Raw genomic sequence first — 56,223 nt, forward strand, 5'->3', positions numbered from 1 at the left:
GGCAGCAGGCCGCCATCGAACGGTCCGCGATCGAGCCGACGAAGGCCCTGCTGCGGCTGCAACTCCCCACTCGGCCAAGCCCGCAGACATATCGTGACTGGACCTGGGTTGAGTGCTCGATCACGCTGCCGCCCACGGTTCCGGCGAACGCGGTGATCCACCTGCCCACCCTGCGCATCGCGGGCGGGAAGGTACGCGCCGATCTCGCCTACACCCACCCCGTGCCCAAGATCCAGCGCACCGGCCACACGGTCGCGCTCGGCGTGGACTGGGGCCTGAACACCCTTCTCAGCACGGGTGCGGCCCGGCTGCACGACGAGGGACAGATCACCGATCTCGGGGCGGGCGCGCAGTTCCGGGCCGCTGGTGTGCTGGCCAAGCAGTACCGGCTGCGTCGAATCTCGGAGCGTCTGCACGCCAAGACCGACCACTACGACCGGCTCGCCGACCCCTCCTTGGACAGCAGGGCGGCGACCCTGGCGGAAGAGATCCGGCGCGTCTCGGCGCGCCGCTCGAACCTCAATGACGCGTTGGCATGGTCTGCCGCCCGCTGGGCCGTGGACCAAGCTGTTGCGGCCGGGGCCACGGTCATCTACCTGGAAGACCTGCGGTCGATGGAAGCCGGTGGCATGGGCCGCACCCAGAACACCCGCCTCTCGCAGACGGTGCGCGGGCAGATCGCCGACCACATGCGCCACCTTGCCGCCGAAGTCGGTATAGCCGTGGTTACTGTGCCGCCGCGCAACACCTCCAGGCACTGCCCCGCGTGTCTGACCTCGCTCCGCCACCGCAAGGCACCGGACCGGCCCACCGTGCCGGGCTGGAAGTGGGCCATCTGCCCCGGATGCGGCTGGCAGGGCGACCGGGACCAGGGCGCCTGGCGACGTATTGCCGCACGCGGCCTCGCTCACCAGACCAAGACAGTTGTGGACCGCACGAGCGGCGCCATGGTGATCCGCGCCGTGGTGGACGCGATGGAAGCCAAGTCCGTCATCGCGGCCACCCCGAAGACCCACCGGACGGACCGGTCGAAGACCGGCCCCACACGGCCAAGAACCAACCGCCTCACGCCCGGGCGACGTGAGGTTCCCTCCCCGACGCGGCCCCTCGGCCGTGCCGGTCAGCGTCCGGAGGGACACGCACCAACGGACCGGACCCGGCTGCCCCGCGCAGCCCACCGGCACCAGAGCGTGACCACGATCAGCACACCCACCACCAGCCGACACCGGCCACGCGGAGCAGCACTGGGCGCGGGATTCCATCTCCACGCCCACGCTTCCCCACCCAGGTGGGCAGAACCCGCGCCGGATCTTACGGTCCGCATGGGATCGCTTAGCTGATCAGAGACGCTGTCACCAGCGAACCAGGACAGGTCTGCCGGGTCGTCCACGAAGGAGCGGAACCGGTTCGGCATGCTCTTCAACTCGAGCGCCGGAGCTGGGACATCGGCCAACCGCATCATGGCGGCCATGACTGCCTGCAGGTCGGACGACGTGGGCGTGAAGTCGGCGTGTCGGCCGTCTACGTACGCGAAGCCGAGCAGACTCCAGCCGTTGTCTTCGATGTGCCAGAGCAATTCCGGCGCGATTGTCCGGACGTAGGGGTTGATCTGTCCCTCCCGCTTTTGGGTCCACACGCGCGGGTGATCGAGAGGCAGGCCCTTGACGAACAGGGTGCGGTCGGCCGTGTGTACGCGGGCGGCGATGGCACTGTTCAGGCCGGCGTTGATGGTCCCGACATCGATCCGACGGCCGCTGGCCTTCTGGATCAACCGCAGCACTTCGTCTGGGAGCTCCGTCAGGCGCTGGGTGGGCATTCAGTTCCCTCCGACAGGGGGTGGGGCGCTGGGGCCGCGGCATTGCGCGGCCCCAGCGAACGGTTGTTACACCCTTGCCCCTTCGTGGGCTCTGGGTCAGACCGGCAGGTGCCAAGCGGGTCCGTCGGGTTGCCCGAGCCAGACGCGTTGGGCGCCGTCGGCCTCCACGGTCATACCGAAGTCGGACTGTGGAGGCGCTCCGGCATCCTGCCAAGTAGTGAGGGCCTCCTCGACGGCGTCCCACAGGTGGAGGGGGCCGTACTGATGGACCTGCCATCCCTTTCCGGCGCGCTCGGTCCACGCCTGCGAACCGGTCGCGACGTCTACGAGGATCACGCCGTCGCCAGTGGTCATGAGTTCGGCGGAGGGCGCGGCGAGCTGGGCGATGAACTGGCCGGTCCAATCGTCGAGAAGGCCGGGGTCCAAACAGGCGGCACGGGTGCGTCCGGGGCGCTGGTAGTAGGTGGGGCGGGGCGGCCGTTCGTGGGGGCGGGCGAGCATGTAGCCGACCTGGTCTCCGGCGAAGCGGCCGGTCGCGGTGCCGTCGTCGTGAACGGTGAGCCGGATGAGGCCGGAGGCGAGCATCCATCCACTGAGGGTGGTGGTGATGGTTCCGCCGTCACGGACCTGGTACAGCCAGGCGGGAGGGATGTAGCGGACCGCGCAGGTCGCCACGATCGCGTCGTAGCCGGCGGCGTCCTTGTGTCCGGCGAGCCCGTCCCCGGTGACCACCGTCGGGAAGAATCCGGCAGCGTGGAGGTGGCCGGCCGCGGCAGCGGCAAGACGCGGGTCGTATTCGATGGAGTACACGTTCCTGTCGCCGAGACGGTGACACAGAATGGCTGTGGAGTAGCCGGTGCCGGTGCCGATCTCCAGCACGTTGTCACCCTCCTGGATGTGCGCAAGGTCGAGCATGCGCACGATCAGTGAGGGCAGGGTGCTGGAGGAGGTGGGCCGGCCGGCCAGCGTCCCGGAGGCGTCCGCGGCGGCCATGCCCTCGACCTGAGTGACCCACGTGATGTCTTGGTAGACGAGGCGGAGCCATTCCTCATCGCCGGCCGTACGACGGTGTAGGGGCTCCCACTGGCCGGCGGATGGGCGGAACACCGTGTCGTCGAGGAACAGTTCGCGGGGGACGGCTGCGAGCGTATGACGCCATGCGGGATCTTCCACGGGGATGGATGCGGCCAGGGCGTGGCGGAGCTGGGCCGGGTCGGCGGTCATGGGTGGCCTCCGTGCTGGAGCTGATCGGCAAGGGCAGCGGTGATCGGGGCGGTGATGTGGTCGGGAAACCAGGCCCACTGGCCGTTGGGGTTGCACTCATAGAAGGGCCATCGGCCCTCGGGGTCCAGGCCGAAGTCGAAGGCGCCGAAGACCAGGCCGAAGGCGTCCAGGTAGGCGCGTACACCTTGGGCGATCTCGGGCGGAGCCGTGATCGAGGTGTAGGTGAGTTGGTCGTAGTGGCGTCGCCAGTCGACGCCGGGAGAGCCGTCGATCCGGACGGCGAACAGGCGCTGTGCGACGGCGGTCAGCCGGATGTCGGCAATCTTGGCCACGCGCTGCTGGAAGAGGTGCGCGGTGTGGCGTATCCGGTCGTCTATCTGGCCAGGGGTGACGTCGTCGATCCACACGGTCAGTGCCCGGCCGTCGGCGTCGACGTAGTCGGTTTCCCTGAGCGGCTTGTAGAGCACCGGCCCGTGTTCGGCCGCGAACGCGCGGGCCTGGTCGGGGTCGTTGGTGATCAGGGTGGCAGGCACGGTCAGCCCGCAGCGGGCAGCCGTCGCCAATTGCGCCGGCTTGTACTCGGCATCGCGGTTGCGCCAGGGGTGATTCAGGTAGCGGGCGCCCGGGAGGGCGGCGAGGATGCCGCCGAGCCCTTGACTTGCTCCTCGGGCTGAAGCCCGAGGATTCTGGCCTTCTCGATCGTTGCTGTGCCGCTACGCGGCACGGGATGGGGTCGGGAATCCGTGGCTTCCTGTTTCTTCGCGCTGCGCCGGGATTGCTCCTGGTCTTACCGGCGCTCCGCAGGCCGATACCGCCAGTCCGGCGGCCGTCTTCACGTTGATCGCGGCATTGTGGTCCCGGTCGTGGACCGTGCCGCAGGCGGCACACGTCCACTCCCGGACATCGAGGGGCTTGGGTCCGTCCTTGACACCGCAGGTGGAGCAGGTCTGGGAGGTCGGCTCGAACCGGCCGATCTTCACCAGGGTGCGTCCGTACCGCTCCGCCTTGTACTGGAGCATGTTGATGAACGATGACCATCCGGCGTCGTGCACGGACTTGGCCAGCTTGGTGCGAGCCAGTCCCGCCACCGACAGGTCCTCCACGGCGATCCCTTGGTTCTCGGAGATCAGCCTGGTGGAGAGCTGGTGGTGGAACTCGTGGCGGGCGTCGGTGACCTTGGCATGGGCGCGGGCAACCTTGAGACGGGCCGTCTCCCGGTTCTTGGATCCCTTCTGCTTGCGGGACAGCTCCCGCTGGGCCTTCTTCAGCTTCTTCTCCGCGCGGCGCAGGAACCTGGGGGAGTCGATTTTCGTGCCGTCGGACAGGACGGCGAAGTGGGTCAGGCCGAGGTCGATGCCGATGGTGCGGTCGGTGTCGGGCATCCGGCGCGCGTCGGCGGCGGGGTCGGTGTCGATGACGAAGGAGGCGAAGAACCTGCCGGCCGCGTCCTTGATGACGGTGACGGAGGAGGGCGTGGCGGGCAGGGTACGGGACCACTTCACCTTCACCGGACCGACCTTCGGCAGGTTCAGCCGGCCACTGTCGGTGATGGACCAGCGGGCGTTGGCCGTGAACCGGATCGACTGCCGCTTGTCCTTGCGGGACTTGAAATGGGGAGCACCCATCTTGGGCCCCTTGCGATCGCCCTTGAGGGAGGCGAAGAAGTTGCGGTACGCGGTCTCGGCGTCCCGCAGGGACTGCTGCAGGACGACCGCAGAGACCTCGCCCAGCCAGGACCGCTCCACCGTCTGCTTCGCCTCGGTAATCAGCCTCTTCGACAGCTCTGCGGCCTTGGGGAACGGCTGCTTGGCCGCTCTGGCCTCCTCACGGGCGCGGACCGCGTCGTTGAACACGACACGGGCGCACCCGAACGCCTTCGCCAACGCCCTCTGCCGGCCGGGGTCCGGGTACAGGCGAAAGCTGTACCGGAGCTGCATGACGGTCACGATACATACTTGGGTTATGGGTGAGATGCAGAAGATCAGAACTGGTAGGCACTGTGCTTTCGTGATGCATGTGCACTTGGTCTTCGTGACCAAATTCCGGCACAGAGTGTTCACCGATGCCCACTTGAGGCGCATGGAGGAGATCATGCGATCGGTGTGCACGGACTTCGAGTGCGATCTGGTGGAGTTCAACGGCGAGGACAACCACGTCCACCTGCTGGTGAACTTCCCGCCCAAGGTCGCCGTGACCAAGCTGGTCAACTCCCTCAAGGGTGTCTCCTCGCGCCGTCTGCGCCAGGAGTTCCCCGACCTGGTACGCCACTACTGGCGGGCCAACAAGCTGTGGTCTGGCTCCTACTTCGCCGGAACCGTCGGCGGCGCCCCGCTCACCGTGGTCAGGCAGTACATCGAACAGCAGAACCGGCCAGTATGAGCGTTCTCCGGCTCCGCCCTAGCAGATGCGGCGACGCTCCGCGTCGCCACCATCAGAATCGCTTCACCCCCGGCGTGAACGCCGGGGCACTGCGAATGAATCCCGGTAGCGAGCCTCCGCCACAGCCCAGCGGGCGGTCTGCTCGCTCATGGCACGGTCGGCGCCGTAGGGGGTGGGCCGCCGCCAGTACACCGAGCGCACGCTGTCCAGGTCGACGGTGCGGGTCTCGGTGGCCAGGAAGCCCCCGGTCCCCATGCTGTCGAACTTCGCTGCCGCGGTGACCGTCGTGGGGAAGTCACCGGGGTCCAGGCGCGCCACGGGCACCTGGCGCCGGTTGAGTTCGGTGATCACCTCGTCGGCAGTCGCGTCGTCCAGGCGGGTGACGACGAGGACGGGCGGCCCACCCGCGGTCATCAGTCGCTGTCTCCCTGCTGGTCGCTGCCATCGTCCGAGGTGCCGTCCATGCTGGTCTTCGTCGTGGTCTCCCTCGACGTCTCCGACCGCTTGTGCTTGTCCAGTGCCGGCAGCAGGCTGCCGTCGGGGTCCGTCCACGCGGCGGTCTGTGTGGCGGCGTCAAGGACGGCACGGGCGGCCGGTAGAACGTCAGCGGGCGGGAACGGCTTCATACGGCTGACGCCCCACGGGGCGAGCTGATCGTCCGGCGCTGTGGCCTGCATGGATCTCCTTATGTCTCGGGCGGTTCTACGGTGGCAGTCATTGCCTGGTGCTGCCAGGACGTTCCCCGGCCCACCGTCCGGCCGGGGAACGTCGACCCCTGCCGCCGAGGGGGGAGTCATCACCCGGCGGCAGGGAGTTCATCGGATCCCGCGCTGCCTTTCGACGTCGGTGACCTGCGAACGGGACCACGCGAGTTCGGCCCGTGCGGCGTGCGCGTAGTGCTGCACCACGTTCTTGTCGAGGAGGAACTGTGCGGCGGTGCTGTGTTCGAAGTACGTGAGCGCTTCGGCGAGGTCGGGGTAGAGGGGGATGGAGTCCCGGTCGTGGTAGGCGTCGCCGTCGCACGCAGGCCGCAACGTCAGTGCCTCGTCCAGGCCGTGGGCGATGGCTGCGGTGTAGGCGGCCAGGGCGAGGTAGGCGTTGGCGTCCGTGCCGGCGAGACGGACCTCGAGGCGGGCACCAGCGCCATGGCCGGTGATGCGGACGGCGCAGCCACGGTGATCGAAGCCCCAGTTGTAGCGGGTGGGGGCGAACGAGTGCGGCCGGTAGCGCTTGTAGGAGTTGACGGTGGGCGCGTACAGCGGGGCCAGGTGTGGCAGCGCGGAGATCAGTCCGGCGGTGGCCCGTTCCATCGCGGGTGGCAGCTGTTGGCCGCGGTGGTGGACGAATGCGGGATCGCCGTGCTCGTTCCACAGCGACAGGTGCAGGTGCAGGCCGCTGCCGACCCCGGTCTGCGGGGCGGCCATGAAGGCCGGCGTCATGCCGTAGCGGCCTGCGATGTGGTGGGTGAGGTGTTTGAAGACGGCGTAGTCGTCGCAGGCGGCCAGGGCGTCGCCGTAGGCGAAGGTCACCTCGCACTGTCCTGGTGCTCCCTCGGTCTTGAAGGCCTCGTGGACGATCCCGGCGTCGCTCAGCGCCTCGCCCAGGGCGTGGAAGACGTCGCCGACGGCGGGCGGGTGTTGCAGCGCGTAGTCGAGGTTCGTGCTCCATGCCGGTTCGCGGCCCAACGGGCCGTCCGTGTAGAGCACGAATTCGGCTTCCACGCCCGCCTTCACCTGGTAGCCCAGTTGGCGCAGGCGCAGTAGTTGGGTGGCGAGCATGTGGCGGGGGGCCACGGCGACGGGGGTGGCGTCGTCGTGGACGGGCGTGCCGAAGATGAGGGCGGTGCCGGGCCGGTGGGGCAGCATGCGGACGTGGTCCAGGTCGGGGGTGACGAGGAAGTCGCCGAAGCCTTCGTCCCAGCCGGTGACTTCGAAGCCGTCGAGGGGTGTCATGTCGATGTCGGTGGCCAGGATGTAGGAGCACATCTCCGCCCCGCCGGTCATCCGCTCGAGGAAGACCACCGCGTTGAAGGTCTTGCCGAGCAGACGTCCTTGGAGGTCCGGCACGGCGAGCATGATGTCGGTGACCGATCGGTCCTTCAGCAGGCGTTGCAGGCCGTCCCGGGTGACTGGTCCGGTGGGCCAGGGCGCCGCGGCGTGGTCGGTCGATGCGTTCATCGTCAGAAACCTTCGCTGAGCAGGGCTTCGCCGGGCTGGGCGGTGTGGGCGGCGGTGAGCTGGTAGTCGCGTCGGCCGCGAGTCAGCCACGTGCCCCAGGCCAGCCCCAGCGCCACCACGAGGCTCAGCCCGGCGTAGTTGAAGGAGGCGGGGGTGATGGGTGTGGACTGCGGCAGGCAGAACACGAGGGTGATGACGGCGACGTAGACGACCGTGATCACGCCGATCGGGGTGCGCCAGACGCCCAGGCTCCACGGCCCCGGCTGGTAGGCGTCACCCTTGCGCAGGGCGAGGAAGACGGGGATGCCGTAAGCCGGGGTCATGCCGACCGCGTTGATTGCCGTGATGGCGCCGTACGCGGCCGGGGACCACAGGGCCGGCAGGGCGAGGACGAACGGCACGATCACTGCCAACCACACCGCGCGGGTGGGTGTCTTGGTGCGGGCGTTGACGATGCGCCAGCTCTGCCACATGGGCAGGGCCCGGCTGCGGGAGAACGCGTAGACCATGCGGCTGGCCGCGGCGACCTCCGCGTTGCCGCAGAACAGCATGGCCACGATCACGACCACGAGCAGCGCCTTGGCGCCGCTCATGCCGAGGACGTCGAGGAAGATCTGCGCGGGCGGCACCCCGGTCGCCGAGTTCTGAGTGGCGGTGTAGTCCTGCATGGCGAACAGCAGCCCGGCCAGCAGCACGAACCCGGCCGCCCAGGAGACCCCGATGGAGCGCACGATGCCGCGGGGCGCGGACACTTGCGCGTCGGTGGTTTCCTCGGCCACGTGGGCGGAGGCGTCGTAGCCGCAGAAGGTGTAGCCCGCCAGCAGGCTGCCGATGAGCGCCACGTAGAAGGTGCTGGAGAACCCGGTGTCATTGTGGAAGTGCGTGAACACGAAGGCCACGGACTGGTGCTGGGCCGGGGCGATGGTCAAAGCGCCCACGATGACGGTGACACCGAGCAGCTGCCACCACACCGAGATCGAGTTCAGCACGTTGACCAGGCGCACCCCCGCCGAGTTGAGCAGGCCGTGCACCAGCAGGATGCCGCCGAAGAGAGTCATGGTCGTGCCGGTGGTGGGCGCGATGTCCCACTGCAGCTGGATGAACGCGCTGGTGAAGGCGGCCGCGCCGTAGTCGATGCCGGCGATCGCGCCGAGCAGGCCGAGCAGGTTCAGCCAGCCCGTCAGCCAACCCCAGCGGGCCCCGCCGAGCTTCTCGGCCATGAAGTACGGGCCGCCGCTGGTGGGATAGGCGGAGACGACGTCGGCCAGGGACAGACCGACCAGCAGCGTCATGAAACCGATCACGATCCAGCTGCCGAGCATGACCACCGGCCCGCCGTGGCCCAGGCCGAACCCGAACAGGGACATGCCGCCGGCCAGGATGCAGATCACCGAAAACGAGATCGCGAAGTTCCCGAACGCGCCCATCTTGCGCGACAGTTCAGGCTTGATACCCAAGGATGCGAGAACGTCGTCATCGCTGATCGGGCCTGCTGTGCTGGCTCTTCTGTGAGACACCAGGATCCACTTTCAGGTGGGAAGGGAGGATGGGGGCAAGGACAGCGTCGAGAGCACCGAAGAGGGCGGTGCGCGGCTTTTCATCGGGGCCGCGGCTAGCGCAGGGTGGAGGCGCGGATGCGCAGGAATTCATGTCGCCAGTCACTGGAGCGGCCCAGGCTGGTGTTGATGTCCTGCCACGGCTGGGGTGTGGCGTAGGGGCCCATGGCGTGGAACACGTGCGCCGCGTGCTGGGTCTCACCGCAGGCCACGAGTGCGTGCGCGAGGTGGCTGAGGTCGGACAGCGCAAGCCATGGGTATTCAACCGGCGGTACGCGCGCGAACCAGTCCTCGTAGGCGCGCCTCGCGTAGTGGTGGACCTGGGCGGTCTGCCAGAACTGCAGTGCGCCGCCGTGGCCGTCACCGTGCCGTTGGCGGTAGATGTCCATCAGCGCGTACAGGGGCAGGACGAGCAGTTCGGGGTTGTGGGTGCCGCGGGCGACGATCCAGCACGCGTAGTTCATCGCGGCCGCGGGCTGATGGGAGCGGCGCTGGAAGTACTCGCGCATGCGGTGGTGGCCCTCCCGGTTCCCGGCATGACGCCAGTTGATCTCCGTCAACAGCGGCCACGGGCCCCGGTGATGCATCGCCGGATCCTTCAACGCATCCCAGGGCAGCCCGCGCGTGTGGGCGTAGGGATCGAAATGGTGCGGCGCGAACGGCAGTTGCGTCAGCTGCAGCAGATCCACCCACGGCACCGGACACGCCGGCACCAGAGCCCGCGCCCGCTCACACGCCTGCTGGGCCAGACCCGCGGCACGCGCCACCACCTGCGGGCTGCGCTTGGTGCGGTGCGCGGCGAGCGCGGCCCGGGTCAGGGCGCGGGCCCACATCATCGCCGCATCCGCATTTCCGGGTTCCTCATCCGACCACGTCTTGAAGACGCCGGGCTCGCCTGCGCCGGCGGCCAGGAGCTGGCTACGGCTGGTGCGCAACGCCCAGTTCGGGCCGGTTCGCCAGAGCAGGTCACGGGCGGCGAGGTAGCGGCCCAGCTTCAAGTCCTCCAGGGCAGTGCGTAGTTCACTGTCGCCGCCGACGGGGCTGACGATCAGAGCGGTGTCGTCGAGTGCCGTCGTGTGTGTGCCCCGGTAGGTGGTGGGCGGGCTGGTTAACGGTTTGGGCGTGGGGGGTGTCCCGGCAGTTGGTGGTGGGGTGGGTGTGGCGGATCGGCTGGGTGGTGGAGCTGGGGTTCGTCCGTGGCGGCGTGGGCGGATCCGGCCTGGGTGGGCGGGCGCGCGGGAAGGGCCATGCATGCCCAGACGCGGGTACCGCTTGGGCCAGTACTGGTGCGCCAGTGGCTGGCGAGGGCTTCGACGAGGTGGAGGCCGCGTCCGTCCTCCGCGTCGCCGGTCGTTGTCCGCGGGGTAACGGGTGCGCGTGAACGCCCCTCGTCGGTGACGCTCAGCCAGACATGGTGCGGGGAGAGCAAGAGAACGACGGCGATGGTGTCGCCGCGCGCGTGGACGACGGCGTTGGTAGTGAGTTCGCTGACAATCAGCGCGAGGCTGTCGGTGATCTGGCGGGGGACGTGCCAGGTCCGGCAGGTGCTGGTCACGTGTCTGCGGGCGGCACGCGGTGTGTGCAGGGAGCGGCCCGGCAGGTGCCAGGACGCGGATAGGCGCTGTTCATAGCGGAGCAGAGCGCCAACGGGAAACGGCTTGTGCGGTAGTCCCTCGGGTGGAGTGGACAGGGTTCCCCACGTGACGCCCGAATCCGCGGTGGTGGGGTGGTGGATCACGGTGTGTCCTCCGGGTCGCTTGTGGGCAGCTCGATCTGGTTGGCCCCCGGATTGGAGGACGGAGAGGGCGCTGTGGCAAATGCTCTGGCCGATCCGGTGGGCGGCTCTCATGGGTGGGCACGGCGCATTCCCCTGTCTGCTGTAACGCGGAGCGAGTGCCTCGGTTGCTGAAGGTTCGGGATCGACCGTAGGGCGTTGAGCGTTCAATCCCCAAGAAGATTGCGCGAGTTTGCAGTAGATGGTTTGACGTGCCCTGAATGCCTCGCAGACCATCGATGTGTCGTGCAAACCAGCGCAAGGCAGCGGACAGGAGATCAGCCGTGAAGCTACGCTTCCTTGGTAAGAACTCCACCCCCGGAGACAGCCCCACCCTGTACGCCAGTGACCATGACAGCTACGTCATCCAAGGCTGGAAGGTGTACGCGAACGACTTGCTCATGCAACTCGACACGCCCGAAGGCCAGTCAGTGATCGAGGTACCGCCGGAGCTGTTCGAGCACCTGACGAAAGACGGGCACGTGACCGGCGAGATTAAGAGCTTCACTGCACCGATCATGCTCGTCACGGAACAGGGCACGTGCATCCTACAAGGCCCGGAAATGACCGATCCCGAGGCGCTGAGCCAGATGCGGATCCCCGACTATGAGACCTGCATCGAGGTCCCCAAGTCCTCGATCACGGCCCTACTGGAGGAGAACAGTGGACCTGATCACCCCAGCCCAGCGTGACGAGTTGTTCAACAGCTTCGAACGCGACGCCTTCCACCTGGAGCTGAGGGACGGCTACGGGTCTCCCCTCGAGGACACTCCTTACGCGCGCTGGCAGCGAGGCGAGCCCGACGACTATGCGTGGCTCGATCCCTGGGTGACGCTCATGAAGCGCGTCTCGGGCGAAGGAAAGGTCGTCAGACGGGTCCGGGTCGTCACGGAGCCGCACTCCCAGTACGTCCGTTGGGAACATTCGTTGACTCATCGCAACCTGGAGGCCGGCGAGGACATTCGGTGGCTTCCACGGCACCAGCTGCCGGAGGGCATCACGTTCCCGGTCGATGCCAACGACTGGTGGCTGTACGACGACCGTCTCCTCGCTGTCGGCCACTTCGACCCAGAGGGTCGGGTGCTGGGGTCAGAAATCGTCGAGGACCAGGACACCGTGGCCAAGTGCGTCCGCGTGCGCGACCGGCTTTGGGCCGCCGCCATCCCCCACACCGAGTACAAGCCCTGACCTATCAGTGAATAACCAAGCTCAAGAAGCACGCGAGGCGCTCGGTGCCCGGCTGCGTGGATTCCGGAAGGACGCGGGATTCACGAGCGGCCGGGCATTCGCCGTGGCCACAGGGTGGGCCGAGTCCAAAGTCTCTCGGCTGGAGAACGGCAAGCAGAACCCCAGCGAAGACGACATCCGGGTCTGGTGCGCCACGACCAACCGACAAGAGCACCTCGACGACTTGATAGCCACGGTGCGGCACATCGACGAGCTGTGGCTGGAATGGCGCCGGCAACTCCAGACCGGAGCCGAACGCAGGCAACGCAAGGCCATCCCGGTCTACGCCAAGACCAAGGTCTTCCGTATCTGGCACCCGACGCTCGTGTGGGGAACGCTCCAGACGGCGGAGTACGCGGCCGAGACATTCCGACAGGTCGTCGACTACTACGAGATCCCCGACGATGCGGAAGCCGCCACCGCCAAACGGCTCGAACGACAGCAGTACCTCTACCAGGGCAACCGGATCTTCAACGTGGTCCTCGGCGAACAGGCCCTCTACACAAACTTCGGAGGCGCGGAAGTGATGAAGGGCCAACTCGACCGCCTGCTGGCCGTGATGCGGCTTCCCCGACTGAGCCTGGGCATCATCCCCCGGTCCGCACCCGTGGGCATCTGGCCCGGCAACTCCTTCTCGATGTTCGACGAGAAGCTGGTCCTCGTCGAGACCTACTCGGCGGAGTTCTCCGTCACCCAGCCCCGTGAAATCGAGCTGTACACCAAGGCGTTCGCCCTCTTGAAGCAGTCAGCGGTCTATGGAACCGCCGTGCGCGACCTCATCCTCACAGCGATCCACCACTTCGATCAGGTGCCGAGCGACTAGGAGAACTACATGCGCCCCGTGGACCCGAACTGGCGAACCAGCTCCTACACCGGGACGGAGAACTGCGTTGAAGTGGCCGACAACGACCTGCAGCACGTGATGGTCCGGGACACGAAGTCGCGCGATCGAATCCTGGCCGTTCGACGTGACACCTGGATGGCATTCGTCGAGTACGCCAAGGCGGCGTAGAACGTTAGCGGTTCGCCTCCTAAAGAACCGCGCCGATCAGCAGGAATCCGATCCGTCTGAGTCCATGCGCGGGTACGGATGTCATAGTTTCGTGGCATATCACACATCCGGCCTCAGTAGTCATCCAGTCAGGCCGGCCTCAGCGGCGTTGCCGCCGCGCCCTGGGGCGATGTGCGGGACGCGTCCGTCGCAAGGTGCTTCCTTCCAGGTGGTCGGTGCCGGCGGACGCGCAGGTGGTGCAGCGGCCGTCGCATACGAGGGTTGCGCTCGTGCTCCCTTGCCCAAAAGCCATCCTTCTCGGACTCCTTCAACCCGCTCTTCACGACGGCCTCTCCGTCGCGGCCCCAGCGCGCCAAGTCACTGACGCTCTTCCGCCAGCCGTCCTGGCGGGTGCTGATCAGACCGAAGACCCCCGTTCGTCTCAAACGAGAGCCGGGCGTCACGAAACAAGCCGTTGGCGATTTGCTTGAACTGGCCCCCGCCATGCCTCCGCACCGGATCCCCACCCCGAAGCGGCTCATCGCGAACACCCGCGCGCTGGCCCGCTGACGCCGTGGACTTCTACAGGTTCGAAGGAAGCGGGGTCGTCGAGTGAGGCGCGGTACGCGAGATCCATGCCGTCAGTTCTCCTTGGCCCCGACCACACCGACACCCACAAGCCTCGATCACCGGTCACGATCCGGCAACATGCCCACCGGACTGCTGTGGTGGGGGTTGCGCAGTCGCGGCTGCGCAGCTGTGCAGCTGTGCAGCGGGGCCAGCGGGCATTGCGCACCGGGCTGCGCAACGATCCCGGAGGCCCTGCGCAATCGGCCTGCGCAGCCGTCGTAGGTTGCGCACTAACCAGCCGACGCCCGGGAGGCACCCCGGTCCGCCCTTGTGTGCGCTCAAGGGGGCCCCGCTCCCGGACCGGCTCGACGGTCCCACTATCCCGCGCCACTGTTTTGACGGCTGCCCACCCCATGCGTCCCGGTCTGGGGCGTGGTTGGGGTCATGGTTGGCCCGACCATGACCCCAACCACGCCATTTGTGTCCTGTTCGTCACCGTGGTTGGGGTCTCGTGGTCGGTGGTCGGGTCGGGGGCGTTGGGTTACCTCAAGGTCAGCAAGTACACGTCCTGACCTGGGAGTTCCACCATGCTTCCTGCCAAGCGGGTCTCGCGGAGCAAGAACCGCGCCCTAACGGCTGCGGGCACCCGGCTGGCTCTGCTCAGCGTGATCGTGGCCGGGCCCGTCACCTTGAGCGTCGCGGTGCTGTCCAGGCTGGCCGCCTTGGCGGCCCCTCCGTCCGCGAAACCCGCCGTCATGCGCACCGCCCCGGCACGTGCCACCGACCCGTCCGGATATGCGCAGTTGTTCGTCCGCGCGTGGCTGCGCAGCAGCGCGGACGACGCCAGGAGTGCGCAGGCGCGGCTTGCGCGCTCGATGGCGCCGAACGGGGATCTATCGCAGCCGGCCACGGATGCACAGTCGACGCCGGAGGCCGTGATGACGCCGCGCAGGGCGCAGACCGGCGGCGGCTCCTGGTCGGTGACGGTGCCTGCGCAGGACGCCGACGGATGGGTCCACTACTACACGGTGCCGGTGGCCGCCGACCGGACGGGCACCTCGTTCACGGTGACCGGCGCGCCCGGCGTGGTCGCCGGACCGGCCCGCGCCGCCGAGACCACGTCTCCCTACACCGTGAGCGTCCCGGACGGTGATCTCTCCTCCGCGGTCGGGGAGTTCCTCGCCGCCTACCTGACCGGGGCCGCGGAGGTCGACTCCTCGCACCCGGCGTGCACCTCACCGCCGTCTCCCCCGCCCCCTACCAGACGATCACCGTGCCGCAGATCTCCACCGTCGAGGAGGCCGCGGCCACCGGCCGGGTTCCGGCCGACGGCACCAGGGTCCGCATCTACGTGACGGTCGAGGCCCGCGACAGCTCCGGCCGCTGGCCTACGAGCTCCCCTCAAGGCCCGCTCCGGACGGTGGGAGATCGCCGCTCTGCAGACCGGCACGTTCAGGAAGGGAGGCTGCGACGAACACGATGCACAGCCTGATGCTCGCCAGACAGCTCAACGACCTCGGCAACAGCTGGATCAACATGTTCAAGGAATGGGCAACCATGCCCTGCAGGCCATGGTGGCAGAGCATCCCCCTCGTGGGCACGCTGGCCCGGCAGGTACCGATGGGCGCGGCAGTCCTGGAGGACCTCGAGGAGCAAGGATCCACCGGAGACACCTGATGCCGCGCTCCGACGACCGTTCGCGGCCATGGGCCGAACGGTGACGGCGCACCAGGCCTGCACAGCCGAATGTCGCAGCTTTGCAACTGCCCCACAAACCCCTTGCGATTCACTTTAGCGAATCTCTACTTTACTACTGCACGCGCGCAGCGTGACCTTCAATCCCTCCCGGAATCAGCAGAAACAGGAGATACCGCATGACACGAGGGACCGGCACCGTTCGCACTCCGGAACCGTGTGACGCCCGCGTGTGGCCGCCGCGGACCCAGTCTGTCTCGCACATCGGAAGCGCCCACGTACTGGACGCAACCGATGACTTCGACCAGCACGACCTCGCCCTGGTACGCCGCCAGTTCCCAGGCCGGCACGTGACCCTCGACGGCGACGTGATCACCGTCTGGCCGACCGCCCATCCAGCCGAGAACGACTACTGCCGCCCCGGACGCAGCTGACCCATCGCGCCGGCTCCACCCGCTTCAGTCATCCCGCACGGAAAGGCTGCAATTTCATGAGCACTTGGACCACCCGCCGACCCGGCAGGCACCTGTCCACCCTGACCCTCACTACGGGCCTGGCCCTGGCAACGGCCGCCTGCTCCGTCGCCGGCACCGGACAAGACGCCACCGCTGCAGCCGCCTCCGACACCCACGCCCGCATGCAACAGGGGCGCACGGGCACACCCTTAGCCGAACTGAAGGGCCGGCACGGACTGGCCCCCACCGGGGCACAGCGCAACTCAGCCGGCTACCTCACCATCCGCGGCACCCTGACGAACGACGCTCGCAGGTGACGGTCGTTCCCGCCGAGCTGCGCGGCGACGAGCTCGCCGTCTACCGGACCGGGCCGTCGCTGGCCAGCGCCACCGTCGTGGACTTCGACCACGCCAAGCGCTACTACGTGCTGCGCGACAGCAGCCGTCACCCCCTCACCACGACCGGCCTGTCCACCCTCAAGCCGGGCGAGAGCGTCCGCGTCTTCATGCAATTCCCGGCCCCTCCGGCCAGCACCAGCACGGTCGGCCTCCAACTGCCCACGTTCGACACCGCGAACATCAAGATCGGCGGATGAGGTGAGCTGCCGCACGCATACCATCCGCTCCCGCCTCACCCTGCCACTGCTCGCCCTCACGACGATGGCCGCGACGCTGGCCACCGTCCCCGCTAGCGCCCAGCATGCAGCCGCGAGCCCCCACGACGGCATCGGCCTCGCCCTGCGCGGCGGAGCGACTCTGGCTCCCCTCAAGATCCTCGATCTCTCCTCGAACCGCCGCGACATCAGCCAGGTAGTCGGGGACCGGGCCGGAGGCGAGCGCCTGCGTGAGAGCAACACCTCCGTGACGTACGAGCTGCAGGCAGAGGTGCTGTTCGCCAAGGACTGTGCCCGGCTGAGCGTCACGGCCCGTAGCCGGGTCGCGGCGATCGCGCGTGTGATCGCCCAGCAGTCGCCGCGGATGGTCCGCGTCTGCGGTTACACCGACGACCTCGGCTCCGCCGCTCACGGCGTGACGTTGTCCCGCCAGCGGGCCGCCGCGGTGAAATCCGTCCTGGCCGGTCAACTCGAAGGCTCCGCCATCACTTTTGGTGCGTTCGGGCTCGGCGAGGGGCAGCCGATCGCCTCCAACGCGACGGAAGCCGGACGCCGCCAAAACCGGCGCGTCGAGATCGCGTACTCCTCGACGATCACTTGAACGCGTTTACGGAATCCGGGCAGCCGCCCCAATTCACGTCCGGAACGAGCAAATTGACGCGAGTACATGACGACATCCAGTACTGAGAGTGACCGGATATGCCCCAAGTTGTACGAGTGAAGTCAAATATCACCCTGGGAAGTTGACTGGCATATGCGTAACCTCTCGATCACCCAAACGCATCACCGCAGGTTGAATAGGCAACAACCATGTATCTGGGTGCAGGGAACCCAGTGCAGCCGTCTATCGCACCGCATCGAACAGGGACACAACATGACAGCCAGTCAACGACACGCTTCGGGCCGCGGCGCCGCTGTTCGCACCCGGAATGGGTACATGGTGTCTTCCGCGCTGGTAGCGACTGCCGCGCTCATCATGACTGCTGGCTGCTCCTCCGGTGATCACGGCACAGCTGCCCCGTCGCCCAGCCACAGCGATACAAAGCCCTCCAAGACGGCTTCCGCTGACGAGACTCAGGCCCGCAAGGCCGTCATCGCCGCCTACCGCGGCATGACCGACGAACAGGTCAAGGCGTACGCCAAGGGTTCCCTGTCGGGCAGCAAGATCACCGACTATGCGACCGACAAGGCTCTGCGTGACGTGAAGAACGATGTGTTCATCAACATGCAGAACGGCATTGTCTCCAAGGGTGAACCCAAGGTCATCGCCAGTGAGAGCGGTGTCGAGGTCAACCTCGACAGTTCGCCGAAAACGGCGACGCTGCGCCTGTGCTTCGACCAGAACACCTGGACGCCGATCGACAAGAAGACGGGCAAGAGCGTAGCCCCGCCCAAGCAGGTCAAGCGGTACACGATCAACGCGAAGCTGGAAAACCAGGGCAACCGCTGGCGGGTTACCGAGGAGAAGGCGGACAAGGAGCGCACATGCTGAGTCGGCTCGGCGGGGCGGGCGCCATCTTGGCCAGCCTCCTGACCGTAGGGGCAATCCAAGCCACCGCATACGGAGACGGGGGCAAGGTCGTCTGCGACGGCAAGGGCTGGTGCCGCGTCGTCGCGTCCGACACGCAGACCACGCCCGGCAAAGGTGGCGACAACAGGCAGGCCTCGGAGGGCGGCGGCTCAACGAAGAAGCCAAAGTGCGACGACAGCAACATGGAAGGCAACGCCCCAGTCCCGTGCCATCTGGACGGCCTCGGCAACTGGGTGAACGGCATGAACTGCTACTTCCAGTTGGCCAAGCCACAGCCCCCTGCGGGTGACCCCCGATGGGAAGGACACGATCCGAAGGACGGCGCCGTCTACGCCGCCTACTGCCCGGACAACCCCAACCAGACCACCCAATGGTTCGCCCAGCCGCCAGGCGGCGCAGCGGCCATCGACCCGGAGGTGCTGGCTCGCGAGGCCGTGAAGAAGATGCGGCTTCTGGGCCCGGATATCGCCAGTCCCCGGGCGGCCGGGAAGTACACCGTGGGCGTGCCGATGTGGATGTGGGTCAACCGGAGCGCAACGACGTACGGGCCTCAGTCCGCGTCGGCGTCCGCCGGCGGGATCACCGTGACGGCCACGGCCAAGGTCTCTCAGATCGTCTGGCAGATGGGCGACGGTGCCACCGTGACGTGCCACGGCCCTGGAACGGTCTACCACGCCTCCGTCGGCATGGCGCAGTCCCCGACTTGCGGCCACGTCTACGCCAAGACGTCGGCTGCTGCCTCTGGCGGCAAGTACCAGCTGACCGCGACCTCAACGTGGACGATCAACTGGGCCGTCACCGCTGGCGGAGGCGGGCAGACGGGCCAGCTCACCCAGACCCAGCAGACCCAGATGCAGGTGGCGATCGGCGAAGTCCAGGTCGTCAGGTAACGCCACCGGAAGGACAGAGAGTTGAGCAAGACCAAAGAACGCGTCGATTTATCCCCGAACCAGCAGGGACGCGTGGCCGGTCCAGTGGCGCCGCCTAGGGTGTCGGCTCGCAGGCGACGACCAGGGGTCATCGCGCTGTCGCTGGCGCTGATCGCCGCGGGTGGTGCGGGCGTTGCCGTCCTGCTGCTGCAGGTCGGCAACCGTGCCGAGGTGGTGACCGTGGTCCGTGACGTCCAGGTCGGCCAGGTCCTCACCGAGGATGACCTGGGCAAGGCATCCGTCGCGCTGGACCCGGCCGTCAAGGCGGTGCGCGCCGACAACTTCAAGGCGGTGGTGGGCAAGCGGGCCGCGGTGGAGCTCAAGCCCGGCTCCCTGCTCGCGCCCTCGCAGGTGACGAAGGATTCGCTGGTGAAGGCTGGCGAGCAGTTGGTGCCGATCGGTCTGGAGCCCAAGCAGATCCCGGCTACCGCGCTGGTACCGGGACAGAAGGTCGAGTTGGTTCACGTCCCGTCCCAGAGCACCACGGAAACGGACCAGGGCAGGCCGTCCGACGCCGTGCCGCAGACCATCGACGGCCGGGTCGTGAAGGCGTCCGGCGCCGCCCCCGGTACCGGGATCGTGGTGGTCGATGTGGCCACGTCCGCCACCGACGGTCCCACGGCCGCCGCGTGGGAGGCGGCCGGAACCCTGCGCCTGGTCCTCGCTGCTCCGGACGGCAACTGATGGCTGTCATCGCGCTCACTGGCTGCAGCGGCGCGCCCGGCGTGACGACAAGCGCCCTTGCCTTGCTGCTGTCGTGGCCGCTGGAAGCAGGCCGGCGGATGATTCTCGCCGAGTGCGACCCGGACGGCGGAGCGGTGCTGCACGGCCTGTTGCAGGGCACGCTCGGCGACCGGTACGGGCTACGCAACCTCTCGGTCGCCGCCCGCAAGGGCGAGTTCAGCGACGCCTTCTGGCGGCAGCTGATCGACCTGAGCAGCGAGCAGGGCAAGCAGGAGTCACCGCGCGATCGGCTCCTGCTGCCCGGCATCACCGATCCTGCGCAGTCGGCGAGCCTCGGCCAGGTTTGGAAGGCCCTCGCGCAGATGTTCCGCGGAATTGAGGCCGAGCACGGGCACGACGTCCTCATCGACCTCGGCCGCCGCGGAGCCTACGGGCCCTCCGGGGTCCTGGCCGAGCAGGCCGACGCCACGTTCATGGTCGTCCGCAACACCCTGCGCTGCCTGCAAGCAGCAGAAGGCCGGGTGCGCGCGCTGGAGGAGCGCGTGGGTGACGTCGGCGTGCTGATGGTCAACGAGGGTCCGTATCCCGCGGGCGAGGTGCAGCGGGTGCTGCAGGTGCCGGTGATCGCCACGCTGCCGTACGTGCCGAAGGACGCGCGCGTGCTGTCCGACGGTGCCGAACAGCCGCGCCATTTCCCCAGGTCACCGCTGATGAAGGCCGCCCGCACCAGCAGCACGCTGCTGGTGCAGCGAGCCGCTCTGCGCCGGTCCCGGCTCGATCCGCGCGGTGCGCGTGCGGCGGGCGGGGAGGTGACCCGTGCGCGGTAGGCCTCTGCACACCGATCCCACGGTGGCGCCATCACCCCAGGCATGGACACCCCAGCAGAACGGCGCACCGGCTCCCGCTGGTGCTGCCTCGAGTACGCACGCGCTCGGCACGGCCGTACCTCACATCACCGTCGATTACCGGGTAGCACGCGAGGTTGCCTCCCAGGTCGCCAAGCAGCGCGAGGAACTGATCAAGACCAAGCCCGACATGGACCGGGCCGGCGAGGAACAGCGCTGTCTGAACTGGATCGCCGAGGCCGTTGCGCTATGGTCGGACGCCCAGGCGATGACGCCGCAGCAGGATGAGGCGCTGCGCCGTGCCGTGTACGACCTGCTCTTCCGGGCCGGCCGGCTGCAGCCGTACCTGGATGACGACCGGGTCGAGGACATCATCATCCAGGGTCCGCACGAGGTGTGGCTCGACTACGGCGACGGCGAGCGCCGCCGGGTCGGCCCTATCGCGGACTCCGAAGAGGAACTCCTGGAGCTGCTGAGGGAGTTGGCCCGGGGCTCCGGGCAGAACGAACGCACCATCTCCACCGCGAATCCCACCCTCGCCCTGGCGTTGCAGGACGGCTCCCGTCTGCAGGCCATCACCGGGCTCGGGCCGATGACGTATGCGGTCATCCGCCGACACCGGGTCTCCCATGCGAATCTCGACGACCTTGTCCGGCTGGGCACCATCGACCCGATCCTGCGCGAGTTCCTCGGCGCCTGCGTGCGCGCCGAGAAGAACATCATGATCGCGGGGAAGCAGAAGGCGGGGAAGACCACACTGCTGCGGGCGATGCTCAAGGAGTTCCACCCGGAGTGCCGGTTCGCGACCATCCAGACCGAGGACGAGCTGTTCGCCCACCAAAACGGCTATCACAAGCAGGTCGTCTCCCTCGTTGGGCGCGAGTCCAATGGGGAGAAGGACGTCACCGGCCGCGGCGCTGGCGAGGTCACGCTCTTGGATTTGATGCATCCTGCCTTGCGGATGTCGCTGGAGCGGATCGTGGTCGGTGAGGTTCGCGGCCCTGAAGTCGTGGCGATGATGCAGGCGTTGACGAACGGGTCGGGCGGCAACCTGTGCACCATCCACGCGCGTCGCCCGGGCATCATCTTCGACCGGATCGCCGAACTGTACGCACTCGCCCAGGACAACCTCTCCGAGCAGCTCGCCTACCGGCAGACCGCCAACGGCCTGGACTTCGTCGTCTACGTCGACATGACGGACGAGACGCAGATCGGCGGCCGCCGTCACCGCTACGTCTCCCACGTACTGGAGCTGACCGGGATCGGCGAGAACGGGCGGCCCGCCACCAACGAGGTCTTCAGTCCTGGCCGCGAGTTGGGGGAGCTGCGGGCGGTACCGCGGATGGATCCGGGCTGCATTGATGACCTGCGCCGCGTGGGCTTCGACTCCAGTCTGCTGCAGGAGTCGTACGGTGCCTGGCAGGCGCCGCTACCGCTGAAGGTGGGGGCGCACCGATGACGCTGCTGTTCGGGCTGCTGTGCGGCATGACCCTGGTCGGCGGGCTGACCGGTGTCGCAGCGGGGCTCGTTGGCACCACGGCGCCGCGCCGAGCCCCGCTACTCAAACGCTGGCAGGCCGCCCTCCGCGGTGGCAGGAACCAGAGCGAGGATGTCCGGCTGCGGCGGCGGACCCTCGCGGTCGCGGCCGCGGTGGTGTTCACGGGCGTGTGGCTGGTCTCGGGAAACTTCGTCGGGGGTGCGCTGATCGGCGCGGCCGTCATCGGCGTCCCGTGGCTGATCACGCCGGCGCAGATGGCGCAGGAGCGCATCGGGCAGCTCGAGGCGCTGAGCGAGTGGACGCAGCGGCTGGCCGGACTACTTCGCCTCGGCATGGGCCTGGAGCAAGCGATGATCACCAGCCGTCAGGGGGCGCCGGAGGAACTCGCCGGTCAGATCATCAACCTGTCCGACCGGCTGCGCCTGGGCTGGCGGCCGGACGGCGCGCTCCGCGCGTTCGCCGCCGAACTGGACGACGTCACCGCGGACAAGGTGGTTGCCGCGCTCATCCTGTCGGCGGGCGACCGCGGCCCGGGCCTGGCTCAGGCCCTGGAGGATCTCTCGGGCACCGTCCGCGACGAGGTCGCCAAGAAGCGCGCCATCGAGGCGGACCGCGCCAAGCCCCGCACCACCGTGCGGTGGATGACCCTCATCACCGTGGGCGTCGTGGTGGCCGGGTTCTTCGTGCCGTCCTACACGAAGCCGTACTCCACGCTGCTGGGCCAGCTCGTGCTGGCCTTCCTGACGGCCGGGTTCATCGGCGTACTCGCCCTGATGCGGCAGCTGGGCAACTTCCGCCGCATCCCCCGCTTCCTGGTCACCGACCCTACGAGCACGGTCCGACTGCCGGCTCCCACACGGGAGTTGGACCTGCCGGTCGCGCCCCGGGAGCCCGAAGGAGCCGCCTGGTGAACCTCATCCCTGTCGTGCTGACCGGAGGTACGGTCGGCGCCGGCGCCGCCCTGCTGATCCGGGAACTCCTCCAGCCGCAGCCCGCGTTGGGCCCGGCTCTGGCGCGCAGTGGCCAGGGCATGTTGACCATGCCAGAGCCGGAGCTGGACCGGGAGGAGATGTGGGGCCGGTGGCTGCTGGTCCGCCTCGAGCGGCTTCCGGGCGTGAAGGTCCCCACCACGAACCTGGCCCTCCTCGGGCAGGGGCCGGGCCAGTTCATGCTCAAGAAGACCGCGCTTGCCGCGCTGGGGCTGCTGTGCCCGGTGATCGCGACGATTCCGTGGATCATCGCGGGCGTGGGCCTGCCGTTCTACGTGCCGGCCGGCGTCGGGCTCCTCGTCGCCGGCCTGCTGTTCATCACCCCGGATCTCGCCGTGCGGGACCAAGCCCAGCGGGCGCGGGAGGAGTTCGCGCACGCCCTGTCCGCCTACCTCGACCTGGTCGCGCTCAAGCGGGCCGCCGACGCCGGCCCCGCCGAGGCGCTGGAAAAGGCCGCGGAGGTCGGCGAGGGCTGGCCGTTCCTGTACCTGCGAGGCGCGCTGCGCCGAGCCCGGCTGGAGAAGATCCCGCCGTATCAGGCGCTCACGGAACTCGCCCACGCATACGAGCTGCCGGTCCTTACCGACGTCGCGGACATCATGCGCGGCTCGGCCACCGACGGCGCCGCCGTCTACAAGGCGCTGCGGGCCCGCACCGCCGCCCTCAACGCCGAACTGCTCGCCGACCAGGCCGCCGAGGCAAACGCCGCCAGCGAGAAGATGACCGCGCCCGGAGCCCTGCTCGCGGTGCTGGTGATGCTCCTGATGGCCTTCCCCGCCGTGATCCGCATGCTGACCGTCTGACCCTCCCTCCTTCGACGCACCCGAGAGGTAAGCACCATGAAGCACACCGCAGCCCGCACCCGCCGTGCTGTGCTCCACGCCACCACGCACCCCCGCACCAGCCCGGACAGCACGTCCCGCGCGCTGGGGCGAGGCCGTCGCAAGACGCGTCCCTGGGGACGCGCGAACCACACGGTCCTGCGCCTGACCACCCGGTTACAGGACGGCCTCGAGGAGGCCGCCCGCCGTCCGGACCGCGGCGACATCTCCACCACGACCGTCATCATCTGGGTGGCCGCCGTCACCGGCGCCGTCCTGATCGCCGGCACCATCGCCGTCGTCATCGCCAAGTACAACGGCAAGCTCGCTGGCCTGTGATGTCCACCCCCGGGCGGCTGAAGAACTGGCGGCAAGGCCGAAGGTGGCGCGACGACCGCGGCGACACCTCCATCCAGATGGCGATCATCTTCCCGTTCGTGCTGCTCGCCACCCTCGCCGTCGTCCAGGCCTCCATGTGGTACTACGCCCGGCAGATCGCTTTGACCGCGGCCCGCGAGGGCGCCACCGCAGCCCGCGCCTACCCCTCGAGCCCGGACGACGGTGCGGCCCAGGCACGGAGCGTGCTGGGGCGCACCGCGGGTGACAGCCTCACCGGTTACAGCGTCACCGCCCACAGCAACGGCCAGCGGGTGCAGGTCCAGGTGGCCGGCACGGCCCTGTCGATGCTCCCGGGTGTGCCGGGCCTGCAGATCACGCAGTCGGCGTCCGGCACCGTAGAACGCTGGACCGTCCCCGGGGAGTGAAGCACGTGCGATTACAGGCCCGTTGGGCACGCCACCTGCACTGCGATCAAGGCAGCGTCGCGATCGAGGCGGCGATCGTCCTCCCGGCATTGATCATGTTTCTGTGTCTGGCGATCGCCGGCGGCCGCATCGTCACCTCCGGCTCGAAGATCGACTCCGCGGCAGAAGACGCCGCACGGGAGGCGTCCATCCACCGCACCACGGCCGCCGCCCAGAGCGCCGCCCGATCGGCGGCCGCCCAATCCCTCAACGACCAGGGCATCACCTGCGCCTCGACCTCCGTCACCCTCAACACCGGCGGCCTCAGCGTGCCCGTGGGGCAGGTCGGCACCGTCACCGCCACCGTGACCTGCACCGTCAACCTCTCCGACCTGCTGCTTCCTGGCGTGCCCGGGGCCAAGATGCTCACATCAACCGCCACCTCAGTAGTTGATCAGTACCGGCAGCGGGGGGACTGATGATCTTCCGTCGGATGAGCCTGCGCCGAACGCTTCGGGATGACCGGGGAGGCGTCACCGTGTTCGTCGCGGTTTGTGTCATCGCGCTCATCGGGATCATCGGCCTCGCCGTCGACGGCGGCAGCAAGATGCGGGCCACGGAACGCGCCGACTACATCGCCGGCGAAGCGGCCCGTGCAGGCGGGCAGGCCATCGACCCCGCCGACGCCATCAGCGGGAGGGCAGTCACCGTGAATCCGCAGGACGCACAGGCCGCAGCCCAGACGTACCTGCGCTCTGTTGGCGCTACCGGCACGGTCAGCGTGTCCGGCGACGGCAAGACCCTCACCGTCGTCGTCTCCAGCACATACGACACGAAGTTCCTGTCGGCGGTTGGCATCGGCTCTCTACCGGTGACCGGCCATGGCACAGCCACCCTCCTGCACGGTGTCACCGCTCCCGAAGGAAACTGATGAGCACCACCCCATCCCCCGCCGCAGCAGCCGGACGTACCCTGGGCCGGCTCCTCAAAGCCGTCCTGAGTCTGCTGGTCCTGGCCGCCACGGTCGCCGGGCTACCGCTGCTACTCGCTTGGGCCACCCCGGTCATCTGGGCTGCTACCCACGACGACCTCACGCACCTGCTGGACCGGCAGGACACGGGCGCCGCGTTCCTGCTGCTCCTCGTCGCGGTCGGCTGGATCGGCTGGGCCCAGTTCGCGTTCTGCGCGGTGGGCGAGCTGAGTGCGCAAGTGCGGGGCCGGACCTGGCACGCGCCCCGAGGGATGGGTACCTCCCAGCGCGCCGCGGCGCTGCTGATCGGCAGCATCCTGGTGCTGCTGCCCACCAGTTCGGCTCTGGCCTCCGACGCCCAGGCCGCCCCAGCTACCACGGCAACCCACGTCCCCGGCAAGAGCCAGGCCGCTGCCGCCGCCAAGAAGGAGCAGGCCGCCACGTCCGCCGCAAGCGCTACGGCGTCACGCACGACGTACACGGTGCGCGAGACCCGCCCTGCGGAGAGCCTGTGGGGCATCGCCGAGAAGGAGTTGGGCGACGGTGAGCGGTGGCGGGAGATCGCCGCTCTGAACGAGGGCCACACCACGGTCGACGGCACGGTCTTCCGTGCGAACAGCTTTCTGCAGCCCGGCTGGCAGCTTCAGATGCCCGACACTCCCACCGGAGTGGGAGGCCTCCGTGCTCAGTTGGATGACGCCGCGCCGGCTGCCGGCGAGCAGAGCGAGCACGTCGTCACCGTCCACTCGGGCGACTACCTGTCGAAGATCGCGGAGAAGGAGCTCGGCGACGGCGACGAATGGCCCGAGCTGTTCGCGGCCAGCCGGGGCCGGAAACAGCCGCACGGCCTGCCCGAGATCGCCGACCCGGACGTCATCTACGCGGGGCAGCAGGTCACCGTGCCCGGCGCCCCGCCCGACCAGCCGTCCCAGGACCCGGACCAGGGTGATAAGGCGGGCAACCACCAGGAGACCACTCCCCCGGCCGGCCAGAAGCCAGGCAGTGAGCACAAGCCGGGCGCCGGCACGGGGGGCGACCAAACGCCCGCACCGAGCCAAACCACAACGCCCGCACCCCAGTCGTCCGCCCCCAGCGCACCGGCCAGCCATCCTGCCGAGCAGCCCGGGCAGAAGGGTCAGTCTTCTCCGTCCGCAGCCACGTCCGAAGGACGCGAGCCCAGTGCCCGCGCATCGTCTACCCCCGCTTCCCCGCCGGCTTCGCCCCAGCCCTCGCACCCGGCTGACTCCTCCCCCGCGCCCGGGGCCCCGGCGCCCACTCCCACCGAAAGCCCCGTGAACCTGCGCACCGTTCTCGGCGCCGGCGCACTGCTCGCGGCCGCCATCACCGCAGCGCTCGCCCTGCGCCGAACCCTGCAGCGTCGGCGCCGCAAGCCTGGCGAGAAGATCGCCATCGCGCCGGAGACGTCCACGGCCGAGGCCCAGTTGGCGGCGGCCGCCGAGTCTGGCGGCGCCGCCCGCCTGGACGTGGCCCTGCGGACGCTGGCACACCAGACGGCCCAGCAGGAAGACGCGATCCTGCCGCTGCTGCGAGCTGCCCGGATCGGCACCCGCGCGGTGGAGGCGCTGCCCGAGGACCTCACCGCGGACCCTGCAGCGCCCTTCGTGGCCGGGCAGGGCGGATGGTGGGCCCTGCCCTCCGATGCCGTCCTCCTGGACGAGGACGCTGCCCGCGAGGTGCCGGCACCCTATCCGGGGCTGGTCACCATCGGCAGCACCACGACGGGCGATCTCCTGCTGCTCAACCTCGCCCAGCTGCCCGCGCTGCTACTGGACGGCAACCCCGTCCACATCACCGAGGTGTGCACCTCACTCGCCCTGGAACTCGCCATGAGCCCCTGGGCAAGCGACGTCGAGGTCGTCACCGTGGGATTCGGCGAGGACCTGCCGCAGCTGCTGCCCACCGCCCGGATCGCCCACATGCGCCAGCCAGTACACGCCCTGCGTGATGTGGGCGAACGGCTGCTGGAAGCCCACCAGATGCCCGAAACCGAGCATCAGCCCTATCTGCTGCTGTGCGCGGCGACGCTGGACACGGACACGGCCTGGCAGTTCGCCGACATCATCGACAAGGCAGGCACCCTCCCGGTCACGCTGATCGCCCCCGCGAATACGGCGGCCGCGCACTTCCCCCAGGCGGAGATCCTCAACGCCTCCCTCAGCGAGCCACAAATCCTCGGCTACACCGGCACCGACATCACGGTGCAGCGCCTTCAGCACGCCGCCTACGAGCAGATCACCACCGCGTTGAAGGTGTCCGGCCAGCGGTCACACCCGGCCGAGGGCCCCTGGCAGGACATCCCGGACGAGCCCCACCTCATGCGGCAGCCCGCGCAGACATCGCCGCAGCAGCCCACTGCACCCACAGCGACCGCCTCGGCCCCGTCACTGGCCGGCGCAACCGATGAGGGCACAGACGTTTTCCCGGCCCTGCTCGCCGCGAGTACCGATCCGGGCGCGCTCCATCTCCTCTCCCCCGCCACCTCCTCGCCCCTGCCCGACAGCGAAGCCGGCTCTTGGACCAAAGAAGCACAACCGTCCGCCGCGGCCTCCCCGGCCGCTGCCCCCTCTACCCGCAGGGCACAGGCCGCGCAGGAGAACAGCCCGGAGCCCGCCGTCGGCGAACCCTCGAAACCGACGGCGGACGCGCGCGAGGCGCAGGACCCGCACGCCCCACAGATCCGGGTCCTGGGGCCCATCGAGGTGACCGGCGTGGACCGCACCGGACACGGCCCGCGGATGGCGCAGCTCGCCGCCCTGCTGTACTTCCGGCCCGGCCGCAGCGCAGGCGTGCTGTGCGCCGACATGGACCCCGCCAGCCCGTGGTCGACGAGCACCCTCAACGCACGCATGCAGGGCCTGCGCAGCTGTCTGGGCGGCGACCCATCCGGCAACCTATATGTGCCGCGCCGCAAGACCGGCGCGGACCCCTACCGGCTCGCCGACGGCGTGCGCTGCGACTGGACCCACTTCCTCCACCTCGTCGAACGCGCGCTACCGCTGGGCCCGAGTGGCCTGGCCGACCTGGAAAAGGCGCTCACCCTGGTACGGGGAAAGCCGTTCGGCGGCCGGCCGCTGCCCTGGGCCGAGCCCTTCCAGCAGGAAATGATCACCAGGATCATCGACATCGCACACACCGTGGCCACCTACCGCACCCCCACCGGCCCCCAGCACGACCTCGGCGCCGCACGCCAGGCCGTCGCCACCGGCCTCCAAGTCGACGATACGGCGGAGCTGTTGTACCGGGACTGGATGCGCCTCGAAGCCGCCCGCGGCAACCGCACCGGCCTGCACACCGCCATCACCCGCATCCAACACGTCAACCGGGCTCTGGACTGCTCGCTCGAAACGGAGACCACCCAGCTCATCAACGACCTCCTGCACCCAACCCCACGCGGCGAGGTACACAGCCGATGACGCCATCTCCGGCCTCACTCACCCACCTACCGGCGGACCCCGCCCCACCGCGCCCCCACATGCACCAGGCCCCACGCCCTATCCACCAAGCTGTCCCAGAAGCCGCCCGCTCTCACCGAGACGGCACAGCCGGGCCCGGTCAATCCGCACCCCCCGACCAGGCCACCCCTGCGATCCGACTGCGTCGGATGCACCGGATCCTCATCGGCGTCATCGCGTGCGGCGCCATACTCATCGCCGGCATCGGCTTCGCCGGCTCCTACACGGCCGTGTGCGAGCTGGCCCTCAGAGAGGGCTTCGGCACCTTCTCCTACGTCTTCCCGATCGGCATCGACGCGGGCATCTGCGTCCTGCTGGCCCTCGATCTCCTGCTCACCTGGATCCGCATCCCGCTGACGCTGCTGCGGCAGACGGCCTGGCTGCTCACCAGCGCGACGATCGCCTTCAACGGTGCCACCGCCTGGCCCAACCCGCTGGGCGTGGGCATGCACGCGGTGATCCCGGTCCTCTTCGTGGTCGTGGTCGAGGCGGCCCGGCACGCGATCGGCCGCATCACCGACATCACCGCCACCACGCACATGGAGGGCATCCGACCCACCCGCTGGCTGCTCTCCCCCCTGCCGACCCTCCTGCTGTGGCGGCGCATGAAACTGTGGGAACTACGCTCCTACCAGCAGGCCATCCGCCTCGAACAGGAACGCCTGGTCTACCAGGCCCGGCTGCGCACCCGCTACGGCCGCACCTGGCGCCGCAAGGCCCCGGTTCAGTCCCTGATGCCGCTGCGCCTGGCCCGCTACGGCATCCCCCTCACCCAGACGGCCCCCTCGGGCCTGGCGGCGGCGGGCATACCGGCACACGCCATGTCCCCACGCGGACACGACGCATCCGAACCATCAGGCGAAGCCACCGCAGACCCGGCTGCACCACACGACAGCCACCCACAGCCGGACGCGGAACGAGCGCTGACAGCGCCTACTGCACGCCCAGCACAGGCACCAACGGAGCAACGCAGCCGCCACGTCAATACCGTCGTCCCCCACGCCGGCCCGGACCCACTCGCGGACAAGGACGTCGCAAGCCAACAACCGGCCGGCCTCACCACCGTCGACCGCTACTACCTCGCCTGGATAGACCTTCAGAGTGACCACAGCGATGAGGCCCTCGCTTCCACACGGATAGCCGAGCAGCTGTCCGCATACCTGGCCACGAACGGCATGCACGGCCGAGGCGGCAAACCCGTCAGCCCAGCCACCCTGCGCCGCTACCTCCTGCCCTTTCGCCTTTACCACCTGTGGGCCCGGCAACGGCACAACAGCGAAACGCCCTCCCCCGAGACCATCGCAAAGGAATGCGCAGCCCGCGGAGTCACCGCCCAATACAACAAACCCATCACCGCCGAGTACATCACCACACTCACCACCGACTTCGAACGACGCTGGCAAGCCCTCACACACCACCAGCAACCCGCCGAACGACGCCGCCCCATGCGCAGCGGCTCAACTGCTGATGAGGCGAGTGTCGAACCCCGCGCCTAGAACGCGCTCGTAGGAATCATGCACACTCCTCGAAACGTCATGCTGGGGCTGCACCTCCTTCGCCGGCCGCGGACTGAAGACGTACTTCGGGGTTTTATGTTGTCCGTTGTCCATCGCGAGCCGGCCGTCGGTGCCCTCGGGGTGAGGGTCCCGCGGTGTCCATCAGGAAGGGCGGCTCGGGTCCTGGCGCGGATTCAGATCGAGACGGGCGCGTGGTCCTCGGAGTAGTGGGCGCCGAAGCCGTCGTACGGCAGGACCTCGTCGGTCGTGGCGAGGTCGGTCCTGGTCAGAGAGACGTCGACGGCGCCGGCGTTCTCCTCGATGCGCTGGACGCTGCGGGCGCTGGGGATCGGCACGACGTGCTCACCCCGGGTGAGCAACCAGGCCAGGGCCAGCTGGGGGGGGGGACGGTGACGCCCTTGGCCGCGGCTAGGTCGCCGAGCTTGCCCACGGCCTCGACGTTCTTCTCGAAGTTGTCGGGCTGCCAGCGGGGGCCGACGTTGCGCATGTCGGTGACGTCGTATTCGTCGGCGGGCTTGGCAGGATGGGAGAACAGCGGGACAGCCCAATCGGCCCTCTCATCTGCATGGTGCCGGTCCTCCGGTACGCGTTCTCACGGGAATTGCTGTTTGTCGTCGGGCCGTAGCGCCTTCAGGCCCGCGCGAGCGTCGACCGAGGCCGCACCCGACGGAGCTGACCAGCACCGGGCGACCCGATCGCCGCCAAGACGGATGCCGCCGCCTGGAAGCGAACAGGGCCACGCGTATGTCGCCCGGACCCGGCTCCGCCCGTTCGCCCGCCCCTGGCCCCGCCCGTCGCGACCGGCTGCCGGATTGGCCCGGTGTGCTAAACAGGGAGTAACCAAAGGGGCATTTTGCAGCAGCTCACGCTCGGAATCATGTCGCAGACCCGCAAGGAAAACGAGCATCGTCTGCCCGTTCACCCCGCTCATTTCGACCGCATTGACGCCGGTCTCCGCCGGCGCATCTACCTCCAGGACAACTACGGAGAGCATTTCGGCGTCCCGGACAGCCAGCTCGCCCCGCTCGTCGCGGGCTTCCGCACGCGCGAGGAACTCATCGCCGACTGCGATGTCATCCTGCTGGCCAAGCCACACCACGAAGACCTGGCGCAACTGCGCGAGGGTCAGGTCCTGTGGGGCTGGCCGCACTGCGTCCAGGACGAGCGGCTCACCCAGACCGCCATCGACCGGCGGCTGACGTTGATCGCCTTCGAAGCGATGAACCACTGGAGTCGCAGCGGCGCCTTCAACTTGCACGTCTTCCACAAGAACAACGAGCTGGCCGGGTACTCCTCGGTCCTGCACGCCATGCAACTGACCGGCGTGACAGGCGACTACGGGCGGCGGCAGCGGGCCGTCGTCATCGGCTTCGGCGCGACCGCCCGCGGCGCAGTGACCGCGCTCAGCGCCCTGGGCGTGCACGACGTCGACGTGCTCACCGCGCGTGGCGTCACCGCCGTCAGCTCCCCCATCCACTCCGCGCGGATCGTCCACTTCGACCACGACAAAGCCGACGACACCCTCGACCCGCGACGCAGCATCGCCCTCACCGAGGACGGCCCGCTGCCACTGGCCGAGTTCCTCGCCGGGCACCACATCATCGTCAACTGCGTGCTGCAGGACACCGACGCGCCGCTGATGTTCCTGATAGACGAGGACCTGCCCAAGCTGGCCCCCGGCACCCTGGTCATCGACGTCTCCTGCGACGAGGGCATGGGCTTCGACTGGGCCCGACCCACCACCTTCACCGACCCGATGTTCACCGTCGGCGACCACGTCAAGTACTACGGAGTGGACCACAGCCCCTCCTACCTGTGGAACTCCGCGACCTGGGAAAACAGCGAGGCCCTCCTGCCGTATCTGGACGTCGTGCTCCAGGGCCCCGACGCCTGGGACACCGACGACACGATCCGGCACGCCATCGAGATCCGCCGCGGCGTCGTCCAAAACCCCAAGGTGCTCGCCTTCCAGCACCGCACCGCAACGTACCCGCACGCCCACGAGGAGACCCGCGCGGCGGCACGGCCTTAGCGGCGGGGCATCCGGCGTGCAGTCGTCCTCAGGCCGCTGCCCCGAGCCGCCGCGCGGCCAGCGCCTTGCGGAGTAGTTCGAATCCAGCTCGTTCGTAGAACTCCGACACACTGACCGATCTTGTCCCGCTCGTCCGACGGAAACATCGGTGCCGGATCTGGGACGCGCGTCCTGTGGTGCCTCGGGGCTGGTCCGCCGGCTGTTGGGACGGGGTCTGGTCGTTCATCATCCAGCGCCGCTTCCTGTGCGTCGTGCCGGATTCGCGCCGCGGCATGGCCGTCAGTCGTGCAGCCGGTCAGCGTCCGGTGTGTCGGCCCGCGTCAACGCCATGCCGCTTGCGAACAGACGTGGTTGTGACACAGGCGGGAGTACGGTGGAGAGGACGAGGACTTTCCGTATGCCGGAACTCGGCCCGGCCGTCGCCTCGTGTTCGGGTCCACCGGCCCACCCCCCTTCCGCAGCACGCCACCCGTCCTCACAGGGCAGCCCGTGAGCCCGGCCGCGCCATCCGCATCCAGGGCGAGGAGCCACGTATGCCGCTGAGTCCGACCACGTCCACGACGGTCACACCGTTGGACACCGTCCCGCTGCCCAGGGCCACGAAAGGGACGTCCCCCGTCCAGGCGCTGCGCCTCGCCCCCGCCCTGCTCTCGTTCGGCGAGAGCCGGCACAACCGCCACCACGCCGACCCCACCAGCGGCGTCGACCGCGGCCGGCTCGACCCCTCGGCCGCCGTCATCCGCCTCCTCGAACGCCTCGGCTGGGTGTACGACGTCCGTCGGCCGAGTCCGGCCCGCGTCGCCGCCCGCCGCGCCTGACATCAACCATTCGTCCATGTACGGCAGTTGGCAGGAGTTCTCATGACCACCGCACTGCAACCCCCGCTTCCCTCCCATCCCCTCCTGCGCCTGCGCCTGGCACCGAGCGGCGGCATGCCACGCCCCATCGATGGAGCGTGGTGGCCCCGTTCGTACGACCTGCTCGCCGAACTCCCCCGGCTGCTCGCCGGGTTGCCGCGCGCGTGGGGCCATATCACCAGCGTCACGGTCAACGGGGCGACCTGGTCCGCGGTGCCCGGCCGGATGCTCGTCTCCAACCAGGTCGTACAGCTGCACCGGACCCTCACGGCAACCGCTGCGCACACCATCGTCCTTCTCGCGCCCGGCCAGGGACGCTGGGACCTGACGGTCGTGCCACCGGATACGACCGAGGAGGCCGCGGAACCGCTCATGGCGGCCGGGGCGGACGGTCAGGCGCGAGAAGCTGTGAAGAAACCTCGCTGTTGATCTCGTGGGTCCGGGCGGGGTCAAGCGTGTGCGGCGAGCGCTCCGGTGCGGACTGCGCTGCCCCGCGCGGACAGAGAGGCCGATGCTGTACGGACCAGTTTATCGACGGGCGGGGTGCACCAGCCCGATAACTGGGACAGTAAAAGGAATCGACCACCGCCCCGGGTCGGCGAAGACGACGGTCGCCTGCGCGAGGACTCGCGCCCTTCCCCCCACGCGAGTCGTCGCGGGATGGTCCTCACGGCCGTTGGGGCGAGCGGGATTCAGCGCCAACGCAACCCGGCCATGAGGACTGGGGCCGCAAGCGGCTCCCCCGCGCGAGGCAGTTCCGGCTCCGCCGGGGCCCTGCCCCAAACCCCAGGATTCGAACGTCCTCTTGCTGACCGTCGTGCAGTTTTCCGCAGGCGTGCGTCTCCACGCCCGCCGAGAGCGGCAGGTCTGGGGCGCCGAGACCGTGGCGCCCCGGCAACGAGTCGCGGTTCGGAACAGAGCCGCGAGCCGGCGTGCTCGTGCGACTGACGATGGTCGCGCGAGCGCGTGCTGCCGGGTTGGCTTGAATCCTCCCCCAGCTGAAGCAGGGGGATTCCTGGCTCACGCCGCCTGCGGGTCAGCGACCCGACAGGTCTTCCACGATCAACACCAGCCGGGTTGAAACCAGCCCGGGTTCGTACCGCAAAGCTTGGAGGTGCATGTGCCGTCTTGGCTCTCGATCAGCACGGCGTACGCGCTTGGTTCTCGCAACGCACGGCAGTCAGCTTACCCGACCGTGTGGGCGGTCTTTCGCCCTGAGGGCGAAACCCCGTTCCCTGCCCTGCTCCGCAGGAGTCCGATTCATCCCCGGCCCGAAGGCCGGGGCATCCTCGGAGGTCTCAGGTGACCGTGTCGCTCACCAGGGTGCGCTTGTTGCCGGTCGTTACACGGTGCGCGCGTGCGTGCGACGGAGACTCGCGGCAGACCGGGCCGAGCCTTCCGGTGAACCGGGCCGGTGAAGGCGGCCTCGGACATCATGGCCATGAACAGAGGCCGCCGTAGCCGATGGCAGGCGGCTGATTGCCCCCAGGACCGTTTGCAGGTGCCGGTTGAACCCGGACTGTGGGCCTCACGGTTGGCTGAACTGTGAATCGCCTCCTCCAATCGTGGGACTGGGTGGCACCCGGTCCCACGAGCACGTCACGGACGCGAATCCCGACGGATCCCCTGAGCCGGTCCGGATCAGGACCGGCTGGCGCGTCGGCTCCGGGGACTAGATTGTCGGTCTTCCAGCCCACCACCTTCTTCGCGAGCTCGCCGGTCCACTGCCGCACCCCGGCGCCTTCGGCAGCACGGTCATCCCGGCGCCAGCACCGGACTGGCATGACGGCCGCCTCGGCTGACCGGCGTCAAGTCTTCGGCGCTGCCCGGTCGGTACCGGTGTCGATGAGGATCTGTTCAGCTCGCGTGATGTTGTCGGCGCGGACGGCTTCGGCCATCGCGGTGCGTGCCGCCTCGGGCGTCGCGTGCGGCGGGATGACGAGGAGGGAGAAGAGGTCCTGATCGCTCCGGGTGATGAGGACGGTGTCGTCGCCGACCGGGAAGGAGTCGATATGGACGACGCGGTCGTCGACGAGCAGTCGCGTCGGCAGCGCGTCCCAGGCTCCGGCGTCCAGGCCGACGCGCGTGAGCGGCCCGAGGTATTCGGTCAGTGCGGAGATCAGGGCGGGAAGCTCGGCTGCGATATCACGGGAGCACGGCCACCACGCCCCGTCGAGGACGCCCCGCCGGTCATGCGTGGTCTGTAGCCGTACGACAGCCGTCCCCGGCTTCACCGCCTGGTGGACGGCGTCCGGCAGGAGCCTGGTCACACGCGGGGAGCCAGGGTCGGGCATGACAGTCGCCTGTCTGCGAGAGATATGGAGTGACTTACTCGTTTCACGGTACTCCGCGGCCCGCAGCAGTCGGAAAGCTCGCCGGTCACACGGGCTGGAGTAGGGTGAAAGATCCAGTTCACGGATCCGTGCCCAAGGGGGAACGGTCGTTATGCAGTCCAAGGAAACTCCCCCGGACGGACACGCCGAGGTACGTATCGTCGCCGCCTCCCCCGAGGTCGCCCGTCGGGTCGCGGAAATTCTCCGTCACTGCTTCGCCACCACAGAACAGCGCAGCTATCCCGCGGACGCCGAGGGAGGGACCCGTCTCCAGCTCACCGTGGACACCACCAGCGCGGCAGAACCGGCGCGCTCCTGGCTGGAGACCAGCCGCACCTCGAGCAAGGACGGCCGCAGGACGTGAGGGGATCTCCGGGAGCGGGCGTGTTCGGGGAGTAGCGTGAAGTCATCGGGAGCACTTCGCGCACCGGCCCCGATACCGGTGTCGTTCCTGGTGAGCAACGGCACCGGGCAACTGCACACGCGCAGGGGTCCGGAGACGGGTTCGCACGATGTCCGCGATCACCGACCATCTCTCGCCGCGCGCCGTGCCCTTCAGGGCCCCGACCGCACGACTCGCCCTCAAACCCGTGAGCCCCTCCCCGGGACAGGTCGAGCTGGACGGCGCCTGGTGGCCCCGCTCCCGTGACCTGAGCCAGGAACTGCCCGCGCTGGCCGACGTACTGGACCCGCTGTGGGGACGGATCACCCGTATCGCCGTCAACCCCCGCTACTGGCCGATCATCCCGCAACGAATTTTCGTCAACGGCCATGTGGTGAAGGTCGGTTGGTTCACCACGGATCTGGACCCGCACAAGATCCTGCTGCTGTCCGGAACGTCGGGCCCCTGGGACCTGCTGGTGATACCTCCGCAGGCCAGCGCACCGTCGGCCGCCCGGCTGATGGCCGCCGCGAGCGCGGGCACCGCCCCGCACTCGACCGCGACCGCTCTCATGACGGCGGAACAGGTCGACGCCCCCTGCACATCGGCCGACGCCGACACCGGACGGCCCGACCGGCCGGCGGCGGCGGCGGCGGCGGCGATGCGGCCATACGCGCCACCGCCCCGGCCGTAACAAGGCGGCCCGGAGCGCGTGGCCACCGCGTCGACACGGACCATCGCCGGACGCGGAAGGCCGCACGGTGCCGCGCCATGCAACTCCGGAACACAGGAACCACCAGGCGCAGACGATGAAGGGCAGGAACACGCAAGAGCTCGGCCGGGTCACCCGCAACAGGCGACTGCAACGCCGAGACAGGAACGACCGCGTCTTCGGAAGCCTGAAACAGGCCGCCGAGAAGACCAAGGACGCCTTCAGGCAAAACGGAAGTGGCCCCCGATGATGTACGACCAGACACGCGCCCGGCAGTCCGCCGGCCAGACTCCCGGCCCGGCCGCACGCCGCAGCCCGAGCCCGGAGCCACTGGTCCCCTCGGACGAACAGGACAAGATCGTCCAGCGCCTCCGGCACGCCTTCAACACCTTCGCCGACACCCCGCTCAAGGCGCTGGAAGAGGCCGAGAGCGCCTATGACGAAGCCACCGCCCAGCTCGTGAACGCCCTCGCGGAACGACGGCGTCTCCTGCGCGCCGGCTGGCAGGACCAGAACCCCGACGCACAGTCCGACGAACTTCGGCACGCCTTGAGGCAGTACCGGGAGATCACCCAGAGACTGCTCCGCATCTAGGCGGCCACTACTCCGCGTCGCCGCCGGGCGCGGAGTAGTGTCGACAGTACCGAGGGCATTTCGCATACCGGCTTCCACGCCGGGTCGTTCTCGGCGAGAGATGAAACCCGGGCCGCCGCAGAGGCGGCCCGGAGACGGATCCGCATCATGTCGGCGACCTTGCACCCAACCCCGCCTCACCCCAAGCCCCTCGCAGCCCCGACGGCGCGTCTCGCCCTGAAGACCGACGGCACCTCCCGTGGACTCCTGGATGGTGCCTGGTGGCCCCGCTCCCGGGATCTGCAGAGCGAACTGCCCGCGCTGACCGACATGTTGGACCCCTTGTGGGGCCGCATCACCCGCATCGCCGTCAACCCGACGTACTGGCCAGTCATCCCGCGCCAGGTTCCCGTGCACGGCCACAACGTCAAGGTCGGCTGGTTCACCCCGGAAATCGACCCGCACAAGCTGCTGCTCCTCTCCTACAGCACCGGCCGCTGGGACCTGCTGATCATCCCGCCCGAGACCGGCGCGGAGTCGGCGGCCCGGCTGATGGCTGCCGCCTCCGACTACGACGGCCCGCCCCTGACCGCGAGCGCGCTCATCGCCGCGGACGCCCGGCACGGCGTCGCCCCGACCGACGAGCCACTGGACCCGGACGAGGCATGGGAATACGAGGGCGGCGCCGCCGCGGTGTCCGCGGCCGTCCCGCACCAACCCGGTCGAGCCGGTCGGCCCAGCCGCCTGATCGTCGGTATGTGAGGCGGCCGCCATGAACGCCTTCCTGACCGTCGCCGCCTTCCTCGTCCTCATCGCAGCGGCGGCATACCTGATCCACCGGCTCAACAGCGAGCACGCCGACAGAATCGCCATGCACCACTACAGCGCCGCCCTGCCCAGCCGCCGCGGACACGGCACGCCACTACCCCCGGGGGAACCCGGCCGGTCCCCGTCGCCGACCTCCGGCGAGCGACGGGACCACCGCGACGGGGGCCGTGGCCGCTTCCCGCCGCGCCGCCGACGCAGCCCTACCACTCACCACAAGTGACCAGCCGGTATCCGTCACCAGGCCTCGAACCTGCGAGTGGCGGCGGAGCCCATGAACCGAGGCATCATGACTCTTCCGACGTGCCTTCGGCGCGCAACGACGAGCGTCTCGTCAACTCCCGCAGTTTGCTCGTCCGGGGTTGCTGAGGCTGTGGCTCGGTGGTCGCCGCCGGGTGCCCGCGCCGTGGGCCGGCACCCACCGCGTGGCCTGTGCAGATGACGGGGGTGCGGTGTCACCTGAGTTCGACGGAGTATGTGCTGCCGCCAAATTCCCATCCGTCGGTGCCTTCACCGATGTCCGCCACGATGATGTCGTCGACGAAGTGGTCCTCGAACGCGTCGTCGCTGAGTTCGCCGGACCGCCAGAGTTCCTCGATTGCCTCCCAGTTTCCCCTGCTTGCGTCGATGCGCAGCGGCGCCGCCCGGCGGGTGCCGCGTTCGCGTTCGTCGTCGCCGGTCTTGACGATGCCGCTGATCTCGAACTGGCCGTTCCTGACGTGGTCGGGGACGGGGTCGGCGGGGACGATCGCGGTGTTCTCGTAAGCGGTGTGGATGAGGTCGATGTAGCTGCGGCGGATGCTGTACTCGGGGTCGGACAGCCAGTTGATGAGGGTTTTCGTGGTGACGTTGAGTCCGGCGTCGGCGAGGGCCTGGTGGCCGCGGTGGGTACCGGTGAGCTGGCTGAGCTGGGCGTGCCAGTGCTGGGCGGTGTAGGTGGACAGCCGGTGGCGGGGGGTGACCTGGCTGTGGAGGAGGTCGTTGAGGGCGGCGCCGAGGGAGCGGCCGTGGCCGGTGGGGCCGGCCATCAGTCCTCACCCTCGGGGATGATGTGGCCGGCCTCGATGAACTTGGCCTTGACTTCGCCGAAGCCGGTGCCGATCCGGTACGTGGCCGGGGGCGTGTGGGGGGGTGTCCAGAAGATGGCGGCGTCGACGTTGCGCAGCGCGAGGAGGGTGTGGCCTTCCTGGACGGCCTTGAAGGCCATGGTCCAGTGCCGGACGGAGGCCTCGGCGACCATGCTCATGCGCCAGTCGGGCCGCCAGAACGGGGAGTTCTGATCGGGGCGCTTGGGCCACAGTAGGCGCAGCGCGATGGACAGGCGGGTCTTGTACGTTTTGTAGGGGGCGCCGCCGGCCTGGACGAGTTCGGCGCGGGCCTTGCGGGCGGCCTCGTAAAAGGGCTTGAAGAGGGATTCGTTGTACTTGCCGGTCCACGAGTCGTGGATGGTCACCGGTGCGTCGAGGTGGCCGTCCCGGTGCAGCTTCTCCAGCTGCTTGATGTGCGGGGTGGTCACCCAGACGCGGCCGTGCTCGTCGGGCCGGTCGATGAGGCGGCCCAGCGGGTGCGGCATGTCGGTGCGCGGCCAGGCGGGGATGTCGATGAGGTAGATGCCGGCCTTCGTCTTGTCGTAGGCGTCCAGCGGGCCGGTGTGCAGGAGCTTGTTCGGGGCGAGGGGGACGCCTGAACAGGCGGACGGGTAGCTGCCGTTGCGGTCGATGAGGCACAGCGTGCCCTCGCCGAAGGAGTCGGGCACGTCCAGCGTGTCGCGGCGCACGCGCCGCCCGTTCGCGCGGATGTGGGCAACGCGGGTGCTGGTGACGTCGGGGTGGATCCAGCGGGGCTCGCCGTCCATGTCCTCGCTGATCAACGGCCAGGGGTCGCTGTCGCGTTCGTCGAGCCGGATGACCGGGATCGGGTGCATCTTGGACTTCTTGACCGCGTCTTTGAGGATCCTCAGGGCGGGGAAGACCGCTCCTTCCGGCTCCTCTTCCTCATCTCCCGGGGCCAGCTCGACGTCCGGCCTCTCCTCGTCCTCCGCACCCTCGCCCTCGCCCTGGTCCTGTCCGCTGTCCGCCGGGGCGTGGTCGGCAGGAGCACCGGCTACGGCCGGAGCGTCGGTTGTGCCGGGGGCGGCCCCTGGCGGGCCGTAAAGGCGCAGGGCGGCGGTGAGGCGGTGCCCCTCATGCGTGTTTGGCCACTGCGCGACTACCGCGGCGGCCCGCAGCAGCGAGGGCAGGATCTCCGTCAGGGCCTCCTGGTCGCCGCCGGCGACCGCGGCGCGCCATGCCGCGAGCTCGTGGGTGAGGGCGGCGGGAATGCCCTGGTGCCCGCCGGACGTGTAGGGAAGGGCGGCTTCGGCCAGTTCCAGCGCCGCCGTGCCGCCGCAGACCTGCCAGGAGGCGCCGCCCGCGGGACTGGGGGCGGCATCGAGGGGGGCAACGTCGGCATCCAGGAAGCGGGCGTGGAGCAGGTCGGGCCGCAGGTACACCGAGCCGATCACCCCGACGTCGCGTTCCATCACTGCCACGTGGACCTTGCCCGGGGCATCGGTGGCAGTGAGCGTCACCACGACGTCAGCGTCCAGGAGGGCCAGGAGCGCGGGGTCGTCGCTGTCCACGATGGCGAGCACCGGAACCTGCAGACTGCGGGCGAGGGTGGCCAGCACCTGCGAGGCGTGCGGGAGACCCTGGCCGGACAGGGGCAGGCGAGGGCTGGCCGCGGCCTGAAGACGGTCGACGACCACGAGCGCAAGGCCGCTGACCTCAGGGGCGGTCGCCGCGATGTCCTCGGCGGTCAGGTTGCTGCCGTCATCGATGAACAACTCGTTGCCCGCCTGGACCAGTTGGCGTGCGACCTGCTGCTCGTGCTCGGTGAGTCGGCCCTGCTTCAGACGCGGGTAGTCGCCCCCGGTCTCGGCGGAGATGATCCGGCGGAAGATGTCGTCGCGGTTAGGACCCGAGGCCGCATACAAGACGGTGCGGCACTCGGCCAGCGCGGTGTGCCGCGCCGCGGCAAGGCCCAGCAGGCTTCCGCCGACGTTGGGGGCGGCTGCCACCAGCGTCAGCCGACCCGGCTGCAGTCCGCCCGTCGCGGCGTCCAGACCGGACAGTCCGAACGTGGCGCCGCCGACCAGGCTGCCGCTCAGTACGGAGGTCTCGCCCAGTGTGGCGAGCCTGCGCGGCGCACTGCTGCGGTCCTGGGGGCCTTGACTGTTCACCGCACCTCCTGCGGATGCCGCGCCGGGACGCGCGGCCACGTCGGACGAAAGGGCACGTGAGGTGGGGGTGGCAGGGAGCAGGACCGCGACCGGTGTGATGTTACGCAGGAGGACCTGCGGTTCACCCCGCGCCGCCCGCGTGATGAGGTCACCGAAGTCCCTCTGCGCCGCGCTCAGCACGTGAGCCGGGAAAGCATCCGCCTTCCGGGCTGCCGGCAGCCGGTCCAGCGGCGCCAGCAGAACACGCACCCTGTGCTTGGTGATCACCGTGGTGCGCCCCTCCTCCTCGGCGAGCTTCACCAGGGAGTACAAGGTGGTCCGGGCCGTGGTCGCACTGACCACGTTCTCCTCCTGCGGCGACTGACTCACTCACCCTCCAAGACCCTGACTCCCTGCCATGATAGGGAAAGTCACACATGAGATGCTGATATTCACTATCTTTGCAGAGTAATTCACTCATTATTGGTGGATTGCGCATGGATTGCCGCTTCGAGTCCGCGAGGGCGACCAGCGGACGGGATGGAGCGGAGACCGGCGCCGGGTGGGTCCCGGCCCCGGTCTCCGCTCCATCCCGTCCGCAAACGATCACACTCCCCCGCACCGGCGGACTCAGCTTCACTGCCGTCGATCCCTGCTCTTCCGGCACGAGCGCCTCGGCCGCGCCCGCCGATCAGGCCCACGGCTGGGAGCTGGCCAACGAGCCGGGCCACCTGCCCGCAGCCCTGCTGCACGCACCGAGCCAAAACACGGACGGAGCCGCACACCGTGCCAGGGGTGATGGCAGCGTCGCGCACCTCGATGATCGGCCGCCTCCACTCACGTACGGTCAGCCGGAACAACTCGATGGCCTCGTCCCAGTTCGCCGTGCCCTCGATGGACGCCTGTTCGCCGTTGCCTCCGAGGCCCCTGCCCTGGGTGAACTGCAACTGCACGAAGCAGCGCACGCTGATGCCATGGCGGCACACGTTCGTGGACGCGCCTGGCGTCCTGGGACGGACCCTGTAGCACGTCACGGATGTTGAGGGATTCGGCGACGTGTTGGAGGAAGTCGCTCGCACACGCGGGTAGGGCCGGCGAGCAGGTCGAGGGCGTCGATGTTGTAATGCGCTGCCACGAGGTCGCAGTCGTTCAGGGCCCATGCGGCGGTGCCGGACCTGGCAAGGGATCTTCTGCGTGCCGTGCAATCAAGGAGAGACACGCCCGAGGACAGGCGGGTTCCGTTTCGCCCGTACTTCGATGAGCTGATCACGCTGACCGGCGCCGCACCGGAGACCGACGCCGACGGCATGCGCATCACATACTTCGCCACCAACACCACCGGCCGGCCCATCGCCGGGCTCGAACTCCGCCACCGCCTGCGGGCACGGGCCGAGGACCGCATCCGGGGTGCCCGCGCGACCGGCCTGCGGAACCTGCCGCTGCACGACACCGCGCAAAAACCGGGTCTGGCTGGAGATCGTTCAGCCAGACTGCCAGGCAGCTGGTCTGACGCTGGCGCCCATCGGGACACCGCAGCGGCACCCGATACCTGTTCACTCATGCCCTAGCCCTCCCTTCTGCCGAAGTCATGAGATGAGACCGATGACAGCCTCACCACACCTTGCAGAAGCGCTAGCGGCCCCTTGCCGGACCATAGATAGCGGAACCGGGGTGCGCGGGCCTTACGCATACGGCCACGGACGGCGTCCAAGCTGCACGGCACCAGTTCTTGACATCGACCTCATCGGCACGACCACTTCCTCCGGCTCATCCTGAAGCGAATCGAGGCGCTCATCGGTGTCGCGGAAGATCTCAGCTGGCATCTTGAGAAGTAACGGCGCCAGACGGTGAGGCCATTTGTCCTGCGGTTGAGCTGGCGTTTTGCAGGGCGAGGATGGCCTGGACGAGCCCGTGATGCGTGGTGGTCGAGCATCGGAGCTCGCGGAGGAGTCGCCAGTTCATGAGGGTGGCCATGGCCTGTTCGATGAGGCCACGGATCTTGGCCTGGGATCGGCTCACGGTCTGCTGACCGGAGGAAGTCCTCTCATCGACCGAGGGAGGGACCCGACCCGTGCCGCGCGCGGACTCCCTGGTGGCCCTTGTCCGCCGGCAAGGGATGTGAGTCTGGTCGAAGGCGTTGATGATTCCGTGCTCGCCGTTCCCGGTCAGTCCAGCGGTAGCCCAGCCCCACCAGCCCACACCGTTCTCCCACCCTTCCCTGCAACGACATCCGTGCAGGCGGCGTCCAGGGAATGCACAATAAATACTGACTTGGACAAATTGTGGCTGCGCATTCAGATACTGATCGGTTGATTCACTGTTTGCGCAGGCTGACGAGCCTCCAGCAACGTAAGGAGACACGACCCGTATCGCGGCCGGTACTTCAAGCCCCAGCGCCTCCACGCAGACAAAGCCTACGCCCACCCGGACCTGCGTAAATGGTTACGCGGCAAGCGCATCGCCCGCAAGGGCATCGAGTCCAGCGAACGATTACAGTGACGGCACTGGGTCATCGAGCGGACAATGCACAGGCTGTCCGGCCACCGTCGACTCAGCATCCGCTACGAGCGCCATCCCCGCAACGCCCCGGCCCTTCTCGGCCTCGCCGCCACGCTATGCTGCTACAGGAGACTCGCCCACCTCACCACATAGGACACGTCTTAAGGAATGGCATTTGTCCAGCTCGCCGACGTGGCGATCGGCTAGCTTGCTATTCCCGGACACTCTGAATCAGCTGTGGGATGCCGTCGCCTTATCGGCGAGCAAGGCAGCGAGGTCGACGTAATAGCGGCCGGAATGCCGGTGCGTGCCAAGCAGAATCCGACGGGCAGCGTCTGTAGTGATGGCTGCGCCCAGAACGACACCCGAAGCGAGCTGCGGCCAGCTGTTTAGAGTTTCCCCAATTCGTTCAAAGGAAGCACCCAGTTCGGCACTCATGCCTTCCTTGCCAATGAAGGAGAGAACTAGTGCCATCCTCTCCTCAGGACCAAGATTACGTAGCTCCTGGGAGCTGGTCTGTCCGAGAAGACCATGCAGCAGCGGCCGGTCAGGTTCTAGATCGAATCTCTCGATGTCAAGCATGCCGCGGTCGTTGGTGTCCATCAGGACCGGGACTCTGTTGGATCGAGCCAATTCCCGGGCGGCAACCTTTACCCAGGGAGTGTCGCATTCTTCCACGAGCAGATCCAAAGGGCCGCTTCCGCCACAAAAAAATACTTCGAGATTGATTTCGGTCAGCCCATCTGGATAGATCTCAATGTCTAGATATGGGTCGATCTCGTACATCTGTCGCGCGGCGATAACCGTCTTATTGATCCCGAGATCGTGCACACCTGTGCGCAGTCTGTTCAGATTTGACAGGCCCAGCTCATCGAAATCGGCTAGTTTGAATTTGCCACCTATCCCTTCCATGGCCAATGTGAGTGCCACACTACTACCCACGGATAGTCCTATAATTCCGATCCGATAATCTAGCAGACGGGCCTGATCGGCTGGGCTGATCTTGCCGCGGTTGCGATCCGTGCGTAGCGCGCGAAACTCGTCCCGAGGCAGTACGTGGACAAGTCGACCCGACCATGGATACCACACCCAGGTTCCATACTGCCATGGCTCTATACCAGCAAGGTGTTCCTGTTTGGCCGCTTGAAGTTGGGTGCCGGTGAAAGCCCGAGCAGGTGAACGGTCGCGGATCAGATCCTCGAGCTGCCTATCGAGGGTGTCGTGCACTTCGCGAACATCATCAGAATTGACCAGTTTAAGTAGAGCGTCGCATTCGTTGGGCAGGTTCCCTCGATAGAGAAAAGGTCGCCAAGCAGACTCGTTGACGGATCGCGGAACCAATTCCACCGGATCCTGCAGAGGGGCTCGGAGCCTGCGGGAGTCAGTCATTCTATGTCCTCGCTAAGGAATTCTGGTCCTGAGTAATAGGCGAACCGTACTGATCGAATTTGTCATCGTTGAGTGGACTGGCTGGTGCGCCATAATTGACTCCCGGCAAATACGGAATCATCTCATCGTGATGGAATGTTTTGGAAATTAAAAGCATCCAGAACTATCGAGAGTTTTCGTGAGTCGACCTTCATGGAGATATTGCGCGGATTGCAGATGTTTGAGGCCATGACTTGATCATTGCGCTGCCGCTCTTCAGCGATTTCTATCTCGGCCAGTTGCGCTCCTCTATCCACTCCTTCGGGCTGCTGCGCAGAAAACACACGACTGCCCTCGGCTTGGCTCCATCGGCCGAATGCATTCAGGACTAATCTCTGAGAAGAGAGAACCAGCCGGACTGGCACGCGTCCCGAGTAGTCGCTACTCACCTTGCCCAGCGCAAACACCTCACGGCGCGGGGCGTTCGCCTCGTTGTGGTCGCGGCCTGCGTGATGAAGGAGAGGTGGCTGGAAGACCGACGCGAAGGACGCCGCGGTCATCGCCGACGCGGCCCGCACGATGCCGCACACCCTGCGTTCGCTGGAGGTGACCGACGAGATCACCGCCGAGCTGACAGCTCTGGTCGGCTTCGACCAGGACCTCGCGGCCGAGGCCACCCGCACCAGCAACCGCATCCGCGGCCTGCTCACCCAGTTCCACCCCAGCCTGGAACGCGTCCTCGGCCCCCGGCTCGACCATCAAGCCGTCACCTGGTTGCTCGAACGCTACGGATCCCCGGCCAGCTTGCGGAAAGCCGGCCACCGCAGGCTGGGAGGTGATCCGCCCCAAGGCGCCCCGGATGGCGAACCGGCTGATCGACGACATCTTCCAGGCCCTCGACGAGCAGACCGTCGTCGTTCCGGGCACCGGCACCCTCGACATCGTGACCCCCTCGCTGGCACGCTCGCTCGGCGCTGTTCACGAACAGCGACGAGCCACGGAAGCCCAGATCACAGCCCTGCTGGAGGACCACCCTCTAATGCAGTGCGTACGTGCTTCCGTACCCGCTTGTTGAGGCGGGTCTGGAGTGCGTGGAGCGGATGCCTCAGTTCCTTCTGACCTGTGAGGTCTCAAAGAAGACAGGCACCGTTCTCCGCGGTGAGTTTCGTGGTGGCCTGGTGGGCGTCGGGATGACTCCGAACCCTCTTCGGCACGGTGATGCCGATTGAAAGACTGGCAGCACCCGGCGTCCTCCGGCCGCCATGAAACTCGCGGGCCCACGGCGAACGTTGAAGCTCGTGGTGCGAGCCCGCCGCATGGTGACCTCCCGTTCGTCTCCGCGAGCCCGTGAGCTCTGGGCGAGACCGAGGCCCGTGCGGTGCGCTGGTGCCGCGAACGGCTTGTGAGATGGCGGACCGACGAGTCCTGGCATTAGAGCGTCGCGTGGCCCGCATGCGCTCGTCACCAGCGCAGACAACCGAACGAAGGAGACACATGTGAGCGTGTTCTGCGGTATCGACTGGGCGGAACAACATCACGATGTCGCCCTGGTCGAGGCGACTGGGCAGCTGATCGCCAAGGCCCGCATCCCGGACGATGCGGGCGGCTACCGGCAGCTGCTGGATCTGCTCGCCGAGCACGGTGACACCGAGGCCGAGCCGATACCAGTGGCCATCGAGACTTCCCGCGGCCTGCTCGTCGCAGTCCTGCGGACCGGCACGCGGCAGGTCTACGCGATCAACCCGCTCGCGGCATCTCGTTACCGGGACCGGCACGGCGTCTCACGCAAGAAGTCCGACCCCGGCGACGCCCTCGTACTGGCGAACATCCTGCGCACCGACATGCACGCACACCGCCCGCTGCCGGCCGACAGCGAACTCGCACAAGCCATCGCAGTCCTCGCCCGCGCTCAGCAGGACGCCGTCTGGCACCGCCAGCAGGCCGCCAACCAGCTCCGCTCGCTGTTACGTGAGTACTACCCCACTGCGCTCAACGCGTTCACCACCGGCCGCAAAGGCGGCCTCGCCCATCCCGAAGCCCGCGCCATTCTGGCGATCGCACCTACCCCCGCCATCGCGGCAAGGCTCACGAAACCCCAGATCCGGGCGGCTCTGAAGCGAGGCGGCCGACAGCGATACACCGAGGCCGAGACCAAACGCCTGCAGGAAACGTTCAAGGCCGAGTGCAGCCACCAGCCTCCGCTCGTCGAGGAGGCCATGGGCAAGCAAATGCTCGTCCTGCTGCGCCAGTTGGACGCGGCTGCCGAAGGCGCTGAGGATCTGGCCAGGGCAGTGGAATCATCATTTCAGGAGCATCCAGACGCCAACCTGATCACCAGCTTTCCCGGCCTCGGCAACCTGCTCGGCGCCCGGGTACTCGCCGAGATCGGTGATGAGCGCGACCGGTTCACGGACGCACGGGCATTGAAGGCGTATGCCGGGTCCGGCCCCGTCACCCGCGCATCACATTCCTATTATGGCATATGATGTACTCATTAGTATGATCCTATTGCTTGCGAGCAATTCTTTCGCTGGCTGCAGTGCTCGTAATGGTGTTTCCAAAGTCACTTTAATCGAGCCTTGATTCCACTCGGCGTGATCGTCGTGGACGGGCGGCGTCAACTCGGTGACTCAGCCATTTCAGAGCGGGCCCTGTGGCTGCGGTCGTCAATAATGCCATGAGGACTAGTATCGTAAACAGGCTGGGTCCTATTACTCCAAGTTCAAGTCCAATGTTCAATACAACCAGTTCTGTCAGTCCGCGGCAGTTCATCATAGAACCCAGCATGAGGGCATCGCGCCATCTACTGCCGGCGGCGCGTGACGCCACTGCACTGACGCCGCCCTTGCTGACGACGGCCACCGCGATTACGGCCCCCGCCCACGGCCACTGCCCCGATTGTGCTGAGAGCGCCCCGAAATCTGTGCGCAGGCCCGTCTGCACGAAGAACAGCGGTAGCAGCAACGGTACGGCTACCGCCCGCAGCCGGTTGGCCGAGCGCTCGACGACTGCTGTCCTTCGGGGAGTGACGACGCCGAAGAGGAAAGCGCCAAACATGGCGTGAACACCGATCCGGTCCGTAACCAAAGCTGACGCACACAGTCCACTGAAAAGGAGCACCATGACAGTTTGTTCGGTCGCCCGGGCGGCCCGGCCGGCCCACCGGGTTAGCAGCGGTCGTACCCCCCAAAGCATTACTGCGGCGAATGCGGCAGTAAGCCCGACGACTGCGATAGCGCCCATGGGACCCGTGCTTCCGGCGATGGCTACGACCAACGCCAACAGGCACCATGCTGTCACGTCATCTATTGCGGCGCAGGCCATTGCCAGGGTTCCTGTCGGAGTGCCGTACATGCCGCGCTCGGTCAGTATGCGTGCTAGCACCGGGAAGGCGGTGATACTCATTGACACGGCGATGAACAGTACGAACGACGTGGTGCTGACTCCTGTCGGCGCGAATCGCCTGTACATAGCCAGGGCAAGCAATCCGCCGAGGACCATGGGGAACGCAATGCTCACCTGGCTCACTACTAAAGCGACTCGGCCGTTGCCTTGCAGTGATCCCAAGTCGAGTTCGAGCCCGACCAGGAACATGAATGAAATTAGACCAAGTTGGCCCAACACATCCACAAATGGTGCAATTGTATTAGGGAACAACCAGTGCTGCGCTCCAGGTGAGAGCCAGCCCAGCAGTGAAGGCCCGAACAGAATGCCGACGACGATCTCACCCACGACGGCCGGCTGGCCCAGCCTTCGGATCATGGCGGCCGAGGCTCGGCAGGCCAAGATGACTACTGGTACCGCGAGCAGCACACCCGACATCATGTCAGCTGACGCCATGGGTAGCCCCTTCCGCGCCGAAGTCCGGTGCCACCGTCACGATCGTCGCTAGGCCTGTTGGTACGACGGCGGTCTCGGTCGTATCCGACCAACGGGCGTATCGGCGGTGGCCGTACAGCAGCGGCTCGGGCGTACCCTCCAGCAACGTCACCTTGCTCACCTCAGCGAAGATGGCCGTATGGTCACCCACGTGCACGGTGTCGCCGACGGTGCAGTCTGCGATCGCGTGTGCGTCGAGGATGAGGTGCGGCCCGCCCGCGCCGAGTGGCAGCCGCCATGCGGTGCGTTCGAACCGGTCGGCCATGCCGGATGCGAAAAGCTCCGAAGTCCTCCAGGCACTCCCGTGTAGCAGATTTACCGCCAGTCGGCCAGAGGCCGAGATGGCCCGCAGGGTGGGACCAGCCGTCCGCAGGCAGACCACGAGAGTGGGCGGCGAAAGCGCGACGCTCGCCAGCGAAGTGCAGGTCATCCCGCAGGGTTCGGCTGACGAACCGAGCGTTGTCACCACTGCGACGCCTGTCGGAAAAGACGCCATGAGCGGGCGTATGTTCGCTTCTTCAGCGTCGTCGGACGTTGAGGCCGACTGTGACGTCATTAGTGACTCCTATGAACGAGACCCGATTTCGCAATCGCCACCACCACGCCCTGACGGGAGAACAGGGATTTCAGTACCCGATCAGTGAAACGAGGCGCGGCAGGTAAGGTGCCAGGCGAACCGGCAGGGATCCCGATCGGGTCTCTGCAGTTCTGGCATTGGGCGATTCAGTACATCCGCGACAGGTATTCGTACTGGCTAGGAAGACGCTTTACCAGATCGCTTGAGATGTCCTTTATCCTTTTAAATTCTCGAGATGCACGGGAATCGTCCATTACCTTGAGGGCGGCTGCTGGCTTGAGGTTTAGTCCGCCTAGACCAAGCAGCATGGAGAGGTAAGAGTAGGGTTCAAATCCGTGGTAGTGCGGATAAACGTTTCCCGTGGCTGGCAGCCGGGATTGCCACTCCTCAAGTCTCTCGGCGAGTCCCTCGGGCAGCTCTCGAGTTTTGGCATCGCGCCAGTACGCGTTGTCGGCGCGGCCGGCGCAGTAGTAGTGCGTGACCAGGAACTCTCGCACTCCATCCATTACTCGAGCGACACTCGTGTTGTACGCGGTACGCAAACGAGGATCCCAGGTGGCATCCGGAAAATGCTTGACTAACTGCTCGATGCCGTGCTGGATAAAGAAGATGCCGGTGGACTCCAGCGGCTCTACAAATCCACTGGAGAGGCCAATTGCTACACAGTTATTGACCCATGAGTTGCGGGTGCGGCCGATCCTCATCTTGATGTGGTTCGCTTCTAGACCTTCGGCTTCGGGGCCAACAAACTCGCGCAGTGTGCGCTCCGCCATCTCGGGGCTGCAGTAGTCAGATGCATACACATATCCGGTACCGATACGCCCATAGAGCGGGATAGTCCAGGTCCAGCCGGCATCCTGCGCCGTGGCAGTGGTACAAGGACGCAGTCCCCTCTGTTCCATATCCACCGGGACGCGCAATGCCACGGCACTATCGTTGGGCAGAGTGTTCTGATAGGAGACGAATGGCTCGTCGAGAGTCTGGTTGATCAGCAGTCCACGGAAACCTGTACAGTCGATAAACAAGTCGGCTGAGAGGTCCCCGTACTCTCGGGTGACAACGTGGCTGATCCAGCCCCTCTCATCTCTGACGACGTCAAGAACATCGTCTTCGACGTGCTGCGCGCCGCGTTCGGTGGCGTAGCTACGAAGGAAATCGGCCAGCAGAGCAGCATCAAAGTGGTAGGCGTATGGGAACTGAGTAGTCTGCTCGGACAGAGTTGTCTTGGAAAATTCGGCACCAGACCGCTCCACGAATTCTTGCTCAAATAACGTGCCATCTATAAAGCGGGGTGAGCGCTCGTTATCCGCGAGCGCCGACATCAAGAAGACGTCCTGATCGAAACGCGCCCCAGGCTTCTTTGCAAGCCACCAGTCTGTAAGCGGGAATCCGTCCACAATGGAAAGTCGCTCAAACGGATGGTAGAAGTAATGACCCCTCTCGCGCCAGTTTTCGAAACGGATACCGAGTTTATAAGTGGCATTGCACTTCGGCATCCACTCATGCTCAGGCAAGCCTAGGTAGTCGAAGAAGTGCCGGACCGTACTGAACGTGGCCTCTCCGACACCAATTGTCTTGATCCTTTGAGACTCCACTAGTGTCACGGCGACTTTGCTACCCAACGAGGCACGTAGATATGCGGCCGTCATCCAACCCGCCGTACCCCCGCCAACTATTACCACCTTGCCGATAGCTGTCATTATCCATCCAATTCCGTTGAGTCGCCCTGATAAGCCGTGTCACGCCCGTCGCTTTGTCGACAGCCAGTACACTCGAGTGGAGCCGATTTCTTGGTCAGTGCCTCATCGGCGAATGATTGCGGCGTTTGGAATCTGCCGCAGTCCCAGGGCACACCTCGGGCAGCCACATGCCATGAGCAGCCGCTACTCATCGGCGGACTGCCCTCGGCTTAGACGGTGTCCTATGTGTGAGGCGGAGCGGTCGCTTGTAACAGCACTGTGGTGCGGCAAGGCCGAAAAAAGGCGAAGTAGTTGCGGGAGTGGCGTTCGTGCGGGGAAACTGAGTCGGCGGTAGCCAGTCAGCCACGACATCATCCGCTCGATCCACCCACCTCGGCGGCCCAGCCGTTTACTCGACCTCGACGCCTTTACGGGCGATGCGATGCGCACGCCGATGCGCTTGCCTCGTAACATCTGCGCAGGTCGGCGCGGTCATAGGCTGTGTCCGCGTGCAGGCGCTGGGGTTTGAAGTGGCGGCCGCGGTGAAAGTCGTTGTCTCGTTTGGTGACCCTCGATCATCGGTTTCAGCCCTTCGCTGTCATGTGCGTTGCCGACCGAACACCGACGCCCTCGGGCAGTCCGTTCGCGTCCGACGGGATGTGCATCTTGGAACCCGGCTTGCCCTGGTCCACGGGGCTCGGACCTGTGTGTCCCCCCGTTATCTTCTTCGCGGTCCTGCAAGAGGGCCGCTGGCCTCCGGGCCCGGCATGGCTGGTCCCCCCTGTCGAACCGATGACCTGGGGGGTGGTACCACCGGGTCCGAGAGGCGCCGTTGGAGACGCTGATGAGAGGTCCGACTACCGCCCGGCCCGGCGCAACGCCCGGCCGCTCGCGGGCGGCAGGTCTGCATAACGTGGATGCGCGCATACGACGCCAACGCCCCGGCCAGCACGCACGACATCCGTTCGGGAGGACGGCTTGAACGACAGCGACGAGATAGGCGTCTTCCTCGGCCTGGACGTCGGCAAGAGCGCCCATCACGGGCACGGCCTCACCCCGGCCGGCAAGAAGGTCTTCGACAAGCAGCTACCCAACACCGAACCGAAGCTGCGCGACGTCTTCGACAAGCTCAAGACCAAGTTCGGCACCGTCCTCGTCGTGGTGGATCAGCCCGCTTCCATCGGCGCCCTCCCGCTCACGGTCGCCCGGGACACCGGCTGCCAGGTCGCCTACCTGCCCGGACTGGCGATGCGGCGGATCGCCGACCTCTACCCCGGCGAGGCGAAGACCGACGCCAAGGACGCCGCGGTCATCGCGGACGCGGCCCGCACCATGCCGCACACCCTGCGCACCCTGGAGCTGACCGACGAGATCACCGCCGAGCTGACCGTGCTCGTCGGCTTCGACCAGGACCTGGCGGCCGAGGCCACCCGCACCAGCAACCGGATCCGCGGCCTGCTCACCCAGTTCCACCCCAGCCTCGAGCGGGTCCTCGGCCCGCGCCTGGACCACCCCGCGGTGACCTGGCTGCTGGAACGCTACGGCTCCCCGGCCGCGCTGCGAAAGGCCGGACGCCGCAAGCTGGTTGAGGTCATCCGCCCCAAGGCCCCGCGCATGGCAGCGCGGCTGATCGACGACGTCTTCGACGCCCTCGACGAGCAGACCGTCGTCGTTCCGGGCACCGGCACACTCGACATCGTGATCCCCTCCCTGGCCCGCTCGCTCGGCGCCGTCCACGAACAACGCCGGGCCACAGAAGCCCAGATCAGCACCCTACTGGAGGCACACCCTCTTTCCGAAGTCCTGACCTCGATGCCGGGGATCGCGGTCAGGACCGCCGCCACGCTGCTGGTCACCGTCGGCGACGGCACCAGCTTCCCCACCGCCGCCCACCTCGCCTCCTACGCCGGCCTCGCCCCGACCACGAAATCGTCGGGCATGATCGTCGGATCCGCCGTTAGATTTACACTCCCCCATGCGTTCAGGGGCGCTTTCCAGCGCATCGTCCAGCGGCGCCGGCCCTTGCCGGTCGGGTCCAGGCTCATCAGTGCCATGTAGACGCACTTCAATGCGGCGGCCTCCGAGGGGAAGTGGCCGCGGGCCCGCACCGCCTTGCGGATCCGGGCGTTCACACTCTCAATCGCGTTCGTGCTGCAGATGACCTTGCGGATCTCGACGTCGAAGGACAGGAAGGGCACCATCTCGGCCCAGGCGTCGGACCACAGCTTGACCACGGCCGGGTACTTGGTGCCCCATCTCTCGGAGAACTCCAGGAACCGTTCGGTCGCGGCGGCCTCGCTCGGCGCGGTGTAGACGGGCTTGAGGTCCTTGGCGACCTTGTCCCAGTCCTGGCGGGCGCAGTAGCGGATGCTGTTGCGAATCAAGTGAACGATGCACGTTTGGACGACCGTGCGGGGCCAGACCGTCTCGACCGCGTCCGGCAGGCCCTTCAGCCCGTCGCAGACGAGCATGAGGACATCTTCAATTCCGCGATTCTTCAGCTCGGTGAAGACCTGGAGCCAGTGCTTGGCGCCCTTGCCGCCGTCACCGGCCCAGATCCCGAGAATGTCCCGGGTGCCCTCGACCGTGACGGCCATCGCCACGTAGATGGGCCGGTTGGCGACCTTGCCATCGCGAATCTTCACGTTGATGGCGTCCACGAAGACGACCGGGTGGACGCGGTCCAGCGGGCGGGCCTGCCATTCCGCCATGCCCTCCATCACCTTGTCCGTGATCGTGGTGATGGTCTGCTTGGATACCTCTGCCCCGTACACCTCGGCGAGATGAGCCGAGATCTCCCCGTGCGTGAGGCCCTTCGCGGACAGGGACAGCACCATCTCGTCGACGCCGGTCAGCTGCCGCTGCCGCTTCTTGACGATCTGCGGCTCGAACGTGCCCGAGGTGTCACGCGGGACCTTGACCTCGACCGGCCCGACGTCGGTCAGCACGGTCTTGGCCCGGCCTCCGTTGCGGGAGTTGCCGCTGCCCCGGCCGGCCGCATCGTGCTTCTCATAGCCCAGGTGATCGGTGATCTCACCTTCCAGAGCGGACTCCAGCACCCGCTTGGTCAGCTGCTGCAGCAGTCCACCCTGTCCGGTCAGCTGCAGCCCCTCCGACCGCGCCCGCTCCACCAGCATCGCCACCAGCTGCTCATCGGACACAGGCTCAGGCTGCCCCAACCGGGCACTCTCGACAGGCTCCACGGTCCGAGCCGTCAAGTGACTGACACCGCCGTGGAGTTGGAACCCATGATCGTCGGATCCGCCGTTAGTTTTACACTCCCCGCCCATGCGGTGCAGAGGCTCGGCACCGCATCACACCACGCCCGGCCTCAGACCGTTCAGACCGACCACGAGCGCGGGTTGTGGGTAGCTCGGCGATCTGCCCTGGGAAGGGCCGTCATATCTCAAGGCCGAAATGGGTCTCCCCCTTCCCACCATCGAAGTTGCGGCGTCTTTCCCATAGATCGGTGTGCCGCGGACGGCTCGAGAAGACCGCGGCACACCTCATACGCAGCCCCGCACCTGGAGGTGGCGGCAGCAGCCGTGCCCTCAACGCGTCGCCGACAACCACGAGGGCCAATCCGTACGAGGGCTGCTGGAGAGGCAAAGTGCGGAAGCCAGGGACAACCGGGCTGACACTGACCGTCACCCGCGAAAGCGGGCAACTTCAGGTTTCGGCGTCTGCCGCTTCCCAACGACGAGATGTCCGCCCGCAAACGTCCAAAGAGGACGGGCTGAAGACCATGACCACCGTCGCCGAACTCCCCCTCGTTCCCCAATGAACGATGGGCAGAAGCGGAACGAGACTGTGAGCTCTTCCACGAGCTGAGCCGCTCCGCGGCCCGACAGGGCGGGCATGCCAGACAGCGATACCACCTCTTCCTCCACCCCACCGGCGCTGGTTTCTTAACGATCCAAGACTCGGCTCGGCAGTCCGGCCCGTGTCCCCAGGCACCTTGACTTCGGCCCAGCCGGCATCGGTCAGCACTCCGGCGCGGGTCGTGCATGGCCGTTACCCTTACCGAAGCACATATTTCACAGCCGGCAGAATCGGTGACTTCGCCTTCCGAAGCGGACTCCGGCCCCGGCTTGACCAACTGATGCACCAGCCCGCCCCCGCACCGGCTAGTTGGGCACCCTCTGGCATGCCACGTCAACCAGCATCGCGATCAACCACTCGTCCGACGTGGCTGCACCGCCCCACTCAACCAAGTACCTACTACTCATGACTCGGAAGATTCATCCTTGGATTTTAGTTCCCACCCCCGAGTAAACGGGGCCTCTGTTCATTACATCGAGGATGAAACTCTCGTTAATTATCTAATGCAGGGGGAATGACCATCCGCAAACTCAGGCTGGTGTAGAGGGGACTGCACGCGGGGGCCGTCGACCGGTACCCCTCAGAGCGCGCCGTCCCGGGAGTTGGATCGTGAGTGATGGCAGGCCGCCTTTCCGGTGTGGGAAGTTGTGCTGGTGGGAGATAGGTAACAATCGGAAGTCCGGAGGCCGACGTGTCTAAGACGTGGCACAGTGACATCGTCTGGGGCTCTCTGGCCGCTGGTGTCATAGGATTTGAGATGTACACGATCCGGAATAACCGTCTGGAGTCGACTCTGACAAGGACGACGCGCCGGACGTTCCGCACGCAACACCCTTACGGCAAGGCTGCGTTCGCAGTCGGGTGGGCATGGTTCTCGGCCTGGTTCATGCGTCATATCTTGAAGAGTGGGGCCGAGACCATTCCTCGGTGAAACACGGGCAGCGGCGCCGCCGAAGGCAACATCATCCGAGAATCCGCCCTGCGTGTAGCAGTTGACGCGTTCAAACGT

Annotated in this window: 52 protein-coding genes and 7 pseudogenes; 39 read left to right on the forward strand and 20 right to left on the reverse strand. The window is 67.4% G+C overall.

Going from position 1 to position 56,223, the window contains the following annotated elements; all coding sequences use genetic code 11:
* Positions 1-1,340: zinc ribbon domain-containing protein (locus tag ACGFYN_RS42300; protein WP_393871344.1), on the forward strand; the 1,340-nt coding region annotated here is incomplete at its 5' end.
* Between the two features lie 572 nt (positions 1,341-1,912).
* Here ACGFYN_RS42300 and tgmC read toward each other — a convergent pair.
* The 3 genes from tgmC to ACGFYN_RS42315 form a co-directional block, all read right to left on the reverse strand.
* Positions 1,913-3,040, reverse strand: coding sequence for an ATP-grasp peptide maturase system methyltransferase (tgmC, locus tag ACGFYN_RS42305; RefSeq protein ID WP_393871345.1), 1,128 nt, complete (start codon positions 3,038-3,040; stop codon positions 1,913-1,915).
* On the reverse strand, positions 3,037-3,573 hold the full coding sequence (locus ACGFYN_RS42310) for a hypothetical protein (protein WP_393871346.1): 537 nt from the start codon (positions 3,571-3,573) through the stop codon (positions 3,037-3,039). The genes tgmC and ACGFYN_RS42310 overlap by 4 nt, the downstream gene beginning before the upstream one ends.
* A 180-nt stretch (positions 3,574-3,753) precedes the next feature.
* Complete coding sequence (locus ACGFYN_RS42315; protein ID WP_393871347.1) at positions 3,754-4,977, reverse strand: RNA-guided endonuclease InsQ/TnpB family protein; 1,224 nt, start codon at positions 4,975-4,977, stop codon at positions 3,754-3,756.
* Between the two features lie 25 nt (positions 4,978-5,002).
* Here ACGFYN_RS42315 and tnpA point away from each other — a divergent pair, with 25 nt between their 5' ends.
* Positions 5,003-5,419 carry an IS200/IS605 family transposase gene (tnpA, locus tag ACGFYN_RS42320; protein WP_393871348.1) on the forward strand — a complete coding sequence of 139 codons (417 nt, stop codon included), beginning with the start codon at positions 5,003-5,005 and terminating at the stop codon, positions 5,417-5,419.
* 63 nt (positions 5,420-5,482) lie between these two features.
* Here tnpA and ACGFYN_RS42325 read toward each other — a convergent pair whose 3' ends face one another.
* From ACGFYN_RS42325 to ACGFYN_RS42350, 6 genes are all read right to left on the reverse strand, one after another.
* Positions 5,483-5,833, reverse strand: coding sequence for an MvdC/MvdD family ATP grasp protein (locus ACGFYN_RS42325; protein WP_393871349.1), 351 nt, complete (start codon positions 5,831-5,833; stop codon positions 5,483-5,485).
* The gene (gene tgmA / locus ACGFYN_RS42330; protein ID WP_393871350.1) at positions 5,833-6,096 is read right to left on the reverse strand and encodes a putative ATP-grasp-modified RiPP; all 264 of its coding nucleotides are present in this window, start codon (positions 6,094-6,096) and stop codon (positions 5,833-5,835) included. The genes ACGFYN_RS42325 and tgmA overlap by 1 nt, the downstream gene beginning before the upstream one ends.
* 138 nt (positions 6,097-6,234) lie before the next feature.
* The gene (locus tag ACGFYN_RS42335) at positions 6,235-7,596 is read right to left on the reverse strand and encodes a glutamine synthetase family protein (RefSeq protein WP_393871351.1); all 1,362 of its coding nucleotides are present in this window, start codon (positions 7,594-7,596) and stop codon (positions 6,235-6,237) included.
* A 2-nt stretch (positions 7,597-7,598) separates the two neighbouring features.
* Complete coding sequence (locus tag ACGFYN_RS42340) at positions 7,599-9,023, reverse strand: amino acid permease (protein WP_393871396.1); 1,425 nt, start codon at positions 9,021-9,023, stop codon at positions 7,599-7,601.
* A gap of 185 nt (positions 9,024-9,208) precedes the next feature.
* Complete coding sequence (locus ACGFYN_RS42345) at positions 9,209-10,150, reverse strand: hypothetical protein (protein ID WP_393871352.1); 942 nt, start codon at positions 10,148-10,150, stop codon at positions 9,209-9,211.
* Between the two features lie 110 nt (positions 10,151-10,260).
* Positions 10,261-11,163: an ATP-binding protein gene (locus ACGFYN_RS42350; protein ID WP_393871353.1), complete on the reverse strand. Its 903-nt coding sequence runs from the start codon at positions 11,161-11,163 to the stop codon at positions 10,261-10,263.
* A gap of 47 nt (positions 11,164-11,210) precedes the next feature.
* Here ACGFYN_RS42350 and ACGFYN_RS42355 point away from each other — a divergent pair, with 47 nt between their 5' ends.
* The 23 genes from ACGFYN_RS42355 (at position 11,211) to ACGFYN_RS42465 (ending at position 30,456) form a co-directional block, all read left to right on the forward strand.
* Positions 11,211-11,618 carry a hypothetical protein gene (locus ACGFYN_RS42355; RefSeq protein ID WP_393871354.1) on the forward strand — a complete coding sequence of 136 codons (408 nt, stop codon included), beginning with the start codon at positions 11,211-11,213 and terminating at the stop codon, positions 11,616-11,618.
* Positions 11,590-12,114 (forward strand): DUF6879 family protein, encoded by a 525-nt coding sequence (locus tag ACGFYN_RS42360; RefSeq protein WP_393871355.1) that lies wholly within the window; start codon positions 11,590-11,592, stop codon positions 12,112-12,114. The genes ACGFYN_RS42355 and ACGFYN_RS42360 overlap by 29 nt, the downstream gene beginning before the upstream one ends.
* A 7-nt stretch (positions 12,115-12,121) precedes the next feature.
* The gene (locus ACGFYN_RS42365) at positions 12,122-12,976 is read left to right on the forward strand and encodes a helix-turn-helix domain-containing protein (RefSeq protein ID WP_393871356.1); all 855 of its coding nucleotides are present in this window, start codon (positions 12,122-12,124) and stop codon (positions 12,974-12,976) included.
* Positions 12,977-12,985: 9 nt separating this feature from the next.
* Positions 12,986-13,165 carry a DUF397 domain-containing protein gene (locus ACGFYN_RS42370; protein ID WP_393871357.1) on the forward strand — a complete coding sequence of 60 codons (180 nt, stop codon included), beginning with the start codon at positions 12,986-12,988 and terminating at the stop codon, positions 13,163-13,165.
* A gap of 1,136 nt (positions 13,166-14,301) precedes the next feature.
* Positions 14,302-15,069 carry a conjugal transfer protein gene (locus ACGFYN_RS42375; protein WP_393871358.1) on the forward strand — a complete coding sequence of 256 codons (768 nt, stop codon included), beginning with the start codon at positions 14,302-14,304 and terminating at the stop codon, positions 15,067-15,069.
* Between the two features lie 136 nt (positions 15,070-15,205).
* The gene (locus ACGFYN_RS42380) at positions 15,206-15,391 is read left to right on the forward strand and encodes a hypothetical protein (RefSeq protein WP_393871359.1); all 186 of its coding nucleotides are present in this window, start codon (positions 15,206-15,208) and stop codon (positions 15,389-15,391) included.
* Between the two features lie 197 nt (positions 15,392-15,588).
* Entirely contained in the window at positions 15,589-15,843 is a 255-nt protein-coding gene (locus tag ACGFYN_RS42385) for a hypothetical protein (protein WP_393871360.1), read from the forward strand.
* A gap of 56 nt (positions 15,844-15,899) precedes the next feature.
* Positions 15,900-16,181 carry a hypothetical protein gene (locus ACGFYN_RS42390; protein WP_393871361.1) on the forward strand — a complete coding sequence of 94 codons (282 nt, stop codon included), beginning with the start codon at positions 15,900-15,902 and terminating at the stop codon, positions 16,179-16,181.
* Positions 16,178-16,459 (forward strand): hypothetical protein, encoded by a 282-nt coding sequence (locus ACGFYN_RS42395; RefSeq protein ID WP_393871362.1) that lies wholly within the window; start codon positions 16,178-16,180, stop codon positions 16,457-16,459. Before ACGFYN_RS42390 ends, ACGFYN_RS42395 begins: the two co-directional genes overlap by 4 nt.
* Position 16,460: 1 nt before the next feature.
* Entirely contained in the window at positions 16,461-17,078 is a 618-nt protein-coding gene (locus ACGFYN_RS42400) for an OmpA family protein (RefSeq protein ID WP_393871363.1), read from the forward strand.
* Positions 17,079-17,351: 273 nt separating this feature from the next.
* Positions 17,352-17,969: a hypothetical protein gene (locus tag ACGFYN_RS42405; RefSeq protein WP_393871364.1), complete on the forward strand. Its 618-nt coding sequence runs from the start codon at positions 17,352-17,354 to the stop codon at positions 17,967-17,969.
* A complete protein-coding gene (locus ACGFYN_RS42410) occupies positions 17,963-18,898 on the forward strand; it encodes an ATP/GTP-binding protein (protein ID WP_393871365.1) in 936 nt (311 codons plus the stop codon). Before ACGFYN_RS42405 ends, ACGFYN_RS42410 begins: the two co-directional genes overlap by 7 nt.
* A gap of 21 nt (positions 18,899-18,919) precedes the next feature.
* Complete coding sequence (locus tag ACGFYN_RS42415; RefSeq protein WP_393871366.1) at positions 18,920-19,621, forward strand: SAF domain-containing protein; 702 nt, start codon at positions 18,920-18,922, stop codon at positions 19,619-19,621.
* Positions 19,621-20,448, forward strand: a complete 828-nt coding sequence (locus ACGFYN_RS42420; RefSeq protein ID WP_393871367.1) for a hypothetical protein — start codon at positions 19,621-19,623, stop codon at positions 20,446-20,448. The genes ACGFYN_RS42415 and ACGFYN_RS42420 overlap by 1 nt, the downstream gene beginning before the upstream one ends.
* Entirely contained in the window at positions 20,438-21,925 is a 1,488-nt protein-coding gene (locus ACGFYN_RS42425) for a CpaF family protein (RefSeq protein WP_393871368.1), read from the forward strand. Before ACGFYN_RS42420 ends, ACGFYN_RS42425 begins: the two co-directional genes overlap by 11 nt.
* Positions 21,922-22,875, forward strand: coding sequence for a type II secretion system F family protein (locus ACGFYN_RS42430; RefSeq protein ID WP_393871369.1), 954 nt, complete (start codon positions 21,922-21,924; stop codon positions 22,873-22,875). The genes ACGFYN_RS42425 and ACGFYN_RS42430 overlap by 4 nt, the downstream gene beginning before the upstream one ends.
* The gene (locus ACGFYN_RS42435; RefSeq protein WP_393871370.1) at positions 22,872-23,756 is read left to right on the forward strand and encodes a type II secretion system F family protein; all 885 of its coding nucleotides are present in this window, start codon (positions 22,872-22,874) and stop codon (positions 23,754-23,756) included. Before ACGFYN_RS42430 ends, ACGFYN_RS42435 begins: the two co-directional genes overlap by 4 nt.
* 177 nt (positions 23,757-23,933) lie before the next feature.
* Positions 23,934-24,113, forward strand: a complete 180-nt coding sequence (locus ACGFYN_RS42440; RefSeq protein WP_393871397.1) for a hypothetical protein — start codon at positions 23,934-23,936, stop codon at positions 24,111-24,113.
* Positions 24,113-24,538: a TadE/TadG family type IV pilus assembly protein gene (locus tag ACGFYN_RS42445; RefSeq protein WP_393871371.1), complete on the forward strand. Its 426-nt coding sequence runs from the start codon at positions 24,113-24,115 to the stop codon at positions 24,536-24,538. The genes ACGFYN_RS42440 and ACGFYN_RS42445 overlap by 1 nt, the downstream gene beginning before the upstream one ends.
* 5 nt (positions 24,539-24,543) lie before the next feature.
* Positions 24,544-24,996: a TadE/TadG family type IV pilus assembly protein gene (locus ACGFYN_RS42450; RefSeq protein WP_393871372.1), complete on the forward strand. Its 453-nt coding sequence runs from the start codon at positions 24,544-24,546 to the stop codon at positions 24,994-24,996.
* Positions 24,997-25,010: 14 nt separating this feature from the next.
* A complete protein-coding gene (locus ACGFYN_RS42455) occupies positions 25,011-25,448 on the forward strand; it encodes a TadE/TadG family type IV pilus assembly protein (RefSeq protein ID WP_393871373.1) in 438 nt (145 codons plus the stop codon).
* Complete coding sequence (locus ACGFYN_RS42460; RefSeq protein ID WP_393871374.1) at positions 25,448-28,921, forward strand: hypothetical protein; 3,474 nt, start codon at positions 25,448-25,450, stop codon at positions 28,919-28,921. The genes ACGFYN_RS42455 and ACGFYN_RS42460 overlap by 1 nt, the downstream gene beginning before the upstream one ends.
* Positions 28,922-29,109: 188 nt before the next feature.
* Positions 29,110-30,456: a DUF2637 domain-containing protein gene (locus ACGFYN_RS42465; protein WP_393871375.1), complete on the forward strand. Its 1,347-nt coding sequence runs from the start codon at positions 29,110-29,112 to the stop codon at positions 30,454-30,456.
* 194 nt (positions 30,457-30,650) lie between these two features.
* On the opposite strand, the gene ACGFYN_RS42470 is transcribed toward ACGFYN_RS42465, so the two are convergent.
* Positions 30,651-30,812 (reverse strand): hypothetical protein, encoded by a 162-nt coding sequence (locus tag ACGFYN_RS42470; protein ID WP_393871376.1) that lies wholly within the window; start codon positions 30,810-30,812, stop codon positions 30,651-30,653.
* Positions 30,813-31,330: 518 nt separating this feature from the next.
* On the opposite strand from ACGFYN_RS42470, the gene ACGFYN_RS42475 reads away from it, so the two are divergent.
* The 3 genes and pseudogenes from ACGFYN_RS42475 to ACGFYN_RS42485 all read left to right on the forward strand — a co-directional run bounded on the left by ACGFYN_RS42475 (position 31,331) and on the right by ACGFYN_RS42485 (position 33,795).
* Positions 31,331-32,509, forward strand: a complete 1,179-nt coding sequence (locus tag ACGFYN_RS42475; RefSeq protein WP_393871377.1) for a N(5)-(carboxyethyl)ornithine synthase — start codon at positions 31,331-31,333, stop codon at positions 32,507-32,509.
* 641 nt (positions 32,510-33,150) lie between these two features.
* Positions 33,151-33,327, forward strand: a pseudogene (locus ACGFYN_RS42480) (acyl-CoA desaturase); the annotation flags it as partial.
* 42 nt (positions 33,328-33,369) lie between these two features.
* On the forward strand, positions 33,370-33,795 hold the full coding sequence (locus ACGFYN_RS42485) for a DUF5994 family protein (RefSeq protein ID WP_393871378.1): 426 nt from the start codon (positions 33,370-33,372) through the stop codon (positions 33,793-33,795).
* Positions 33,796-35,174: 1,379 nt separating this feature from the next.
* On the opposite strand, the gene ACGFYN_RS42490 is transcribed toward ACGFYN_RS42485, so the two are convergent.
* Positions 35,175-35,660: a DUF5994 family protein gene (locus ACGFYN_RS42490; protein WP_393871379.1), complete on the reverse strand. Its 486-nt coding sequence runs from the start codon at positions 35,658-35,660 to the stop codon at positions 35,175-35,177.
* A 151-nt stretch (positions 35,661-35,811) separates the two neighbouring features.
* Here ACGFYN_RS42490 and ACGFYN_RS42495 point away from each other — a divergent pair, with 151 nt between their 5' ends.
* From ACGFYN_RS42495 to ACGFYN_RS42515, 5 genes are all read left to right on the forward strand, one after another.
* Positions 35,812-36,063, forward strand: coding sequence for a hypothetical protein (locus tag ACGFYN_RS42495; RefSeq protein WP_393871380.1), 252 nt, complete (start codon positions 35,812-35,814; stop codon positions 36,061-36,063).
* A gap of 148 nt (positions 36,064-36,211) precedes the next feature.
* On the forward strand, positions 36,212-36,775 hold the full coding sequence (locus tag ACGFYN_RS42500) for a DUF5994 family protein (RefSeq protein ID WP_393871381.1): 564 nt from the start codon (positions 36,212-36,214) through the stop codon (positions 36,773-36,775).
* 264 nt (positions 36,776-37,039) lie between these two features.
* Complete coding sequence (locus ACGFYN_RS42505; protein ID WP_393871382.1) at positions 37,040-37,387, forward strand: hypothetical protein; 348 nt, start codon at positions 37,040-37,042, stop codon at positions 37,385-37,387.
* Between the two features lie 147 nt (positions 37,388-37,534).
* On the forward strand, positions 37,535-38,128 hold the full coding sequence (locus tag ACGFYN_RS42510) for a DUF5994 family protein (RefSeq protein WP_393871383.1): 594 nt from the start codon (positions 37,535-37,537) through the stop codon (positions 38,126-38,128).
* 10 nt (positions 38,129-38,138) lie between these two features.
* Entirely contained in the window at positions 38,139-38,414 is a 276-nt protein-coding gene (locus ACGFYN_RS42515; RefSeq protein ID WP_393871384.1) for a hypothetical protein, read from the forward strand.
* Between the two features lie 232 nt (positions 38,415-38,646).
* Here the strand turns inward: ACGFYN_RS42515 and ACGFYN_RS42520 are convergent, their stop codons facing one another.
* Positions 38,647-39,219 carry a hypothetical protein gene (locus tag ACGFYN_RS42520; protein ID WP_393871385.1) on the reverse strand — a complete coding sequence of 191 codons (573 nt, stop codon included), beginning with the start codon at positions 39,217-39,219 and terminating at the stop codon, positions 38,647-38,649.
* The gene (locus tag ACGFYN_RS42525) at positions 39,219-41,780 is read right to left on the reverse strand and encodes a DnaB-like helicase C-terminal domain-containing protein (RefSeq protein WP_393871386.1); all 2,562 of its coding nucleotides are present in this window, start codon (positions 41,778-41,780) and stop codon (positions 39,219-39,221) included. Before ACGFYN_RS42525 ends, ACGFYN_RS42520 begins: the two co-directional genes overlap by 1 nt.
* Before the next feature lie 405 nt (positions 41,781-42,185).
* Between ACGFYN_RS42525 and ACGFYN_RS42530 the strand changes: the two genes are divergently transcribed.
* The 3 genes and pseudogenes from ACGFYN_RS42530 to ACGFYN_RS42540 form a co-directional block, all read left to right on the forward strand.
* Positions 42,186-42,416, forward strand: a complete 231-nt coding sequence (locus tag ACGFYN_RS42530) for a hypothetical protein (protein WP_393871387.1) — start codon at positions 42,186-42,188, stop codon at positions 42,414-42,416.
* 266 nt (positions 42,417-42,682) lie between these two features.
* Positions 42,683-42,875, forward strand: a pseudogene (locus ACGFYN_RS42535) (IS1380 family transposase); the annotation flags it as partial.
* A gap of 870 nt (positions 42,876-43,745) precedes the next feature.
* A pseudogene (locus ACGFYN_RS42540) lies at positions 43,746-44,042 on the forward strand (transposase); the annotation flags it as partial.
* Positions 44,043-44,120: 78 nt separating this feature from the next.
* Here the strand turns inward: ACGFYN_RS42540 and ACGFYN_RS42545 are convergent.
* Positions 44,121-45,278: a ThiF family adenylyltransferase gene (locus ACGFYN_RS42545; RefSeq protein ID WP_393871388.1), complete on the reverse strand. Its 1,158-nt coding sequence runs from the start codon at positions 45,276-45,278 to the stop codon at positions 44,121-44,123.
* Positions 45,279-45,400: 122 nt separating this feature from the next.
* Entirely contained in the window at positions 45,401-45,847 is a 447-nt protein-coding gene (locus ACGFYN_RS42550; RefSeq protein ID WP_393871389.1) for a hypothetical protein, read from the reverse strand.
* On the opposite strand from ACGFYN_RS42550, the pseudogene ACGFYN_RS42555 reads away from it, so the two are divergent.
* A pseudogene (locus tag ACGFYN_RS42555) lies at positions 45,780-46,308 on the forward strand (transposase); the annotation flags it as partial. The gene ACGFYN_RS42550 and the pseudogene ACGFYN_RS42555 overlap by 68 nt on opposite strands.
* 445 nt (positions 46,309-46,753) lie before the next feature.
* Positions 46,754-47,722, forward strand: a pseudogene (locus ACGFYN_RS42560) (IS110 family transposase); the annotation flags it as partial.
* A gap of 103 nt (positions 47,723-47,825) precedes the next feature.
* Here ACGFYN_RS42560 and ACGFYN_RS42565 read toward each other — a convergent pair.
* The 4 genes and pseudogenes from ACGFYN_RS42565 to ACGFYN_RS42580 all read right to left on the reverse strand — a co-directional run.
* Positions 47,826-49,097, reverse strand: coding sequence for a cation:proton antiporter (locus ACGFYN_RS42565; RefSeq protein ID WP_393871390.1), 1,272 nt, complete (start codon positions 49,095-49,097; stop codon positions 47,826-47,828).
* Positions 49,084-49,692, reverse strand: coding sequence for a flavin reductase family protein (locus ACGFYN_RS42570; protein WP_393871391.1), 609 nt, complete (start codon positions 49,690-49,692; stop codon positions 49,084-49,086). Before ACGFYN_RS42570 ends, ACGFYN_RS42565 begins: the two co-directional genes overlap by 14 nt.
* A 167-nt stretch (positions 49,693-49,859) precedes the next feature.
* On the reverse strand, positions 49,860-51,413 hold the full coding sequence (locus ACGFYN_RS42575; protein ID WP_393871392.1) for a tryptophan halogenase family protein: 1,554 nt from the start codon (positions 51,411-51,413) through the stop codon (positions 49,860-49,862).
* Positions 51,414-51,600: 187 nt separating this feature from the next.
* Positions 51,601-52,108 (reverse strand): annotated as a pseudogene (locus tag ACGFYN_RS42580) (transposase); the annotation flags it as partial.
* A 262-nt stretch (positions 52,109-52,370) separates the two neighbouring features.
* On the opposite strand from ACGFYN_RS42580, the pseudogene ACGFYN_RS42585 reads away from it, so the two are divergent.
* Positions 52,371-53,330 (forward strand): annotated as a pseudogene (locus ACGFYN_RS42585) (IS110 family transposase); the annotation flags it as partial.
* On the opposite strand, the gene ACGFYN_RS42590 reads toward ACGFYN_RS42585, so the two are convergent.
* The gene (locus ACGFYN_RS42590) at positions 53,294-54,529 is read right to left on the reverse strand and encodes an IS256 family transposase (protein WP_393871398.1); all 1,236 of its coding nucleotides are present in this window, start codon (positions 54,527-54,529) and stop codon (positions 53,294-53,296) included. The pseudogene ACGFYN_RS42585 and the gene ACGFYN_RS42590 sit on opposite strands and share 37 nt — an antisense overlap.
* Positions 54,530-56,223: the final 1,694 nt, after the last annotated feature.

Origin of the sequence: Streptomyces sp. NPDC048419, assembly GCF_043200415.1 — a bacterium.
Classification (GTDB): Bacteria; Actinomycetota; Actinomycetes; order Streptomycetales; family Streptomycetaceae; genus Streptomyces.

What these genes read in the sequence shown, in the direction of transcription:
- tgmC (WP_393871345.1), bottom strand. Translation starts at nt 3,040, where the DNA reads ATGACCGCCGACCCGGCCCAGCTCCGCCACGCCCTGGCCGCATCCATC.
- ACGFYN_RS42315 (WP_393871347.1), bottom strand. Translation starts at nt 4,977, where the DNA reads ATGCAGCTCCGGTACAGCTTTCGCCTGTACCCGGACCCCGGCCGGCAG.
- tnpA (WP_393871348.1), top strand. Translation starts at nt 5,003, where the DNA reads ATGGGTGAGATGCAGAAGATCAGAACTGGTAGGCACTGTGCTTTCGTG.
- ACGFYN_RS42325 (WP_393871349.1), bottom strand. Translation starts at nt 5,833, where the DNA reads ATGACCGCGGGTGGGCCGCCCGTCCTCGTCGTCACCCGCCTGGACGAC.
- tgmA (WP_393871350.1), bottom strand. Translation starts at nt 6,096, where the DNA reads ATGCAGGCCACAGCGCCGGACGATCAGCTCGCCCCGTGGGGCGTCAGC.
- ACGFYN_RS42335 (WP_393871351.1), bottom strand. Translation starts at nt 7,596, where the DNA reads ATGAACGCATCGACCGACCACGCCGCGGCGCCCTGGCCCACCGGACCA.
- ACGFYN_RS42340 (WP_393871396.1), bottom strand. Translation starts at nt 9,023, where the DNA reads ATGGGCGCGTTCGGGAACTTCGCGATCTCGTTTTCGGTGATCTGCATC.
- ACGFYN_RS42350 (WP_393871353.1), bottom strand. Translation starts at nt 11,163, where the DNA reads ATGGTCTGCGAGGCATTCAGGGCACGTCAAACCATCTACTGCAAACTC.
- ACGFYN_RS42370 (WP_393871357.1), top strand. Translation starts at nt 12,986, where the DNA reads ATGCGCCCCGTGGACCCGAACTGGCGAACCAGCTCCTACACCGGGACG.
- ACGFYN_RS42375 (WP_393871358.1), top strand. Translation starts at nt 14,302, where the DNA reads ATGCTTCCTGCCAAGCGGGTCTCGCGGAGCAAGAACCGCGCCCTAACG.
- ACGFYN_RS42380 (WP_393871359.1), top strand. Translation starts at nt 15,206, where the DNA reads ATGCTCGCCAGACAGCTCAACGACCTCGGCAACAGCTGGATCAACATG.
- ACGFYN_RS42385 (WP_393871360.1), top strand. Translation starts at nt 15,589, where the DNA reads ATGACACGAGGGACCGGCACCGTTCGCACTCCGGAACCGTGTGACGCC.
- ACGFYN_RS42390 (WP_393871361.1), top strand. Translation starts at nt 15,900, where the DNA reads ATGAGCACTTGGACCACCCGCCGACCCGGCAGGCACCTGTCCACCCTG.
- ACGFYN_RS42405 (WP_393871364.1), top strand. Translation starts at nt 17,352, where the DNA reads ATGACAGCCAGTCAACGACACGCTTCGGGCCGCGGCGCCGCTGTTCGC.
- ACGFYN_RS42410 (WP_393871365.1), top strand. Translation starts at nt 17,963, where the DNA reads ATGCTGAGTCGGCTCGGCGGGGCGGGCGCCATCTTGGCCAGCCTCCTG.
- ACGFYN_RS42420 (WP_393871367.1), top strand. Translation starts at nt 19,621, where the DNA reads ATGGCTGTCATCGCGCTCACTGGCTGCAGCGGCGCGCCCGGCGTGACG.
- ACGFYN_RS42430 (WP_393871369.1), top strand. Translation starts at nt 21,922, where the DNA reads ATGACGCTGCTGTTCGGGCTGCTGTGCGGCATGACCCTGGTCGGCGGG.
- ACGFYN_RS42445 (WP_393871371.1), top strand. Translation starts at nt 24,113, where the DNA reads ATGTCCACCCCCGGGCGGCTGAAGAACTGGCGGCAAGGCCGAAGGTGG.
- ACGFYN_RS42455 (WP_393871373.1), top strand. Translation starts at nt 25,011, where the DNA reads ATGAGCCTGCGCCGAACGCTTCGGGATGACCGGGGAGGCGTCACCGTG.
- ACGFYN_RS42460 (WP_393871374.1), top strand. Translation starts at nt 25,448, where the DNA reads ATGAGCACCACCCCATCCCCCGCCGCAGCAGCCGGACGTACCCTGGGC.
- ACGFYN_RS42465 (WP_393871375.1), top strand. Translation starts at nt 29,110, where the DNA reads ATGCACCGGATCCTCATCGGCGTCATCGCGTGCGGCGCCATACTCATC.
- ACGFYN_RS42485 (WP_393871378.1), top strand. Translation starts at nt 33,370, where the DNA reads ATGACCACCGCACTGCAACCCCCGCTTCCCTCCCATCCCCTCCTGCGC.
- ACGFYN_RS42490 (WP_393871379.1), bottom strand. Translation starts at nt 35,660, where the DNA reads ATGCCCGACCCTGGCTCCCCGCGTGTGACCAGGCTCCTGCCGGACGCC.
- ACGFYN_RS42495 (WP_393871380.1), top strand. Translation starts at nt 35,812, where the DNA reads ATGCAGTCCAAGGAAACTCCCCCGGACGGACACGCCGAGGTACGTATC.
- ACGFYN_RS42500 (WP_393871381.1), top strand. Translation starts at nt 36,212, where the DNA reads ATGTCCGCGATCACCGACCATCTCTCGCCGCGCGCCGTGCCCTTCAGG.
- ACGFYN_RS42505 (WP_393871382.1), top strand. Translation starts at nt 37,040, where the DNA reads ATGATGTACGACCAGACACGCGCCCGGCAGTCCGCCGGCCAGACTCCC.
- ACGFYN_RS42510 (WP_393871383.1), top strand. Translation starts at nt 37,535, where the DNA reads ATGTCGGCGACCTTGCACCCAACCCCGCCTCACCCCAAGCCCCTCGCA.
- ACGFYN_RS42515 (WP_393871384.1), top strand. Translation starts at nt 38,139, where the DNA reads ATGAACGCCTTCCTGACCGTCGCCGCCTTCCTCGTCCTCATCGCAGCG.
- ACGFYN_RS42520 (WP_393871385.1), bottom strand. Translation starts at nt 39,219, where the DNA reads ATGGCCGGCCCCACCGGCCACGGCCGCTCCCTCGGCGCCGCCCTCAAC.
- ACGFYN_RS42545 (WP_393871388.1), bottom strand. Translation starts at nt 45,278, where the DNA reads ATGACTGACTCCCGCAGGCTCCGAGCCCCTCTGCAGGATCCGGTGGAA.
- ACGFYN_RS42565 (WP_393871390.1), bottom strand. Translation starts at nt 49,097, where the DNA reads ATGGCGTCAGCTGACATGATGTCGGGTGTGCTGCTCGCGGTACCAGTA.
- ACGFYN_RS42570 (WP_393871391.1), bottom strand. Translation starts at nt 49,692, where the DNA reads ATGACGTCACAGTCGGCCTCAACGTCCGACGACGCTGAAGAAGCGAAC.
- ACGFYN_RS42575 (WP_393871392.1), bottom strand. Translation starts at nt 51,413, where the DNA reads ATGACAGCTATCGGCAAGGTGGTAATAGTTGGCGGGGGTACGGCGGGT.
- ACGFYN_RS42590 (WP_393871398.1), bottom strand. Translation starts at nt 54,529, where the DNA reads ATGCTGGTGGAGCGGGCGCGGTCGGAGGGGCTGCAGCTGACCGGACAG.